Here is a 57,671-nt window from a genome sequence, read left to right as displayed (position 1 = left end):
GAGATATTTGATTTAGAATATGATATAAAAATTAAACATCCAATTAAAATCAATTTATCTATTGCGAAGTCTTTAAATAATATATTATTCAAACTTAAATGTGAAATAAAATATGAAGCTATTTGCTTCAGATGCTCAGAACCGTATAGTGATTCTTTCTGTGTTACTTCCGAAGGCAATATAGTTTATAGAAATAGCGATGAAAAGTTTGAAGAAAATAGTCTTGTCATAAAAGATAAATCTGTTTTTCTAGACGAATTTTTATACCAAGAAATTGTAAGCTCAATACCTATGAGGCTATTATGTAAAGAAGATTGTAAAGGGCTATGCAAAAGATGTGGTATAAATTTGAATTATAAAAATTGCGAATGTGATAAGCAATCGTATGATCTAAGATTTGAAAAATTAAAAGATTTGACCTTTGATTAGTGAGGAGGTGTTTGTATGGCTGTACCAAAGAGAAAAACTTCAAAAGCAAGAAGGGATAAGAGAAGAGCTTCTTCTTATAGATTAAACAAGGCTACTTTTTCAGAATGCCCACAATGCCATGAACCTAAACAACCACATAGAGTATGTAGAAATTGTGGGTATTATGACGGAAGAGAAGTAATAGTGGTTGAATAATTGCTTTAATATAAAAAGACACTCTAGCTTATGTTAATTAGGGTGTCTTTTTATATTAAATGGTCATAACAAGCAGTTTTAATATCTAATATTCACTATTAACTAAGTATATGTTAAAATAAAAAAAACTATTAAATAGGTAAAGAGGGATAATATGAAGATAATAATAGATGTTATGGGCGGCGACAATGCACCTCATTCTAATATAAAAGGAGCTATAAATTCTATCAAAGAGAATAATATAGATATTATATTGGTTGGTCCAAAGGATGTCATTGAGAAAGAATTAAGCACTTTAGATTATCCAAAAGATAAAGTTGAGATAATAGACGCAAAAGAAAAAATCGAAAATGATGATGAGCCAACACAAGCTATTAGGAAGAAAAAAGATAGTTCTATGGTAGTAGGATTAAATGCTCTAGCAGATGGCCTGGGAGACGGATTTATTTCTGCTGGCAACACTGGTGCTTTACTTGCTGGTAGTATTTTAATTGTAAAAAGACTTGAAGATATTGATAGAGCTGCAATAACAGTGCTATATCCAACTATTAAAGGAATGTCATTGTTAATAGATGCAGGCGCAAATATGGACTCAAAGCCAGAATATTTAAGACAATTTGCAATTATGGGTTATATATACACTAAAGAAGTTCTTGGAAGAAACAATCCTTCTGTCGGGCTTATAAATGTAGGAAGTGAGGAAACCAAAGGAAATATTCTATGTAAAGAAACTTATAAATTACTTGAATTAGAAAATATCAATTTTGTCGGTAATATCGAAGGAAGAGATTTGCCTTTTGGTGCTGCAGATGTAATGGTTTGTGACGGATTCGTCGGAAATGTTGTGTTAAAAGTGACTGAGGGAGTGGCAGAATCTCTTTTTACTATGTTAAAAAAAGAATTGACTTCATCTACAAAGTCAAAATTAGGTGCGTTACTGTTGAAAAATGAATTAAATAACTTAAAAAAGGTATTGGATTATCGTGAATATGGAGGAGCGCCATTACTTGGAATCAAAAAACCAGTAGTAAAAGCACATGGAAGTTCTGATGACTACGCAATAAAAAACGCCATTTCACAATTAATTAGTTATATAGAAAAAGACATCATTAAGACAATAGAGACTCAATTATAATTTAATTTGTCCCAATTGATAGTATATGAATGTTGCGGAGGATAATATGAGAGAAGAACATATATTAAAAATCAAATCTTTACAAGATAATTTAAAATATTATTACAGAGACATTGAGTTATTAGTGACTGCACTAACACATAGCTCTTTTGCGAATGAACATAATCTTCACCCTAGTAAAAGCAACCAAAGATTAGAGTTTTTAGGAGATACTGTCCTAAATTTAGTTGTAAGTGAATACTTATATAACAAATACCCTTTCTATCCAGAAGGAGAGTTGTCAAAAATAAGGTCACAAGTTGTATGCGAATCTTCTTTAGCTATAGCTGCCAGAAAAATAAATTTAGGAGATTATCTCCTCTTAGGAAAAGGTGAAATATTGACCGGAGGGCGAGAAAGAGAATCAATCTTAGCAGATACATGTGAAGCTGTTATAGGCTCAATATTTCTAGATAGCGATTATGAGACAACTTATAACTACCTAATAGCAAATTTTGAAGCTGACATAGTAAAAGAGGTAGCTAAAGGGAACTTGTTCAAAGATTACAAAACTGAATTACAAGAGAAATTACAAAAAATAACCAAAGATAAAATAGAATATGTAGTTACAAAAGAAGAAGGTCCAGATCATAAGAAAATATTTTACGTCGATTTAAAAATTAATGGAGATATAATAGGACAAGGAATGGGAAGGAGCAAAAAAGAGGCTGAGCAAATGGCTGCAAAAGAAGCTCTTATACTCTTGGAGGATGATTATGAGTAAGGAAAAAATTATTCCTGTATTTGTGCCAAATTATGGTTGCCCTCATATGTGTGTTTTTTGTAATCAAATCAAAATTACTGGTACTAATACTTCTATTAGTAGAGAAGAAGTTATAGAAACAATAGATAATTATTTAGGATTCTTTAATTCAAATGAAGAATCAATAATTGAAATTGCTTTTTATGGTGGAAGCTTCACAGCCATAGAATTAGCAAAGCAAATTGAATTATTAGAAATTGCCAAATTCTATAAAGATAATAAGAGAGTTAATAGAATAAGAATATCTACTAGACCTGATGCTATAGATGAAAATGTTCTTAAAATCCTAAGAAAATACTCGGTTGATATTATAGAGCTTGGGGTACAATCACTGGACAAAGAAGTGCTAAATTTAAGTGAAAGAGGACATAGCGTAGAAGATGTCTATAATGCAGTAAAACTTATTAAACATTTTAATTTTGTGCTTGGACTGCAGATGATGGTTGGCTTACCAGGAGATAACTATGATAAGTCTTTAAGCACATTATTGAAAATAATTGACTTAAAACCAAATTTTATTAGAATTTATCCTACATTAGTCATAAAGAATACGAAACTTGAAAACATGTTTATATCAGGAGAATACAAGCCATTGACCGTTGATGAAGCTGTTGAAATATGCAAAGATTTATTAATTGTAGCCACTTATCACCAAATACCTGTTATAAGAATAGGCTTGCAAACAACAGAATGTATTCAATTAGGAAAAGATGTTGTTGCTGGCCCTTTTCATGCTGCAATAAGACAGTTAATAGAAAGTAGAATCTATTATGATATAATATATAGCGAACTATCAAATATTGGAATAAGCACAGAAAATGAGATATTAGAAGTGAATTGTAATACAAATATCATGAGCAATGTTGTTGGTCATAAATCTTACAACAAGATCAAACTATGTAATGAATTTAATCTTAAAAATATAAAATTTAATAAAGATGATTTAAGCGATAAATTGATTATAAAGATAGGTAACATCGAAAAGTACATCGATGTAATGGAATATATTAACAAAAAAGCAATTCTTATTCTTGATCATGCTTATATAAGAGGTGTTTGATTTGTATTTAAAAAAAATTGAAATTCAAGGGTTTAAATCATTTGCAGAACGAACTAGTATTAATTTCGACAAGACGATAACTGCAATAATAGGCCCTAATGGCAGCGGCAAAAGCAATATCGCTGACGCATTAAGATGGGTTCTAGGCGAACAAAGCATCCGAACCCTTAGGGGCAATAAAATGGAAGATGTTATTTTCTCTGGAACAGATAAGAAAAAGCCACTCGGTTTTGCAGAAGTTACAATCGTTTTTGATAATGCTGACAATTTTATACCATTAGAATTCAATGAAGTTAGCATTTCAAGGCGTATGTATCGCTCTGGTGAAAGTGAATTCTTTATTAACAAAAATTCATGCAGGCTTAAGGACATAAAAGGATTGTTCGCAGATACAGGTATTGGAAAAGAAGGGTATTCAATTATTGGACAAGGGAAAATAGAAGATATTATTTCTTCACATCCAGAAAACAGGAAACTAATTTTCGAAGAAGCAGCCGGAATAGTAAAGTATAAATTAAATAAACAAGATGCTATTAGAAAACTTGATAAGACGAATGCTAATTTATTAAGAATTTCTGACTTGTTAAGTGAAGTAAATAATCAAAAATCTACTTTACAAATAGAAGCAGAGAAGGCTTCTAATTATATGTCTCTTTTCAATAAAATTAAGAAAATCGATTTAGGCTTAGCAAAGGATAATTATAATAAGCTTATAAAATATATAGAGGCGAAAAGCCAAGAATTAAAGAAGTACATCGAGGATAAAAATAACATTGAAAAAAAAATCGAATTTATGACTCTTGAACAGCAGAAATGGCAAAACAAGATAATAGATATAGATAGATTAATTGAAGATAAACGAAATATCAAGATTGAAACAGTTCAAAATTATGAAAAAAGCAAGAATGCCGAAGCAATGGCATTAGAGAAAATATCTAATAATAAAAATGAAGTTGAAAGACTCAATAACGAACTAATTGAAATAAACAATAGCTTAATATCTAGTCAAAATGAAATTCAAATAATACTTGATCAATTAGAAGATTTAAAAAGCGACTATAAAAAAGCTTTAATAGAACTAGAAACTCTAGAAGAATCAAAAATAGAATTAAAAAAGAAGCTTGAAGAAAATACAATCTTACTTAATTCGTCAGATGAGAGTATGTTAAAGCTTCATGCATCATATACTGAATTTAAAAGTGAGATTTCTAGCATTGAAACTTTCATTGCCAACATTAAACATAGGATTGAAAAGATAGATTTTTCAATCTCAGAATATAATAAAACAAATGACAATTTAGATGTTGAGATTTCGAATATGATTGATAAAATCGATTTTTTAAGAAGTGAATTAAATAGATTGAATTCACTTCTTAACGAACTAGAAAATGACAAAGAACAAATCAATTCTGAGCTTTCCATTCTGGATGTTAAAATTAACAAATTAGAACAAGATAGAATTAAAACTTATACAACATTAAAGCTCTATTTAGATTTAGAATCCAATTTAGACGGATATTTTACTAGTACAAAAGAGATATTGAAATTAGTTAATCATAACAATACCTATAAAAGTACTTTTGTAGGCGTCATAAAAGATTTGTTTAAAGTAGATAAAAAATATGCTAAAGCTATTGAGATCGCACTAGGTTCTTCAATACAAAATATTGTTGTAACAAATGAAGAAAGTGCTAAGAAATTTATTGATTTTTTAAAAACCCAAAAAAAGGGAAGAGCTACTTTTTTGCCAATAGATGCTATTAAAAAAAGCTCATTAAATATAGATAGTTATGATCAATCATTTTTTGGAATTGTAGGTTTGGCAAATGAAATTATAGAATACGAAACCCAATTGGATAATATTTTTTCTTATTTGCTAGGTAAAACAATTATACTTGATAATTTAGATAATGCACTAAAATTCAGCAAAGAAACCAATAGAAAGTACAGATTAGTAACTATAGATGGCGAAGTTGTTTCTCCAGGTGGTAGCATAACTGGTGGGAATAAATCAAATGAAAATCACGGTATTTTAACTAGAAAAGTGTTCATAGAAGAACTTAATAGTGAGCTTTCTAAAATAGATGATGAAATAAATACACTTAAAACTAAAAAAAAGTATATATTGGATAATGAACAAATAAAAAGCATTAAAATTAAAGAAATCAAAAATCAATACGATACATATATCTCTGAATTGAATACTCTTCAAAATATGGTTGAGCAAAGAAAATCTCAAGGGATTTTCAATAGTAAAGAAGTTAATAATAAAATTACAGAAAAAAACGAATTAGTAAAAGAATTAGAACGTTTGAATGATAAATTATCTGATTTAAAAAATAAGGTTAGTGAAATTTCAATATCTATCGATAATGAAAAAAATGATAATATTAAATATAAATTATTCGATGCAGAAATTAATAAGAATATATCTGAGATCGACATGAAAATTTCTGATTGTAAGTTTAGGATAAAGATAGATAACAAGTCAATAGAAGATATGAATTTGAAAATCATCAGACTTGAAGAAGAAATTCAAAATCTAAATGAAAAAATCAAACAAAATAAAATTTCTATAGAAAACTTAAATTATAAGAATGATGAATATAAAAATGAACTAGTTAGGATACGAGCTGATATAAAAAATTTGGAAGAGTTAGAAGAAAAAGAAAAAAGTGTATTAGATGAAATACTAAGAGAAAAAGAAAATATTCAAAAGGATTATTACAAATTGCAAGATTCATTAAATAGTGAAAACAAAAAACTTTCTGGATTGGAAAAAGAAGCTAATAAAATTGAAGTTGAACTCGCCAAGGCAGAAATGAACCTAAATAATTTAGTTCAAAGAATATACGATGAATATAAAGAGAATATAGCAGAATTTGATAGTAGCGAATTGAACATCGATGATAACGATCTTGACAATAACGATTTGATTTCATTGAAAAATGAATTATATAAGCTAGGAGACGTAAATTTAGGATCAATTGAAGAATATGAGAGAGTAAAAGAAAGGTGCGAATTTCTATCATCTCAACTTGAAGATTTAATCAAAGCAAAATCTGACGTAGAAAGTGTTATCGCGGAAATAAGCACAAAAATAAAAAAACAATATATACAAGCTATAAAACAAATAGATGAAAATTTTAATACCATCTACAAGGAACTGTTTGGTGGTGGAAGCGCAAATCTAATTATCAACGATTATGACGATGTTGAAAACAATAATATTGAGATTATGATACAGCCGCCAGGTAAGAAAATGCAGAATTTATCTTTATTATCAGGAGGAGAAAAATCATTAACTGCAATAGCTCTTCTGTTTGCAATATTGAAAACTAAACCATCACCGTTTTGTGTGCTAGATGAAATAGATGCTGCACTAGATGAAGCTAATATATTAAGATTTACTTCGTATCTCTCTCGGTTTAAAGATAATACCCAATTTATATTAATAACCCATAGAAAAACTTCTATGGAGATAGCGGAATCTTTATATGGAATAAGTATGCAAGAAGAAGGTGTTAGCAAAGTACTATCCATAAAACTAGATGACTATGATGAAAATTTTAATGAAACTACAAAGGAGGCTTAAAATATGGGATTATTCAAAAGAACACCTAAAGAAGTTGATAAAAATGTCAAAGATCAAGACCTTAATATTGTCGCTCAAGAAGGAGAAGAATTATTGAATGAATTAAAAAACAGTACAAAGAAAAAGGATTCTTTCTTTGAAAAAGTTAAGAATGGTCTTTCTAAGACGCGCAAAAATATAAGTGGAAAAATAGATGATGTGATTTCATCGCATCGAAAAATAGATGATGAATTATTTGATGAATTAGAGGAAATTTTAATTACAGCAGATGTTGGCATTGTTTCAACTATGAAAATAATTGAGAATTTAAAAGAGAGAGCAAAAAATGAAAAAATAACAGATCCTCATGATTTAAAAAATTTATTGAAAGAAGAAGTAAAGAATATAATGCTTAATTCTGTAGATAATAATACTTTAGAATTAGAGCCTTCTCCTAGTTTGATTCTGGTTGTTGGTGTAAATGGAGTTGGAAAAACCACTACAATAGGAAAACTTGCTTATAATTTGAAAAATTCTGGTAAAAGCGTTTTATTGGCTGCAGGTGATACTTTCAGAGCTGCTGCAATCGATCAACTAATGACTTGGGGGAATAGAGCAAATGTAGAAGTTGTTGCACATCAAGAAGGTTCTGACCCCGCTGCAGTAATTTTTGATGCAATAAAAAAAGCCAAAGCAAAAAATATAGATGTATTAATTTGTGATACTGCAGGAAGGCTTCATAATAAATCCAATTTAATGAATGAGTTAAATAAAATATTTAGAGTTGTAGAAAAAGAATATCCAGAAGCAACGAAGGAAATAATATTAATTCTTGATGCTACTACAGGACAAAATGCTATTAATCAAGCTAAAGTATTTAAAGAGGTAAGTAACATTACAGGAGTTATTTTAACAAAATTAGATGGTACAGCAAAAGGTGGTATAGCTATCGCACTTCAAACTGAATTAAATTTACCTATAAAGTTAATCGGCGTCGGAGAAGGCGTTGAAGATCTTCAACCTTTTGACTTGGATGTTTTTATTGATTCAATCTTTGAATAACAATTGTAGATATTGAAAAATAGATATTCATGCTGTCAAGAAAAATACTTGACAGCATGAGAATGTGGTGATAAAATGGATAAGCTGATAAAAATAAGTATATTATTTGATTTTTATGGAAAATTATTAAGTAAAAAACAATATGATGTAATAGATATGTACTACAATAATGACTTGTCTCTGAGTGAAATAGCAGAAGAAATGAATATTACAAGACAAGCTGTTTTCGATATACTTAAAAGAGCAGAGGAAAAGTTAATAGAATACGAGAATATATTGGGACTAGCTAGCAGATTTTATAATACCGAAAAAAGTATAAAAGATATCGAAAAGCTAGTTGACCAAATAATAAATATAGGTTCAGAAATTAAAGAAGATAGGATAATTGAGATAGCTCAAAGTATTAATTCAACAATAAGAAAAATCCTTTACTAATAAAAGGAGGTTCATATATTGATTTTTGAAAGTTTATCTGAGAAACTGCAAAACACATTAGACAAATTAAGAGGAAAAGGGAAGATAACTGAGAAAGACCTTGATCTTGCTTTAAGAGAAGTACGTCTAGCACTGTTAGAAGCAGATGTCAATTACAAAGTAGTCAAGGATTTCATATCTGATATAAAAAATAGAGCTTTAGGATCAGAAGTACTAGAGAGCTTAAACCCTGGGCAGCAAGTAATAAAAATAGTATATGATGAGCTTACAAAGTTAATGGGAGAAAAAGAAGAGAAATTAAATTTTACTTCAAAGCCACCAACTGTAATTCTTATGTGTGGTTTGCAAGGTTCTGGAAAGACAACAACATCTGGAAAGTTAGCATTTAATTTAAAAAAACAAAACAAAAGGCCATTACTAGTAGCTTGTGACATTTATAGACCAGCTGCAATTAAGCAATTGGAAGTAGTTGGAGAAAAAGTTGGAGTCCCAGTATTTTCAATGGGCACAAATGTTAATCCTGTAGATATAGCTAAAGCAGGGATAGAGCATGCCAATAAAAATGGAAATGACGTTGTCATAATAGATACAGCAGGTAGATTACACATTGACACAGATTTAATGGAAGAAATATTTAGAATAAAAGCTGTTACTAATCCAGCTGAGATATTGTTAGTTTTAGATGCCATGACTGGTCAAGATGCTGTTAATGTCGCAGAAGCATTTAATGAAAAACTCGATATAACTGGTGTTGTTTTAACAAAAATGGATGGCGATGCCCGAGGCGGTGCTGCATTGTCTCTTAGAGCAGTAACACATAAACCAATCAAATTTATTGGAATGGGTGAAAAATTAGATCAATTAGAGCCTTTTTACCCCGATAGGATGGCATCTAGGATTTTAGGCATGGGAGATGTATTGGGATTAATTGAGAAAGCTCAAGCTTCATTCGATGAAAAGAAAGCACTAGAACTTGAGAAGAAAATGAGGAATTCCTCATTTACATTGGATGATTTTTTAGAACAATTAGAACAGATGAAAAATATGGGACCGCTTAGTGAAGTTTTAGAAATGATCCCTGGTATGGGCTCAAAGCAACTAAAAGGTTTAAATGTCGATGAAAAAGAGTTAATAAAGATAGAAGCAATTATCAAATCTATGACTAAAAAAGAAAGATCCAATCCTGATATAATTGACAGCAGTAGAAGACAAAGAATCGCCAGAGGAAGTGGTACATCAATTCAAGATGTAAATAAACTACTAAAGCAGTTCAAAGAGACAAAAAAACTCATGAAGAAGTTCAACGAATTTTCTAAAGTACCGAAGAAAAAAGGGAAATTTCAATTCCCCTTTTTCTAAATAGATAAAATATAATAGGAGGTGAAATAATGGCAGTTAAAATAAGACTAAAAAGAATGGGAGCTAAGAAGAATCCTTTTTATAGAATAGTAGTTGCTGATTCTAGATCCCCAAGAGATGGTAGATTTATTGAAGAAATTGGTTATTATAATCCACTCACAGAGCCAAAGACTATAAAAGTTGACAACGAAAAAGCGCTTAAATGGATAAAAAATGGTGCTAAGCCTACTGAAACAGTTGAGAAATTGTTCAAAGAAAGTGGAATTTACGAATCAAAGGAAGAAAATGCTGACAAATAGTTATGGAGGTTTTAACTATGGGAGAATTAGTAGAATTTATAGCAAAAAGCTTAGTGGATAATCCTGATGAAGTTAGAGTAAACGAGATTGAAGGGTCTCAATCTGTAATTATTGAATTAAGAGTAGCCCCAGAAGATATGGGTAAAGTAATAGGCAAGCAAGGAAGAATTGCTAAAGCTATTAGAACCGTAGTAAAGGCAGCAGCTATAAAGCAAAACAAAAGAGTAGTAGTTGAAATACTTCAATAAGCTGTAGAAATTCAGGTGAATAGATGGATTATACAATAGTTGGGATGATTACTAATACTCATGGGATAAAAGGCGAATTGAAAATTTATCCTATGACAGATGATATCAATAGATTCTTCCATTTAAGTAAAGCTTATCTAGGAGATGAAAAGGAACTATATTATATTGACTCAGTAAGAATCCAAAAAAGTTTAGTTATAATTAAATTTAAAGGCTTAGATAACATTAATGATTCAGAAAAATATAAAGGGAAGTACCTTTATGTTGATGATTCTGATAAAATAAAATTACCGGAAGATAGATATTTTATTTCCGATCTTATCAACTGCACTGTTGTAAACCTGTCAAATGATTTGATAGGCAAAGTAACTGATGTTATTTTAGGAAATGCGAATGACGTATATGTAGTAACAAATGATGAAGGCAAAAACTTCTTAATACCTGCAGTTAAGAAATTTATTGTAGAAGTTAATGTTAATGATAAATTAATTATAATTGATCCTATAGAAGGAATGTTAGAATGATTATTGATGTATTGACTTTATTTCCTGAGATTTTCTCATTTCTTTATAATTACAGTATTGTTGGGAAAGCTTTGGAAAATGACAAATTTATTCTTAATACTATAAATATAAGAGATTTTTCTAAGGATAAGCATAAGAGAGTAGATGATTATCCATATGGAGGTGGCCCTGGAATGATTCTAAAACCAGAGCCAATATATGACGCCCTGATGAGTTGTAAAAATGAAAACTCTTATGTTGTCTATTTGTCTCCAAAAGGAAAATTGCTAAATCAAAGTATTGTCAATGATCTTTCTAAAAAAGAACACATAATTATGCTTTCCGGTCATTATGAAGGTATTGATAATAGAATTGTTGAAAATTATGTAGATGAAGAAATTTCTATCGGCGATTATGTTTTGACTGGTGGAGAGATACCTACAATGGTAGTAATTGATTCAGTGGTTAGGTTGTTACCGGGTGTTCTGGCATCTGATGAATCATTTGAAGATGAGTCTTTTTTTAGAGGTCTATTAGAATATCCTCAGTACACTAGACCTGAAAATTTTAGAGGCAAGAAAGTTCCAAAAATACTATTAAGTGGTGACCATAAGAGGATAAAAAAGTGGAGAATGCTCAATTCTTTATATCTAACATTAAGCAAGAGACCTGATATAATTTGCAGTAATAAATTAGATGAATCAACAAATGATATAATTAAGGATATAATTAAAAACATATAAAGTTTTATTGTATTAGAATTTTAACTATGTTATAATACATTTCGTGTAAATATGTGTGTTCCTCTGTTTTTACAAGAACATTTCAAAGAAGGGAGGATAATGATGGACATTATAAAATCTATTGAAGCAGAACAAATAAGAAACGATCTACCTCAGTTTAATATTGGTGATACTATTCAAGTATTCTACAAAGTAACTGAAGGAACTAGAGAAAGAATTCAAGTATTTGAAGGCACTGTATTAAAAATACAAGGAGAAGGATCTAGAAAAACTTTCACAGTAAGAAGAATATCTTATGGAATCGGTGTTGAGAGAACATTCCCTATAAACTCTCCTAGAATCGATAAAATAGCAGTAGTAAGAAAAGGTAAAGTAAGAAGGGCAAAATTGTATTACTTAAGAGATAGACAAGGTAAATCAGCTAAGGTTAAAGAAAAAAGATTTTACTAATGGGACTTTAATAAGTCCCAATTTTTGTATTTAAAGTGGTGATAGTATGAATATAAATATTAACTGGTATCCAGGTCATATGAAGAAGACGACTGAGTCTATAAAAACCAATCTTAAATTGGTGGACATAGTTTATGAATTGCTAGATGCAAGAATTCCCTACAGCAGTCAAAATCCTTCAATTAATACTATACTAGGTCAAAAAAAGAAGATTGTCGTTCTAAATAAATCTGACCTAGCCGATCCTTATACCAATAATAGATGGAAAAAATATTATAACGAGAATGGGATTGATTGTGTTTTTCTAAATTCATCAATAGGTGATGGAATTGATGAATTGATTGATTTAACAAAAAAAACAATCGATAAAAAGATTATTAAAGTTATGATTGTAGGTATACCAAATGTAGGCAAATCAACGCTAATTAATCGAATAGCAAATAGAAAGTCTACAAAGACAGGGAACAAACCTGGTATTACTAAATCTATACAGTGGATTAATTCAAATGATGGAATCTATTTATTAGATACACCTGGTGTATTATGGCCAAAATTTGAAGAAGAAAATGTTGGTTTAAATTTGGCATTTGTTGGATCCATAAAAGATGAAATACTAGATACTCTAACTCTTTCATTAAAGTTAATTGAGAAGTTGAATTCTATAAACAAAATGTTTTTAATTAGCCGTTATAATTTAAATAATAATATTGAAGAACCTGATGTTATATTAGAAAACATTGCTTTAAAAAGAGGTTGCCTATTGAAAGGATCTATACTTGATTTAGACAAAGCTGCTAATATAATAATAGATGATTTTAGAAAAGGATTGTTAGGTAGAATTTCTCTAGAAAGTCCCAAAGAGGTATAAATATGAATCAAATCGAATTAGAATTATATAAAAAGGGGTATGATTATATCATTGGTGTAGATGAGGTTGGGAGAGGCTCTTTGTTTGGAGATGTCGTTGCTTGTGCAGTAATATTACCTAAATATTTTCGCATATTAGATGTTAAAGACTCTAAAAAATTATCTCCTAAAAAAAGAGAATATCTTAATAAAGTAATAATTAATTATTGCATTGACTACTCATTATGTACTATTGACAGCCAGATTATAGATGAAATCAATATTAAACAAGCTACTAGACTTGCAATGAAAAATGCTGTGAACAGTCTCATTGAGAGGTCTAAAGTTTCAACGGATAAAATAGTTGCAATTGTTGATGCGGAAAAATTAGACATAAATATTGATCAGGTTTCATTAAATCATGCAGATGATTTAATTCACCATGTATCATGTGCATCGATAGTAGCAAAAGTTTATAGAGATAATCTTTGTCACGAATGGGACATGATATACCCCCAATACAAATTATATAAGAATAAAGGCTATGGCACTGCTGAACACATAGAATTGATAAATAAATATGGAGCTTCAGATATGCATAGAAAAACATTTTTAAAAAATATTATGAGGTCTAAATGATTATGAATAATAAGAATATCGGAGATGAAGGTGAAAAACTAGTATTAGAGTACATAAAGTCTAATAATTACAAGATATTATCTCATAATTACAGAAATAGAATTGGTGAAATTGACATAATTGCAATAGATAAAGAAGTTTTAGTGTTTATTGAAGTAAAAACGCGAAATAATAATATGTATGGCAGACCATCTGAAGCAGTGGATAAACGAAAGCAAATGAAAATAATAAATACCTCTTTGCTGTACATACAAATGAACAAATTAAATAATGTTCAAGTTAGGTATGATGTTGCAGAAGTATACCCATTGGATAATAATAAGATTATATATATCAAAAATGCTTTTATTGCATGGTAAATTATATTAAAACGAGGTGAGTGCTGATGTACTCTAAACTTAAAACATGTGTATTGCAGGGATTAAATGGTCATATAGTTGATGTAGAGACTGATCTGTCAAAAGGTCTTCCTGCTTTCAATATAGTAGGATTGCCTGATACAGCAATTAAAGAATCCAAAGAAAGAGTAAGAAGCGCAATAAAGAACTCAGAATTTGAATTTCCATTAAATCGCATTACGATCAATCTTGCACCTGCTAACTTGAAGAAAGATGGTTCCCAAATGGATTTATCAATAGCCATAGGGATATTAGCTGCAGCAGAAATTGTTAATTTACCAGATTTTAACTGTGTTTATTTGGGAGAATTATCTTTAGATGGATCAATCAACCCTATAATTGGAGCGTTACCAATGATAATATCAATGAGAGAATATGGAATAAATAAATTTATCATTCCAGATTCTAATAAAGATGAATGTGCAATCATAGATGATGTCGATATTATACCAGTAGTCAATTTAAAACAAGTCTGTGATTTTCTAAATGGTAATGTAACTATAGAAGCTTACAAAGGGAAAGCTTATAGTTCCAATAGTGTAAGTAGTAATGTTGATTTTTCAGATATAAAAGGACAAGAAGGATTAAAAAGAGCTATGCAAATAGCAGCAGCCGGCTCTCACAATATGCTTATAGTTGGTCCCCCCGGTTCAGGCAAAACCATGTCTGCAAGAAGATTGCCAACAATATTACCTTCTTTAAGTGTTGAAGAATCCATTGAAGTTACAAAAATTTACAGCATAGCGGGTCTGTTATCAGATAATAGATTGATTACTGAGCGACCATTTAGAGCACCACATCATTCATCATCAAACATCGCAATAATAGGTGGAGGTAAAATACCAAAGCCAGGAGAAGTATCGCTGGCACATAGAGGGGTTTTATTTTTTGATGAATTGCCAGAATTTCAAAAAAATGTCCTAGAAGTTTTAAGGCAACCACTAGAAGATGGATTTGTACATATATCAAGAGTAAATGCATCAATTACATATCCTTCAAATTTCATGTTCGTAGCAAGCATGAATCCTTGCCCATGTGGTAATCTTGGTGATCCATTTCATCAATGTACTTGTAGTCAAGCATCTATTGAAAAATATCTCAACAAAATAAGTCATCCCTTATTAGATAGAATAGATATTCATATAGAAGTGCTCCCTGTTAATTATTCTGATCTCAGCAAAGACTCTAAAGAGATCTCATCTAATGACATTAAGAACACAGTCGAACAAGCAAGATTAATTCAAAAAAATAGAAATTCTACTAAAAATACAATTTACAATGCTAATTTGTCGAACAAAGAAATTAAATCAATATGTAGGTTGTCAAAGTCAGCAGAACTCTTGATGGCAAAGGCATTTGAAAAGTACAAATTTAGTGCCAGATCCTATAACAAAATATTGAAAGTAGCTAGAACTATAGCTGATTTAGACCAAAAAGAAATTATTGACGATTACCATTTATCTGAAGCTATTCGATATAGAAGCTTAGATAAAAAATATTGGAGGTAATGTTAAATGGGATATTGTGATGATGAAATAATTATTTGGTTGAACTATATTGGCCTTAATAGTGATAAAATAGATAGGCTAATAAACATTTTTGAAAATATGAATGATATTTTGTACATAACTAAAAAAGATTTGGAAAATATTGGATTGCTTAATCCAAATATAATAGACAGAATGGTATCTTCTAATATAGACGAAGTTTTAGAAAAAATTTATAACATGAAAGAAACAAATAATATTGGTATTATAACTATAAACAGCAAAGAATATCCAATTAATCTAAGATATATCTCAGATAAACCAAGTGTATTATATTATAAGGGAAACATTGAAATAATTAATTCAAATTCAATAGCAATTGTTGGAACTAGGAAGCCTACATTTTATGGGAAATGGGCTTGTGAGAAATTCACAAAAGAGTTGATAGAATATAATCTAGCTATTGTTAGCGGACTTGCATATGGAATAGATACTATAGCTCATAAAACTGCTCTCTTAAATAATGGTCTAACTATTGCAGTTTTGGGTTGTGGAATTAATAAAATTTACCCAAAATCAAATAAGACATTATATGACGAAATAGAAAATAATGGCTTAATTATTAGTGAATTTTCGCCTGATACAGAGCCATTTAAATATAATTTCCCACAACGAAATAGAATTATATCAGGTCTTAGCTCTGGTGTTTTAGTCATAGAAGCGCAAAAAAATTCGGGGTCTCTAATTACTGCAAATCATGCATTAAATCAGGGAAAAGAAGTGTTTTCTTTGCCAGGTAACATAAATAGTTTGTACAGTGAAGGGACAAATTCTTTAATAAAAGATGGAGCAAAATTAGTTCAAGGTGTAGAAGATATATTAGCAGAGCTTGAAAATATATTGCATCTCGAATATAATACTAAAGCATATACAAATTGTGTTGAGTTAAGCGATACTGAGAGTTCGATATATGCATTATTAAAAGACGGACCGCTCCATTGCGATTTAATAGCTTTGAAATCCGGTTTAAATATAAACATAGTAAATAGTACTCTTACTATTCTTGAAATCAAAGGAGTTGTTAAAGAACTCACACCAAGTATTTTCACTATTTGCTAGTTAATTTGGAGGTGTTATTTTGACTAAAAATTTGGTGATTGTTGAATCACCTGCAAAAGCAAAGTCAATAAGTAAAATGTTAGGTAAAAATTATACAGTCATCGCTTCATTAGGTCATATAAGGGATTTACCTAAAAGTAGGTTAGGAATAGACATAAAAAATAATTTTGAACCTGAATATATAACAATTAGAGGAAAAGGTACTATTGTAGGTAATCTAAAAAAAGAAGCTAAAAAATCAGATAATGTTTTTCTTGCTACAGACCCTGACCGTGAAGGCGAAGCTATATCTTGGCATTTAGCTAGCCTTTTAGATATAGACAAAAATACTCCTTGCAGAGTTGAATTCCATGAAATTACTAAAGATACAGTTAAAAATTCTATAAAATCGCCAAGAAAACTTGATGAAAATCTATATAACGCACAGCAAGCAAGAAGAGTGTTAGATAGATTGGTAGGATATAAAATCAGCCCTATCCTTTGGAAAAAAGTAAAAAAAGGATTAAGTGCAGGTAGAGTACAGTCAGTAGCTGTGAAGTTAATATGCGATAGAGAGAATGAAATAAATGAGTTTATTCCTGAAGAATATTGGACAATTAAAGGATTTTTCAGAAAAGAGAATGATAAATTCGAAGCTATGCTTAGCCATCAAATAGTAAATGATAAAGAGATAAAACTGAAAATTAGAAATGAAGACGAAGCAAAAAATATATTACGTGAAATCAAAAATAATGAAAATATCATCTACGATATTAAAAAAACCAAGCGAAAAAGAAGCCCCTATCCACCATATACAACAAGTACTTTACAGCAAGACGCATCGAAGAAATTGGGTTATACTTCAAAGAAAACAATGATGATTGCGCAGCAACTGTATGAGGGAATTGATGTAAAGGGAGAAGGAACTACTGGTCTAATAACATATATGAGAACCGATTCGACTAGGATTTCTGCAGAAGCTGTTGAAGCAGCTAAAGATTTTATTTTACAAAATTATGGCAAGGAATATTCAAATGGAGGAAATACTTATTCTAAGAAGGCTAAAAAAGAAACACAAGATGCTCATGAAGGAATAAGGCCAGCACATTTAAATCTGTGGCCTGACAAAATAAAGGATTCTTTGACGAAAGAACAATATAAATTATACAAGCTAATTTGGGACAGATTTATTGGTTCACAGATGTCAGACGCAATATATGACACAGTATCTGTAAAAATAAAAAATGGAGAATATATTTTTAAATGCAATGGCTCTAAATTGCATTTTAGCGGGTTTTTAAAAGTTTATACAACAGCAGACGAAGAACAAAATGATATTGTACTACCAGAATTAAGTGTAGGTGAAAAATTAGATCTGATAAAAGTTGAAGAAAAAAGAAATTTTACTCAGCCGCCATCGAGATATACTGAAGCATCTTTGATTAAAACAATGGAAGATCTTGGAATAGGAAGGCCAAGCACATATTCACCAACCATATCGACAATATTATCGAGAGGTTATGTAACTCTTGATAAAAAAACTTTTTACCCTACTGAACTTGGTACAATTGTAAATGATATATTAATTAGTTATTTCAGTGAAATAATTAATGAAGAATTTACTGCTCAACTAGAAAACCAGCTTGATGAAATTGCTGAAGGTAAACTAAACTGGCAAGATGTGATTAAAGAATTCTATTTGAAGTTTGAAAATGCATTAGAAAAAGCTGAAAGTGAAATAGAAAAAATTGAACTTAAATATGAAGAATCTGATGAAATTTGTGAAAAATGTGGTAGAAAAATGGTGATAAAAATAGGCAAATATGGCAAATTTTTAGCTTGTCCGGGTTATCCAGAATGCAAAAACGCTAAACCCATCTTGGAAAAAATAGGTGTTAAATGTCCATTATGTGAAGATGGAGAAATAGTTAAAAAGAGAACAAAAAAAGGCAGATTGTTCTATGGCTGTTCTAATTATCCTAATTGTGAATTTAATTCTTGGCAAGAACCTGTACAAGAAAAATGTCCAAAGTGTGGAAGCATGATGGTAATTAAGCAAACTAAAAAAAGTAAATCAATAATTTGTACTAATGATAAGTGTGGATATAATAAAAATATTTAAAATATAAAAAATATCTGTACAATTCTTGAAATATATAGTATGTTATATATGTGATGAAAATTCTGAATTGTTTTAGATAAATAATAGAGGAGGTAAATATGGAAAGTTTATTGAAAAAAACAAGAAGACTAAATAAAACACTTCAAAGTTATGGCTCAAAACCTATATCTTTTACGGAACTAAGCAAAATACTATCTGATATTCTTGAAGCTAATGTCTATATAGCAAGCACGAAAGGAAGGGTATTGGGTTATGCACTATCAGAAGGATTTGATTGTGATATTGTAAATAGTGAAGTTGTCAAAGAAGGCAGATTCCCTAAGAAATACAATGAAGAACTTTTAAAAATCAGTGAAACAAAAGAAAACATAAAAGATGTCGATATATGTGTTTTTGATCAAACTTCAAAATGCGAATATCCAGATAAAGTTTCAACAATAATTCCGATAAACAGTGGTGGTTCTAGGCTTGGCACACTAGTAGTTGCTAGGTTTGGAAAAGATTTTAGTGAAGAAGACTTAATTCTTTGCGAATATAGTGCAACCGTTGTTGGTATGGAAATACTTAGAGCTAAAAGCGAAGAAATAGAGGAAGAAGCTAGAAAGAAGTCAGTAGTAGACATGGCTTTAGGTACTCTTTCCTATTCAGAACGAGAAGCAATGGAATATATATTTGAAGAACTTGATGGAATGGAAGGTTTAGTTGTTGCAAGTAAAATTGCTGATAGAGTTGGTATAACTAGATCTGTAATTGTAAATGCGCTAAGAAAATTCGAAAGTGCAGGAGTTATAGAATCAAGATCTTTAGGAATGAAAGGTACTCATATTAAAGTATTAAATGACAAGCTCATTGAGGAATTAAGAAGAAATAAATAATATTTAGAAAATAATCGCTTATAAGCGATTATTTTTAATTTACTAATTGTTGAATTTATAATTATAGTATGCTATACTATTTGAGGAATTACACACACATCATGATGTGCAAGGGGTTCTCTGATTGAGTCCTTGTGCAAATGAGTGAAGTGGAGGAAAAAAACTTGGAGGTGCAAATATGTCAGTAGTATCAATGAAAAATTTATTAGAAGCAGGAGTTCACTTTGGTCACCAAACTAGAAGATGGAACCCCAAAATGTCAAAGTACATCTTTACAGAAAGAAATGGGATCTATATTATTGATTTGCAAAAAACTGTTAAGATGATAGACGAAGCATACGCCGTTATGAAAGATATAGTTGCTAATGGAGGAGAAGTTCTCTTTGTAGGAACTAAAAAGCAGGCACAAGAAGCTATAGAAACAGAAGCAAAAAGATGTGGTATGCACTATGTTAACCAAAGATGGTTGGGTGGAATGCTAACAAACTACAAAACTATCAGAAAAAGAATTGATAGACTTCATGAGTTAGAAAAAATGGAAGAAGATGGCACTTTTGATGTTCTTCCTAAAAAAGAAGTTATACAATTAAAACACGAAAGAGAAAGATTAGAAAAATTCCTCGGTGGAATAAAAAATATGAATAGAGTTCCAGACGTTTTGTTTGTTGTAGATCCTAGAAAAGAAAGAATAGCTGTTAAGGAAGCTCATATACTAGGAATACCAGTAATAGGAATAGTAGATACTAATTGTGATCCAGACGAAGTGGATTATGTAATACCTGGAAATGATGACGCAATAAGAGCTGTAAAACTTATCACAGAAACTATTGCTAATGCTGTAATTGAGGCTAGACAAGGAGAACAATTCTCTGTTGAAGAAACCAATGATAAAATTTCTGAAGATATAGTAGATATAGAAGAATAAAAATAGGAGTGATAAAATGGCTATAAGTGCTTCTTTAGTTAAAGAACTAAGAGAAAAAACTGGTGCTGGTATGATGGATTGTAAAAAAGCACTTGAACAAACCAATGGAGATATAGATAAAGCGATAGATTATCTTAGAGAAAAAGGATTGGCTTCAGCTTCAAAAAAATCTGGTAGAATTGCAGCTGAAGGATTAGTAGATGCTTATATTCACGGTGGGAGAATCGGTGTTTTAATAGAGGTTAATTCAGAAACAGATTTTGTTGCCAAAAATGATGAGTTCAAACAATTCGTTAAAGACATGGCGATGCAAGTAGCTGCATCGAATCCAAAAGTAGTTTCTAGAGAAAATCTAAGTGCAGATGAAATTGCACATGAAAGAGAAATTCAAACTAATAAAGTTATAAATGAAGGTAAACCCGCTAATGTCGCTGAGAAAATAGTTGAAGGAAGAATGGAAAAATATTTTGAGGACGTATGCCTACTTGATCAACCATTTATAAAAGATCCAAGCCTGAAAGTTAAAGATGTATTAGCTCAATTAATTTCAAAAATAGGCGAAAATATTGTAATAAGAAGATTTACAAGATATGAAGTTGGAGAAGGGCTTGAAAAAAGAGAAGAAAATTTTGCTGAAGAAGTTGCAAAACAAATGAACATGTAACTGTTTATAGGAGAACACTTGTTGTTCTCCTTTATAAGATATTAAAGGAGTGTACATATGGACCTTCAATACAAGAGAATCATATTGAAATTAAGTGGAGAAGCTTTGTCGGGAAATAATGGAATAGGAATAGACCTTGATACGGTTAAGAATATATCTTATCAGATTAAAAAAATTCATGATTTTGGTGTTGAAGTCGCAATAGTTGTTGGTGGTGGAAACTTTTGGCGTGGTAGGTCCTCAAAAGATATGGATCGTGCAACTTCAGACTATATGGGAATGCTAGGCACTATGATGAACGCATTAGCATTGCAGGATGCGCTTGAAAAAATAGATGTTGTCACAAGAGTCCAATCTGCAATTGAGATGAGGCAAATTGCTGAACCATATATTAGAAGAAGAGCAATAAGGCATTTAGAGAAGGGAAGAGTTGTTATCTTCGGAGCTGGAACAGGAAACCCATTTTTTTCAACTGACACTACAGCTGCGTTACGTGCTGCTGAAATAGAAGCGGATGTAATTTTATTAGCTAAAAAAGGAGTAGACGGTGTATATGATTCAGACCCTAAGATAAATAAAAATGCGAAAAAATTTGACACTTTAAATTATATTGATATACTTAACTTAGGTTTGGGTATAATGGACTCAACAGCAACATCTCTTTGCATGGACAATAACATACCTTTAGTGGTATTCGGAATAGATGAGCCAGATAATATTGTAAACGTTGTTTTAGGAGAAAAAATTGGTACAAATATAAAGGGGGATTTGTAAATGCAGTTAGAGATTCATAAAGAAGCAGAACAAAAAATGAAGAAAACAATTGCAGTTTATAAAGAAGAACTTCAGGCTATAAGAGCTGGAAGAGCAAATCCAGCGTTGCTCGAAAGAATTTCAGTAGATTATTATGGTCAAATCACACCTTTAAAGCAAGTAGCAAGCATTACTGCACCAGAACCTAGGCTGCTTGTAATTCAACCTTGGGATTCTAAATTAATACCAATTATTGAAAAAGAGATATTAAAATCGGATTTAGGACTAAACCCTTCTAACGATGGGAAAGTTATAAGACTATTAATTCCTCAATTGACCGAAGAAAGACGTAAAGAACTAATAAAGTTAGTTAAAAAAAGTGCTGAAAACGCAAAAGTAGCAATTAGAAATACACGTAGAGAAGCCTTAGAAAAAATCAAAAAGGCTGAAAAGGATAAAGAAATTTCCGAAGATGAAAGAAAACTAGCAGAAGAGGAAATGCAAAAAATTACTGACAAATATATTGAAGAAATTGATGAAATAACAAAGCAAAAAGAAGACGAGCTACTTGAAATTTAACCCTTCATCTTGAAGGGTTTTTTATTGATGGGGGTACATTTACTATGAATATAGATGATGATTTCAAATTAGATCTTTCCAAGATACCATCTCATGTAGCAATAATTATGGACGGCAATGGAAGATGGGCGACAGAAAAAGGATTGCCAAGACATTTAGGACATCAGGAAGGTATGAAACGCGTTATTGATGTAGTTGAAGCAGCAAATGATATTGGAATCACTAATTTAACATTATATGCATTTTCAACTGAAAATTGGAAAAGATCAAAAATAGAAATAGATACTTTGATGAATCTATTAATAATTTTTATCAGAAAAGAACTCAGAAGATTAATGAAAAATAACATCAAGATAATTGCACTTGGAAACATAGAACAGTTACCTTCTAACGCTTTAGCTGAAGTGAAAAGAGCGGTTGATAAAACTAAAGACAACAGTGGAATGGTATTAAATATAGCATTAAATTATGGATCTAGAACTGAAATAATCGATGCAATTAAGAAATTAGTAAAAGATTATGATGATGGTTTAATTAATATTAATAATATAAATGAAGATGAATTTAAAAGATATTTATATACTAATGGTCAACCTGATCCAGATTTAATAATTAGAACAAGCGGCGAACAAAGATTAAGTAATTTTTTAACATTTCAATCAGCATATTCCGAATTATATTTCACAGACCAATATTGGCCTGATTTTAACAAGAGATCTTTTTTCATAGCAATAAACGATTTTCAAAATAGGCAAAGAAGATTTGGAGGAGTTTAATTGGAAAATTTAAAGAAAAGAGTTTTGTCTGGGATTATAGGTTTATCTTTTTTAATCTTAGTTATATTAAAGGGTGGTACATTATTAAATATATCTTTACTCATAATATCAATTATAGGTTTAAGAGAAATATTTAAAGCATTAATAAACCTTTCAATAAAACCAATTGAATGGGTTGGTTTTCTGTCCTGTTTTTTCATTTATCTTTCAATATATCTAGATTTTAACAACAACATGACTATGATATTAATAGCTTTAATTCTATTAATACTTTATGTAGTAAATGACAAAATTCATTTTATAGATATTACATCAACTTTTTTTTCAATAATATATATTCCTTATATGATGATAAATATTTCTTATCTAGGAAATACAAAATATATTTGGATGATATTTACTATTGCTTTCGGTACTGATACTTTTGCATACTTAGTAGGTAGTACTATGGGAAAACATAAGCTTAGTCCTAAACTTAGTCCTAAAAAATCAGTTGAAGGAGCAATCGGTGGAATTATTGGTAGTTTAATTACGACTTTAATCTACAGTTATTACTTTGCAATAAAACCATTATGGTTAATTGCCTTGCTAGCCATTATTGCTTCTATGCTTGCGCAAATCGGTGATTTAGCGGCTTCTAAACTAAAAAGAGAAGCTGGTATAAAAGACTATGGTAATATAATACCTGGTCATGGAGGCATTCTAGATAGATTTGATAGCATAATTTTTGTTGCACCAATAGTTTTTTATTTTACAAAATTCTTTTTATAATAAATGAGGTGGTATAGGTATGACAGCTTTAGCAGCAATATTTGTTTTTTTAATTGTCATTTTTCTTCATGAATTGGGTCATTTTACAGTTGCAAAAATTGTTGGAATAAAAGTGAATGAACTGTCAATTGGCATGGGGCCTAGGTTTTATCATAAAAAATACGGGGATACAGAATACTCGATACGAGCTCTTCCAATTGGAGGATACGTAAAAATGGAAGGTGAAGATGAAGAATCTGACGACCCGAGAGGCTTCTCGAAAAAAAGTCCACTGGCAAGAATAGCCGTAGTTGCAGCTGGTGCAATTATGAACTTTATTCTTGCTATAATAGTATTGTCAATTGTTTCATTTATGATAGGTGAACCTACTACAACAATATCTGAAATTATAGATAATAGTCCTGCAGAATTGGCTGGATTAGAACCTGGAGATAAGATAATTTCAATCTCTGGGAAAGATATAAATTCATGGGATGACATTGTGGAAGCTATTGAAAATTCCAATACAGAAACACAATTAGAAATCATGATCGAACGGAATAATGATATCATGAGCATTCAAGTTACTCCAAGGAATGAAGATGGAAGAAATGTTATTGGCATAGTGCCTAAAGGAGAAGGGAATTTTATAACAGCAGTTAAAGAGGGTTTTTCCAATACAGCGTATTTTATAAAATTAATGACGAATTTCATTACAACTGCATTTAAAGGCAATGTATCTGCAGATGATTTGTCAGGCCCTCTAGGAGTAATATCAGCTGTTAATCAAGCAGCCAATCAAGGAATAATTAGTTTACTCTATCTTTTGGGTTTCATAAGTGTAAATTTAGGTTTCATAAATTTGCTTCCATTTCCAGCGCTGGATGGTGGTAGAATAGTATTTCTTATAGTAGAGTTACTGAGAGGAAAACCAATAGATCCAAAAAAAGAAGGTTTAATTCACTTTATTGGTCTGATTCTATTATTTGCCCTTATGATATTCGTAACTTATAATGATATATTAAGAACTAATTTATTTTAGGAGAAATGAATATGATTAGAAAAAAAACAAAGAAAATAAAAGTTGGAAACGTATATGTAGGTGGAGATGCTCCAATTAGCATTCAGTCTATGACAAATACAATAACTCAGGATATTGAAAGCACTGTAAAACAAATGCTTGAATTAGAGAAATATGGTTGCGACATAATAAGAGTAGCTATTAATACAGATGAGGATGCTAAAGCGATTAAAGAAATAAAAAAACAAATCAAAATGCCTATAATTGGCGACATTCAATTTGATTATCGATTAGCTTTAAGCGCTGTAAAATACGATATTGATGGACTAAGAATCAATCCAGGAAACATAGGAAATGAAGAAAGAGTCAAAGAAATAGTCAAAGCTTGTAATGACGCTAATATATCTATAAGAGTGGGAGTAAATTCTGGTTCTATCAAGAAGGAATTTCTTGAAAAATACAATGGTGTTAATGAAAATTCCATTGTAGAAAGTGCATTAGAACAAATTAAACTTTTAGAGAGTTTAAATTTTAATAATATTAAAATATCACTGAAGGCAAGTTCTGTACCTCTTACTATAGAATCCTACAAGAAGATATCAGAATTAGTAGATTACCCACTACACTTGGGAGTTACCGAAGCTGGAACTCCATGGAGAGGGACAATTAAATCGTCTATTGGGATAGGCACTCTTTTAGCAATGGGTATTGGTGACACAATAAGGGTTTCTTTAACTTCTGATCCTGTAGAGGAAGTTAAAGTTGGAAAGGAAATTTTAAAATCTCTGGGATTAAGAAAAGAAGGATTAACACTTATATCTTGTCCAACATGTGGAAGAACAAGGATTAATTTGCTAAAACTAGCAGAAGAAGTAGAAAATGCTCTTGAGACTATAGACAAACCGTTAACAGTTGCTATTATGGGATGTGTGGTTAATGGACCTGGAGAAGCAAAAGAGGCAGATATAGGTATTGCTGGAGGCATTGGCGAAGGTTTAATATTTAAAAAAGGTAAAATAATTAAGAAAGTAAAAGAAGAAAATTTGCTAGAAGAATTACTAAATGAAATTGAAAAATTATGATTGCTAGGAGTAGATTACTATGCTTTCTGAGTTTCAAGCTTTAATAAAATTTTTCCCTAATAACAACCCATTAGCAGAAATCAAAAATGTGTATATAGAAAAAGTGATTTTTGACCCAAATAAATCAACGTTATCAATAAACTTGATCACTCCATCTAATTTTAACGAAAAATATATTGAATTGATTCATAGTTCTTTTAAAAATACATTTCCAGACTATGATATATCATTAATATTTGCTAATGATTTAATTGAAGATGTTGATTTTAGCAAAAACTATATTGTATCAATGATAACAAATCATATACCCTCAAGTAATTCTTGGATTGAAAATTTGATAATTTATAATGATGAGGAGTCAGTACAAATTATATTTCCAAATGAAGTTTCTTTACATTCGTTTAATTTAAATGGTCTTCATTCAGAAATAAAAGAATTTTTAAAATCTGTTTTGAATAAAAAGTTGATAGTATCAATTTGTGAAAGTCAAAATATAGAAACTTTTTTCATAGATCAAAATTCTAAAGAGCAAGAAATTATTAAAGAAATCAATCAATTAGATAATTCGAAGAACAAACAGGCTAAAACGCTTAAATTTGATAAGCGCAAGAATAAAGTTTTTGATAAAACACTGATTTCTAAAACAACAGATATTATTAATATCAATCTAAGTTCAGGGAATGTTACAATCTTTGGGGAAATCTTCGATTTAAATTATAAGGATATAAAAGGGAATAAAAAACTTCTATCATTCTATATCACTGATTTTACAAACTCTATACAATGCAAATTATTCATTTCTTGTGATTCAATTGATGATTATGAAGAAGTATTAAAGGAAGGAGTATCTTTATATGTAAATGGTGATGTTATTTTTGATAGTTTTAGTAGAGAAATCACCTTAATGGTAAAATCAATGAATCCTGTAGATAAAGAAAACAAAAGAGACTTAAATTCAAACAAAAGGGTAGAACTCCACCTTCATACTAATATGAGTACAATGGATGGCATTAGCTCAGCTAAAAGTATAATCAAAAGAGCCATTGAATGGGGTCACAAAGCTATTGCGATAACCGATCATGGTGTTGTACAGGCATTTCCAGAAGCAAGTGAATTTGAAAATGAAATAAAAATCATCTATGGTGTTGAAGCATATATGGTAAATGATCAAAAAGAAATAATCACCAATCACGAAAATCATAATGTACTTGACGATTTTGTAGTATTTGATATTGAAACTACCGGATTGTCAGCACGTAACGATAAGATTACTGAAATAGGAGCAGTTAAAATAAAAAACGGAATCATAATTGATAAGTTCGAACAGTTGATTAATCCCGGAATACCTATACCTAGCAATATAACATCCCTAACCGGTATCACTGATGATATGGTAGCAGATATGCCTAAAATAGAAGATGTTTTACCAGAATTTCTAAATTTCATTGGAAATTCAATTTTAGTAGCCCACAATGCCTCTTTTGATGTAGGATTTATACGGGAAGCTTGCAATCATATGAAGATCAATCTTAACAATGCAGTTCTTGACACTTTAGAATTATCAAGAGCTCTATTCCCAAATTTAAAAAGCCATAAGCTCAATATTATAGCAAAATTTTTAAATGTTGAGCTTATAAATCATCATCGAGCCGTAGATGATGCAAAAGCAACTGGAGATATCTTGATTAAGATGTTAGATATTCTTGAAGAAAAGGGAATTAATACACCGAATAAATTAAATACAGGTTTAAGCTTTTCGAATATAAATAAGAAAGATGTATTCCATTGCATAATACTAGCTAAAAATCAAGATGGAATTAAAGATTTATACAATCTAATTTCAAAATCCCATTTGGAATATTTCTACAGAAAACCTAGAATGCCAAAGAGTTTAATTAAAAAATACCGAAAGAACTTGATAATTGGAAGTGCATGTGAACTTGGTGAAGTTTATAAAGCGATACTTTCAAATAAACCGCTATCTGAAGTTAATGAAATTATCGATTTCTACGATTATATTGAAATTCAACCAATTGCTAACAATTATCACTTAGTAAGAGAAGGAGTAGTAAAAAGTGAAGATGAATTACAAGATATTAATAGAAAAATATATGATTTAGCAAAGTCAAGAAACAAAATTGTTGTAGCAACTGGAGATGTACATTTCTTGAATCCCGAAGACGAAATCTATAGACGAATTATAATGTGTGGTCAAGGATTTCACGACGCTGATTATCAGCCTCCACTTTATTTTAAGACAACTGACGAAATGTTGGAAGAATTTCTCTATTTTGGAGAAGAAATTGCTGAAGAAGTCGTAATTAAAAATACTAATTTAATTAGCGATTTAATTGATAAATTAAAACCTATACCTGATGGAACATTCCCACCCAAAATTGATGGAGCTGATGAAGAACTTAAGAATATGGCTTATAATAAGGCTGTAGAAATCTATGGAGACCCCTTACCAAACATTGTGGAGGAGAGACTAAACAGGGAATTGAATTCCATAATAGATAATGGCTATTCCGTATTATATATAATAGCTCAAAAATTAGTTGCAAAGTCGATGCAAGATGGATATTTAGTAGGTTCTAGAGGCTCTGTTGGTTCTTCCTTTGTGGCAACAATGAGTGGAATAACAGAAGTTAATCCTCTACCACCGCATTATATATGTGATGTTTGTCACCATTCAGAATTTTTCGTTGATGGCAAAGTTGCTTCAGGGTTCGATTTGGAAGATAAGACTTGTCCTGTATGTGGCAAACTATTGAAAAAAGATGGTCATGATATTCCTTTTGAAGTATTCCTAGGGTTTGAAGGAGATAAAGAACCTGATATCGATTTAAATTTTGCGGGTGAATATCAACCTATTGCTCATAAATACACTGAAGAGCTTTTTGGTGAAGGCAAGGTTTTTAGAGCCGGAACAATTGGAACTATAGCTGAAAAAACAGCTTATGGATTTGTAAAAAAATATTATGAGCAGAAGAATATTCCAATTAGTCAAGCTGAAATTAATAGACTAGTTAAAGGGTGTACCGGGATTAAAAGAACCTCTGGACAGCACCCAGGAGGTGTTATGATTGTTCCTCATTATAAAGATATCCACGATTTTACACCGATTCAGTACCCAGCAGATGACAACTCATCAGGAGTAATTACTACACATTTTGATTATCACTCTATTAGTGGAAGAATATTAAAACTAGATATCTTAGGTCATGACGTACCAACTATTATTAAAATGTTAGAGGATCTCACAGGAATAAATCCGTTGTTGATACCACTTGATGACAAAGAAACAATGAGTCTGTTTACGAGTACAAAAGCTCTTAAAATTACACCAGATGACATTAATTGCCCTGTAGGAACTCTTGGCATACCTGAATTTGGTACAAAATTTGTTCGCCAAATGTTAGTAGAAACATCACCAACTACATTCTCCGAATTGGTAAGAATATCTGGTCTTTCACATGGGACTGACGTGTGGGTAAACAATGCTCAAGATTTAGTCAAAAATAATGTTGCTACTTTAAAGGATGTTATATCCACAAGAGAAGACATAATGCTGTACTTGATAAATGCGGGATTAGATAAGAAAAAAGCTTTTTTCACTATGGAGAAAGTAAGAAAAGGCAAAGGTTTAAGTCAAGAAGATCAAGAAATAATGAGAAATTTAAATGTACCTGAATGGTATATAGAATCATGTAACAAAATAAAATACATGTTTCCAAAGGCACACGCCGCAGCTTATGTAACTATGAGTTTTAGAATTGCATATTTTAAAGTTCATTATCCCGAGGCTTTCTATGCAACTTATTTTACAACTAAGGCAAGTGATTTTGATGCAGAACTTATCCTACAAGGGAAAAATTCAATAAAGGCTAAAATTGAAGAAATTGAAAATAAAAACAATGAGGCTACAGCCAAAGAGAAAAACCAATTGACAATTTTAGAAGTCGCCTTGGAAATGTACGCAAGAGGTTTGAAGTTCGAAAAAGTTGACCTTTACAAGTCAGACAGCGATAAATTCCTAATAGGAAGTGATGGAATCATTCCTCCCCTTAAAACACTTGAAGGCATTGGGGAAAATGCAGCTAGAAAGTTAGTAGAAGAAAGGGCAAAAGCTCCATTCTTATCAATTGAAGAACTAGTCCTTAGGGGGAAAGCTTCAAGACCCGTAATAGATGCATTAAGCAAGCATGGTTGTTTAAATAATCTTCCAGAAACAAATCAAATCAGCCTTTTTAACATTTGATTTAATTAAGTGATTATGATATAATTTATTTAGACAATTAACAGGTAATTCAAAGAGTGGGTAATCCCACTCTTAATTTTTGCAAGAGGTATGGTGAAAAAATTTGAATAAAAAAGAGATAGTTCAGTCTGTAAAATCATTGAGTGAAAATTTGATATCTAATTTAGGATACGAACTAGTTGATGTTGAATTTGTTAAGGAGCAAAATGAATATTATTTAAAAATATTCATTGATAAAAATGGAGGAATTAATTTAGAGGACTGTCAGTTAGTAAGTGAGATAATCGGAGAAAAATTAGATGAATTAGACATGATCGATACATCATATTATTTAGAAGTTTCATCTCCAGGACTAGATAGGCCAATAAAAACAGACCAAGACATAAAAAGAAATTTAGAGAAAGAAGTAGAAGTAAATTTATACAAGTCAATTAATGGGAAAAAGCATATAGAAGGTATATTAATTGATTACGATGAAAATACTGTAACAATACAAATTGAAGAAGAAAAAATGATAATTCCAAGAGAATTAATTTCATTAATGAGACAAATTATACATTTTTAATATTTGAATATGAGGAGGAGTAATAGGATGAATGTTGATTTCATCAGCGCCCTTGAGGAAATAGAAAAAGAAAAAGGGATTCCAAAATGCATAATTATAGATGCATTAGAATCAGCACTAATATCCAGCTATAAAAAGAACTTTGGTTCATCACAAAATGTAGTAGTTGAAATTGATAATAATACAGGTGATGTAAAAGTATTTGCAATAAAATCAATCGTAGAAAATGATGATTTAGAAGATGAATTACTGCAAATGTCAATTGAATCTGCTAAGAAGATAGACCCAAAATTAAGTGTTGGAGATTCAATAAGAATAGAAGTAACCCCAAAAGATTTTGGCAGAATTGCAGCTCAAACAGCAAAGCAAGTAGTAATACAAAGAATCAAAGATGCAGAAAGAGACGTGATATTTGAAGAATTCATTAATAGAGAAAACGAAATTATTACAGGACAAGTACAAAGAATTTCAAAGAATAATGTATATATAGATCTGGGGAAGATAGAGGGCATATTACCTCCTGCAGAACAAATACCTGGAGAAATATATAATCAAGGAGACAGATTAAAACTTCTTATTTCAGAAGTAAAAAAGACCACAAAGGGGCCACAAATAATTTTGTCAAGAGCAAGTGCAAGCTTAGTAAAAAGATTGTTTGAAATAGAAGTTCCTGAAATAGTGCAAGGCATAGTAGAAATATACTCTATTGCAAGGGAAGCTGGTTCAAGAACTAAAATAGCTGTTTTTTCAAAAAGTGAGGATGTTGACCCACTTGGAGCATGTGTTGGTTTTAAAGGTACTAGGGTAAAAGCTATTGTGGACGAATTAAATGGTGAAAAGATCGATATAGTTATTTGGAGCAAAAATATAGACGACTTTATAGCTAATAGTTTAAGCCCTTCAAAAGTTCTTAAAGTATTCTCTAATGAGAAAGAAAAATCAGCACTAGTTATAGTTCCTGACCATCAATTATCTCTGGCTATAGGTAAAGAAGGTCAGAATGCAAGATTAGCTGCAAAGTTGACTGGATGGAAAATAGACATTAAATCTGAGAGCCAATACAAGAGTATAAATGGAGATGATGTCAGTGAGTCCTAAAAAAATACCACTAAGAAAATGTATTGCTTGCAATGAGATGAAGCCAAAACGAGATCTAATAAGAATAGTTAAAAGTAATGACGGCGTAGTAAGTGTAGACCTAACAGGAAAAGCAAACGGAAGAGGTGCATATATTTGTGCATCTGAGGATTGTCTAAATGATATAATAAAATCTAAAAAATTATCAAAGCATTTGCAAGCTGAGATTAATGAAGAAATATATCAAAAACTTAAAGAGGTTATACAAAAATGAAAGCCACCTAAAAATCGGAGGTGTTAAGATGGGGAAAATTAGAATTTATGAATTAGCCAAAGAATTGAATATGTCAAGTAAAGAATTAGTTGAAAAAATATCTGAGCTCAATATAAATGTTCATAGTCATATGAGCTCTATTGATGAAGAAGATGCTAAATTAATTAAAGAATTATTGCTAGAAGAGGAAAAAAAGATAGGCGATGATACTGAGGATAATATAGAAGATAAAGAAGAAAATAGCACTAATTCTGAAGTAAGCGAAGAATTTGTAGAAAAGAAAACCAAACATAAAAAAACTAACAAGAAAAAAAATCATTTTAAGGAAGATAATATAGATAATAAAGATATGATAGAGAAGACTATAGAAAAAACAATACAAATTGAAACTGAAACTACAGTAAAAGAATTAGCCGAAAAATTACAATTAAATCCAGCTCAAATTATATCAAAACTTATACCATTGGGTATAATGGCTACGCAAAATCAAACTATTGATGCTGAAATTGCTGAGCTAGTAGCAGAAGAATTCGGATATAAAATCAATGTTTCAACTAATGAAAATGAAGAAGAATCAGAGATTGATAAATTAGATTATGATGATGATCCTAAAGATCTATTGCCAAGGCCTCCTGTTGTAACAGTAATGGGCCATGTTGACCATGGTAAAACTTCATTATTAGATGCAATAAGGCATACAAATGTCACAGGAAAAGAAGCCGGTGGAATAACTCAACACATTGGAGCTTATACTGTTAATATAAACAATAAAAAAATAGTGTTTTTAGATACTCCAGGGCATGAAGCATTTACATCGATGCGTGCTAGAGGAGCTAAGATAACTGATATTGCAATCCTTGTTGTTGCAGCAGACGATGGAGTAATGCCACAAACAATAGAAGCTATATCTCATGCAAAAGCTGCAAATGTTCCAATAATTGTAGCTATAAATAAAATTGACAAACCAGAGGCTAATATTGAAAGAGTTAAACAAGAATTAGCCGAAAATGGTGTTTTAGCAGAAGACTGGGGTGGTGATACAATAATGGTTCCAGTATCTGCGAAAAATAAAATAGGTATAGAAGATTTGCTTGAAATGGTTTTATTAGTAGCAGAAATGCAAGAATTAAAAGCAAATCCTAATAGAAAAGCTGTTGGGACAATAATCGAAGCACAATTAGATAAAGGAAAAGGTCCTGTTGCAACTGTGTTAGTACAAAAAGGCACTTTAAATGTTGGAGATATGGTTGTATCAGGTACTGCTAGTGGAAGAATCAGAGCAATGTTTGATGATAAAGGTAAAAAAGTTAAGAAAGCAACTCCATCTATCCCTGTTATGATAATAGGTCTATCAGAAGTACCAAATGCTGGTGAAATGATATATGCTGTTGAAAACGAAAAAATAGCAAGGCATTTAGCCGATTTAAAAAAGAATGAACTCAAAGAGCAACAAATAAAACAAACAACAAAAGTTTCTTTAGATGATCTATTTGAAAGAGTTAAACAAGGTGAATTAAAAGAGCTAAATTTAATAATTAAAGCAGATGTTAGGGGCTCAATTGAAGCATTAAGTCAATCTGTAAGTAAATTAGAGACAGATGAAGTAAGAGTTAACATCATTCATAGCGGTGTTGGTGGTATATCAGAAAGCGATGTAATGTTAGCTTCTGCATCAAACGCACTTGTAATTGGTTTTAATGTCAGACCAAATTTGAATGCTATTGAAGTTGCAAAAAAAGAAAATGTCGATATAAGAACATATAGAGTAATTTATGAAGCGATAGAAGATATTCAAGCAGCTATAAAAGGAATGCATGCTCCTAAAATAGTCGAAGAAGTCTTAGGTAGAGCAACGGTTCGAGCTACGTTCAGACTTCCAAATGGAACTTCTGTTGCAGGCATCTATGTGCTAAATGGTAAGATTACAAGAAATTCAAAAATTCGATTGTTAAGAGATGATGTAGTCATCTATGATGGATCAGTTTCATCGTTAAAAAGATTTAAAGATGATGTTAAAGAAGTACAGACTGGCTTTGAAGCTGGCTTAGCTTTAGAAAATTTCAATGACATCAAAGAAGGAGACAACATAGAGGCTTATATTCTAAAAGAAGTCGATAGTAATTAGAGGTGTTGAAAATGAATGACAAAAGGATAAATAGAATTTCAGAAGAAGTAAAAAGAGTTGTTGCTGATTTGATTCTAAATGATATAAAAGATCCTAGGATCAGTAAAATGGCTAGCGTGAACAGAGTAGTTGTTACAAAAGACTTAAAATATGCAAAAATATACGTTTCGGTGCTAGGTAGCGAAGATGAAAAATCAGATACTCTGAAGGGTCTTGAGAGTGCAAAGGGATATATAAGAAAAGCTATTGGCGATAAAATAAGCCTTCGAATTACGCCTGAGCCTATATTCTATATTGATGATAGTATAGAACATGCTATTTACATGACAAATCTCATAAAAAAAGTATCAAATGAAGAAAATGTTAGTATAGAACAAAATGATGGGGATTCTGAAAATGAATAATTCAATGAAGCTAAGTTTATCTACCGAAATAAGCAAATCAAATAATGTTGGCATAGTATCACATTTGAACCCTGATGGTGATAACATTGGATCTATATTAGCACTTGGTATTTCACTAGAAAAATTGGGTAAAACTGTGACAATATTAAAATCTGATTACGTACCTAACGATTTGTTGTTTCTGCCTTATGTAAACAAAATAATAAAAGTAGAAGATGATTTGAAATTTGATATCTTATTTGTGTTAGATAGCAGCGATCCTGAAAGGCTTGGCGATAATAAAAGATATTTATCAAATTCAGGAATTGTAGTTAACATAGATCATCATATAAGCAATACAAACTTTGGAAATATAAACATAGTTGATTCAAAAGCATCATCAACGAGCGAGATAATTTTCAAACTCATAGAAGAGCTTGAATTGCCACTTGATGAAAATGTAGCAACATGTATATACGCAGGGATTAGCACAGATACCGGTAGATTTATGTATGAAAATGTAACATCAAGTACTCATATCATAGTTTCAAAACTTTTAGATACAGGAATAGATGCATATTATATCAATAAAAAATTATACCAAAATAGATCTCTTGAACGCACAAAGTTATTTATCGAAGTTGTTGGCACAACAAAGTTATTGTGTGACAACAAAGTTTCAATTGCAAAAGTAACTTTGGAAAATCTAAGCAAAACAAATGCAAAACCTGAAGATTCAGATGGAATTGTTGAATTTTTAAGAGATACAGAAACAGTTGAAGTTTCTGTATTGCTTAAGGAAATTACTACAAGCCTAACTCGTGTTAGCATAAGAACCAAAGACTATGTTGATGCAAATAAAATATGTAGTCACTTTGGTGGTGGAGGACATTTGAGAGCAGCAGGTTGCACAATAGAAAAAAGTATTGATGAGTCCGAAAACTTAATAATTGAAGTTATTAAAAATTATATATGAGGAATTTTACTATGAATGGTGTCTTGAATTATTATAAACCTTCAGGTATTACATCTCACGATGCAGTAAACATTGTAAGAAAGATTATGAACATAAAAAGAATAGGACATATAGGAACCCTTGATCCAATGGCATGTGGAGTTCTTCCAATGCTAGTTGGAAATGCAACTAGAATTTCTGAATATCTTATTGAACATGATAAAGAGTATATTGCAGAGTTGACTTTAGGTATAAGAACGGATACTTTTGATAAAGAAGGAAAGCCAATTTCCGAATCAAATAAGAAAGTTACATCTAATCAAATAATAGATGCATTTAAACAATTCGAAGGAGAAATCGAACAAGTACCTCCTATGTTTTCTTCTAAAAAAGTAAAAGGAAAAAAATTATATGAATTAGCAAGATTAGGAATAGAAATCGAAAGAAAACCATCTATGGTTAATATTAAAAGTTTAAATATAATTAAGATAATGGATAATAAGAAGGTTATTTTTAAAGTTAAATGTTCAAAAGGAACTTATGTAAGGTCGCTGTGTGATAACATTGGCATCAAGTTAGGTACTTTTGGCTACATGTCATTTTTACAGAGAGTTAAAGTTGGCAATTTCAAAATAGAAAATTCAATCAACGATGATTTATTAAATAACCTTGTTCACGAAGAAAATAAATTTAGCTTTCTAATACCAATTGATAAAGCCATTGAATATATGGATAGGATCGACGTTAATAAAGAATGTTTTGTAAAATTATGTAATGGTAATAGCATATCAGTTGAGCCAACTTACAGTCTCCTTCCTAATACTAATCTAAGAGTATATTCTGATAATATATTCATTGGAATAGGTCAGATAGCATTAATTAACAATCAGACAATACTAAAAATGAAAAAAGTTTTACTAGGTGGTAATCAATGAATATAATAGAATTAAATCAAGATTATTATAACACTGTAGAAACTGCAATAGCGTTGGGAAATTTCGATGGGATTCATATCGGTCATCAAAATTTGATTAAAAGAATGATTGAAATATCAAAAAACAATAATTTAATACCGTCTGTTTTAATATTTGAAAATCACACGAAAAGTATAACTAGCAATACTTCTCCTAGTTTACTAAGTAACAATGAGCAAAAACTTGATATTTTGGAAAGTATTGGAGTTGAAAATGTTTATTTAATGAAATTTAATGAAGAAGTTATGAAATTATCACCACAAGAATTTATCAACAATATATTAGTTGACAAACTTAATTGCAAATCTGTAGTTGTTGGATATAATTATAAGTTTGGATATAAAGCATCTGGAAATACTGATACACTAAAGAGGATATGTTCTGAAAATGGAATGCAAGCTGTAATAGTAAACCCTATATACTATGAAGATAAGATCGTAAGTAGTACACTCATTAGAAATTTAATAACTTATGGGAAAATAGATATTGCAAATAAGTTATTAGGTAGGTTCTATACAATAAAAGGAGAAGTAGTTCATGGAAAAGGTATCGGTACAAAATTAGGTTTTCCAACAGCTAATATCAAACTAACAGACAATTTTGTAATTCCAAAAAATGGTGTTTACAATACTTTAACTACTATTGGTGATAAAACTTATAAAAGCGCTACAAGTGTTGGGTTTAACCCAACTTTTGAGGAAAAATCATTGAAGATTGAAAATCACATTATTGGATTTAATGATTCACTTTATGGTGATGTAATCGACATATCATTTATTGAATATATTAGGCCTGAGATTAATTTTGATAAAGTTGATGATTTAGTTAATCGAATGAAAGAAGATGTAAATTATATAAAAAAGAAAAATGTGATTTACAATTTCTAGAGTATATGATAATATCATAATGTCAGTTACCTTATCAAAGCTGCTCGTTCCTCAGCGATAGCTTTGATAACGGCGAATTATATTAATGGAGGTGGAATAATGTTAACAAAAGAAGAAAAAGACAGAATAATCGAAGAGTATAAAACTCATGAAGGAGACACTGGCTCACCAGAAGTTCAGATAGCTCTTTTAACTTACAGAATCAATTCAGTAAATGATCACCTACAAACACATAAAAAAGATCATCACTCAAGAAGAGGTCTTTTAAAGATGGTTGGTCAAAGAAGAGGTTTGCTCAGATATCTAGAGAATAAAGATATTGAAAGATATCGTTCTTTAATTGAAAAACTTGGCATCAGAGGTTAAATTAGAGCGGGACTTCCCGCTCTATTAGTTTATATAATGAGAAATGATTGGAGGTAGCTCATGGAAAAAATATATAAATATATGCTCGCAGGCAGAGAACTGTGCATAACTATTGGAAAAGTTGCACAGCAAGCTAATGGTTCGTGCCTTGTTAGGTATGGAGATACTGTTACCCTAGTAACAGCTACTCAGTCAAAACAGCCACGAGAAGGAATTGACTTTTTCCCTTTAAGTGTTGATTATGAAGAAAAACTGTATTCAGTCGGAAAAATTCCTGGAGGATTTATAAAAAGAGAAGGTAGACCTAGTGAAAAAGCGATACTTACATCACGGTTAATAGATAGGCCTATTAGACCACTATTCCCTGAAGGGTTTAGAAACGATGTACAAGTAGTAGCAACGGTCTTATCAGTTGATCAAGATAATAGTCCAGAAATCGCAGCTATGATAGGTTCTTCAATTGCATTATCAATTTCCGATATTCCTTTTAATGGCCCAACTGGCTCAGTACAAGTAGGGAGAGTAAATGGAGAAATTATTATTAACCCAAATAGTGAACAAAGAGAAATTTCAGATATTAATTTAACAGTATCTGGAACTAAAGATGCTATAATGATGGTAGAAGCAGGCGCAAAATTTGTAACTGAACAAGTGATGCTTGAGGCTATTTTAAAAGGTCACGATGAAATTAAAAAAATATGTGATTTTATTAACGAAATAGTACAGGATTGTGGAAAAGAGAAATCTAAATATGAATTATTTATGCCTAGTAAAGATGTTGAATCTTTAGTAAGACAACTTGCAACTAATAAGCTTATTGAAGCTTTAAATACTGTTGATAAAACACAAAGAGATGAAAATGTAGAAAATTTAAAAAATGAAATTACAGAAATTGTATTAGAAAAATATCCAGATACAGAAAAAGATATATCTGAAGTCTTCGAATTGATTATGAAAGAAGAAGTCCGAAAACAAATTATCGAAAAGGGTATTAGACCAGATAATAGAAAATTAGACGAGATAAGACCAATAAGTTGTGAAGTAGGCCTATTACCTAGAACACATGGCTCAGGATTATTTAACAGAGGGCAAACTCAAGTCTTAACCATTGCAACTTTAGGAGCATCTAGCGATGTTCAGATTATTGATGGCCTCGGAGAAGAAGAATCTAAAAGATACATGCACCATTATAATTTTCCTGCGTATTCAGTAGGTGAAGTTCGACCATCAAGAGGTCCTGGAAGAAGAGAGATTGGACATGGTGCTTTGGCAGAAAGAGCATTAGAACCAGTAATCCCTCCAGAGAACGAGTTCCCATATACATTAAGACTTGTTTCTGAAGTATTGAGTTCAAATGGATCAACTTCACAGGCAAGTGTTTGTGGTTCAACTTTAGCATTATTGGATGCAGGTGTACCAATAAAAGCACCAGTTGCTGGAATTGCGATGGGTTTAATTAAAGAAGGAGATAAAGTTGCTATTTTATCGGACATTCAAGGCTTAGAGGATCATCTCGGCGACATGGATTTTAAAGTAGCTGGAACAAGTGAAGGAATAACTGCTATTCAAATGGACATAAAGATAGATGGAATAAATGAAAAAATATTACAAGAAGCATTGGAAAGAGCAAGAATTGGCAGACTGTTTATATTAGATAAAATGATGCAGACCATTTCTGCCCCAAGAGAAGAATTATCTATTTATGCACCGAGAATAACTGTTTTACAAGTTAATCCTGATAAAATTAGAGATATTATTGGCCCTGGTGGAAAAGTAATAAATAAAATTATTGATGAGACAGGCGTTAAAATAGACATAGAAGATGATGGTAGAGTATCAGTTATATCAAATGATTCCATCGCCGCAAAAAAAGCAATAGAACTAATTCAAAACATTGTAAAGGAGATAGAAGTTGGGGATATTTATCTCGGAAAGGTGACAAAAATTACTACTTTTGGTGCTTTTGTTGAAGTGTTAAATGGCAAAGAAGGCTTAGTTCACATCTCTCAATTAGCAAAAGAACGAGTAAACAAAGTAGAAGATATAGTTTCAGTAGGTGATGAGATATTAGTTAAAGTAATAGAAATTGATAATCAGGGTAGGATAAATCTATCTAGGAAGGCATTGCTATCTGATGAAAATAATGAAAACAAAGAAAGCGATCAAGAATCGACGGATAATTAATAAGGAGCATGAACCTTTGGTTCATGTTTGTTTTCTTTAAGGAGGTCATAATGCTAACAACTAATTTAAATAATGGAATAAAAGTAGTTATTGATGATAATAAATATATTAATTCCGCATTAATTGGTATTCTGGTAAAAAGTGGATCAATATATGAAACTAAAGATAATATTGGAATATCACATTTCATTGAACATATGTTGTTTAAAGGTACCACAAATAGAAGCAGTCGAGAAATAGCAGAAGAAATAGATTTTGTTGGTGGTCAAATAAATGCCTTTACAACAAAAGAGCATACATTTATATATGCAAAGGTTCCATATAAACATATGAATTTAGCAATCGACATAATCTATGACATGCTGATGAATTCGCTTTTTTTAGAGGCAGATATACAGAAAGAAAAAAAAGTTATAATTGAAGAAATAAAGATGTATAAAGATTTGCCTGATGATTTAGTGTTTGAAATGATGAGTGAAATTATGTTTAAAGACAACCCCCTCTCATTTCCTATATTAGGTACTGAAAACACAGTTAACAATATAAGTAGAAATGAAATAATTAAATATTATCGCAATAGATATAATGGAGAAAATTTTGTAATATCGATTGCTGGTAATGTTGATACGGAAGATATCATTTACCAATTAAATAATAAATTTGAAAAATTTAGAAATAACAATTTTTGCGATGAGACTAGTAAAAATAACATACCATCAAGCCAATCCAAGGTAGTAATAAAAGGCGAAGTAAAGAAAACTGAACAATTAAATTTGTGTTTTGCAATTCCATATTGTTCAACTTACTCCAATGATTATTTTGAAGGATTGCTGGTGAACAACTATATTGGTGGAAGTATGAGTTCAATTTTGTATCAAATTATTAGAGAAGATCTTGGGTTAGCGTATGAGATAGAATCAAGTGTAGAAACATATAAAGATGCAGGATTATTGGAGATATATGTAGCATTAGATAGTAAAAATGCAATCGATGTGCTTGAAATTATAAAAAAAGAATTAGTAAATTTATATAAGAATAAAATTGGCGCTTATCATATAGATAAATATAAAGAGCAGTTAATAGGTAATTACCTTCTAAGTATTGAAAATCCATTTAACAAGTTGTATGATAATGGAAAAGAGTTGTTAGATATTGGATTTATTGATGCTGATGATAAAATAATAAATCAAATAAATCAAATATCTGAAGAAAGCGTGTCAAAATTTATAGATAAATATTTTACTTTAAATCAGGTATTTTTAACTTATGTTGGAAATATTAAAAATAAAATTAAATTTGAGCAAAACATACATGATATATTTTCTTAGGAGGATAAAATGCAAGTAAAAATAGTGAATAAGAGTTCTAATAATTTACCTGAATACAAAACAGTCGGAGCTGCAGGACTAGATTTGTGTGCATATTTAAGTGATCCAATAGTAATAAATCCATTTGAAAGAGTTTTAATACCTACAGGATTATTCTTAGAAATACCTAATGGCTATGAAGCCCAGATTAGAGGCAGAAGTGGTTTAGCATTAAATCATGGAATAACACTTGCAAATGGTATAGGTACTATTGATAGTGATTACAGGGGTGAAATAAAAATTATATTGATAAATCTTGGAAACGAACCATTCATAGTAAATAATGGAGATAGAGTAGCACAAATGATATTTACTAAATATGAAAGAGCTGATCTAATTGAAGTTGATGAAATAAACGAAACTAAAAGAGGCGAGAATGGTTTTGGACACACTGGCATTTAAATAATTAACATTATCTTTTACATTCAGGAGGTATTACATGAGTTGGCTAGAAGCGATTATATTAGGATTATTTCAAGGAATTGCGGAATTTCTACCTATTAGTAGTTCAGGGCATTTAGCATTGTTACAACAATTATTTGGCATTAAAGAAGGGAATCTATTTTTTGCTGAGATGCTTCACTTTGGAACTTTGGTTTCAATTTTTATAGTATATTTTAAAGATATAAGATTAATGGTTATTGAATTTATAAAATTAATATTCACAATTATAAAAGAAAAATCTATACCCATTCTAAATCAATACCAAAAATTCGCTTTGTTGATTATAGTAGCGTCTATACCTACTGCAATAATTGGTCTAGCATTAGAAGGATTTATTGAAAATATGTTTAGTTCTGTACTTCCAATAGGTATAGCATTCATAATCACAGGTTTTTTACTTTGGTTCTCCGAAAGAAGAGGCAATGGAAATAAAAAAATAGAAGATGTTACTTTTAAAGATTCTTTATTTGTTGGATTAATGCAGGGAATCGCAATATTTCCAGGGATATCAAGATCTGGTTCAACAATTGTAGGTGCTCTATTGAGAGACTTTGACAGAAGCGTAGCTACTGAATTTTCATTCATATTATCAATTCCAGCTGTCTTAGGATCATTTATATTGGGAATGAAAGATGTATTAGATGGCTCTGCTGTAACAATTGAGCTTCCTATTTTTATTGGCGTAATTATTTCAGCAATTGCTGGAGTATTTGCAATAAAAGCACTTGTTAAACTACTAGAAAATAAAAAATTACATTATTTTTCGATATATCTATGGATTATTGGTATAATAGTTATAATATCTCAAATAATTTAAGATAGGTGGTAACATGACAACTAATAAGAAAACTTCAAGGGACAAACTAAATGATAGCGCTAGAAAAAGGAAAAGTTTTAAAATTCATCAAGATATAATTGCGATAGCTTTAATAGGGTTATCTATTTTGGCTCTTGTTAGTTTTTTTACTGAAAAAACTGGAATTGTGGGAAATTCTTTGAAACATATTTTATATGTACTATTTGGCACAGGCTCCTATGTTTTCCCTTTTTTATTGATACTATTGTCAATACTATTACTTATAGATAAAAACAACAAGTATAAATTTACATCATTAATTGTTTTGTTTTTATCTTTGTTAATTATTTTTGATAGTAGTAATGATGTCAGTTTAAATTTTATAGAAAAAATATCTTATATATTTCATAATCCAGGTATCAAAATCAACGGGGGTATAACAGGGGGCATGCTTGGTTTTCTATTCTATAAACTCTTTGGTAATATAGGGACATTTATAATCATAGGTTTTATAAGTTTAGTTTTACTATTCCATTTAATAGGTAAAAATAATTTAATTGAGATTTATACAAAACTACGTAATAAAAATACAGAAAAAATTAGTAATAAGGTTAACATCGACACCAATGATATGGCTGATAAATCAGTGAATCAAATTTTACAAATAACAGATTACACATCTTCAAATACAAATTCAAATACAAAGCAAGAAATAACTAGTCAAAAGAAAAAAACTAAAAAAATAGATGACATATCTGAAGAATACAACCTGAAAAATGAGATAGATGCTAAACCTAAAAGCATAGCTCAATATTCTCTACCAAGCATAAATCTGCTTAATGACTCTATAAGCAAGAATGAAAACAATGATAAAAAAGAAATAATCAATAATGCAAGAATAATTGAAGAGACGATGAAGAATTTTGGCATAGAAGCTTCAGTAACACATATAAATATTGGCCCAACAATTACTTGTTATGAACTAACACCTGCTCCTGGTATAAAGTTAAGTAAGATTGTTTCACTATCAGACAATATTTCTTTAAGCCTTGCTATGCCGGACATTAGAATAGAAGCACCTATACCCGGAAAGTCTGCAGTAGGCATCGAAGTTCCTAATAAATATAAAGACATGGTTTCATTGAAAGATATGCTTTCAAGTAAGGAATTCATGGAATCAAACTCAGATCTAGCTTTTGTTTTGGGCAAAGATATTACTGGGAAAGTTATTGTATCAGATATTCAAAAAATGCCACATCTTTTAATTGCTGGAGCGACTGGATCAGGGAAAAGTGTCTGTATAAATACTATTATAATGAGTCTATTATTCAAGAACTCACCTGATAAAGTAAAACTGCTTCTAATTGACCCAAAAGTTGTAGAACTGAATATATATAACGGCATACCTCACCTTTTAATACCTGTAGTAACTGATCCCAAGAAAGCATCTCATGCTTTGAATTGGGCTGTAACCGAAATGGAGAGACGATATAAGCTGTTTGCACAAAATAATGTCAGAGATATTCATTCGTATAATAAGAAATATAGAAATACTGCTGACAAATTTCCAAAAATTGTTATCATAATTGATGAATTAGCGGATCTTATGATGGTAAGTGCAAATGAAGTTGAAGACTATATAGCTAGACTTGCACAAATGGCTAGAGCAGCAGGTATGCATTTAATAGTTGCAACACAGAGACCGTCAGTTGATGTAATAACTGGTACTATAAAAGCAAATATTCCATCACGAATAAGCTTTGCTGTTTCTTCTCAAGTTGACTCCAGAACAATACTTGATATGGCAGGTGCTGAAAAGCTATTAGGACAAGGAGATATGCTTTTTTACCCTTCCAGTATTTCAAAGCCCATAAGGATACAAGGTGCATTTGTTTCAAATGAAGAGGTAGAAAAAGTTGTTGATTATCTAAAAGAAAAAAATGAAACATCTTATGATATAGATATCATTGAGAAAGTCAGTTCGAACTTAAATTCTTCAGAATATGAGGAAGATGATGAGCTTTTAAGGGAAGCCATTGAATTAGTAATCTCAGAACAAACAGCGTCTATATCATTGTTGCAAAGGAGATTTAAAATTGGTTACGCAAGAGCTGCCCGATTGATCGATTCAATGGAAGCAAGAGGAGTCGTTGGAGGTTACGAGGGTAGTAAGCCTAGAAAAGTATTACTAACAGAAGAAGATGTGGAGGAATAATTTTAATGAATACGCGCAAAATATATTTTGAGACTTTAGGATGCTCAAAAAATGAAGTAGACACTAATATCATGAAATCAATGTTAGACAAAAATTTATATGAAATTACCGAAAATGAAAAAAATGCTGATATTATAGTTGTCAATACATGTGGATTTATAGAAGCAGCAAAAATTGAGTCGATTGATGCAATTTTAGACTTAACTAGACTAAAACAATATGGGTCCTGTAAATATCTTGTTTTAACTGGTTGTTTAGCACAGAGATATCCAGATGAACTGATAAGTGAAATGCCGGAAATAGATGCAATTATAGGAACTGGCAATATTAATAAGATAAATGAAATATTAAACGATTTAGATACTAATGAAAAAAAGGTTATAGTAGATAATATAAACAATATATATCCTGAGAATATTAAAAGGGAAATAGACTCTTTCGTACAATATGTGAAGATATCTGAAGGATGTAATAATAATTGCACATATTGTGTAATCCCTAAATTACGTGGTAAAAATAGAAGTAGAAAAATAGAAGATATAATATCTGAAATAAAATATCTCGTCAACAATAATGTTAAAGAAATTATATTAATTGCACAAAACACAACTGATTATGGAATAGATTTATATGGCGATTATAGGCTATATGAGCTATTAAATGAAATAGAAAAAATAGAAGGTGATTTTCTTGTAAGATTAATGTATTTATATCCTGACCATATTGATGACAAATTAATTAGCAGCATAAAAAGCAATACAAAAATAGCGAAATACTTAGATATTCCATTGCAGCACATAAATAATAATGTTTTGAAAGCTATGAATAGACGTACGAATAAAGAATCTATAGTGCATTTAATCGAAAAATTAAGAAAAGAAATTCCTGAAGTTATAATTAGAACAACATTTATAGTTGGTTTCCCAGGGGAAACAGAAGACGATTTTAATGAATTATATGACTTTATACAAAAAATTAAATTTGATAAATTAGGTGTTTTCCCATACTCAAGAGAGGAAGGTACTACTTCCTTTAATTATCCAAATCAGATTGATGAAGAAGTAAAATTAGATAGATTGGAAAGGATCATGCAAGTTCAAAAACAGATATCAAATGAGTTATTGAGAAATAAAATAGGCAAGACTTACAGAGTTCTAGTAGATAATGAAATTGAGAATGGCTTGTATGAAGGGAGAAGCTACATGGATAGCCCTGAAATTGATGGCGTAATTTTTATTCAATCAAGCTCTCCATTGCAATTGGGTCAATTTATAAATGTGCACATAGTAGATAGTATAGAATATGATTTAATGGGGGTTGTTGAAAATGAATTTAGCAAATAAAATTACAATTCTTCGTGTTTTACTTGTACCATTATTTATTGTGTTTTTTTATTTGGATTTCCAATACAGTCAGTATATAGCTCTGGCAATATTTATTATAGCCTCAATAACTGACTCAATAGATGGTCATATAGCCAGAAGCAGAAACTTGGTTACTACTTTTGGTAAATTTGTTGATCCTCTAGCTGATAAAATATTAACCACTTCTGCATTCATATTACTAGTAGGAACAGGAAAAATCCCTTCGTGGGTAGTAATTATTATACTAGCTCGTGAATTTATTATATCAGGGCTAAGAGTATTAGCTGCGTCAAATGGAGTGACAATTGCTGCAAGCAAATGGGGTAAAATCAAAACGATCACTCAACTTATTGCAATAATTTTGTTATTGCTAAACAATTTCCCATTTAGCTATATCGGTATTCAATTAGACTATATAATGCTGTATATTTCGTTGTTTTTTACTGTTTTATCAGGTATTGACTATGTTCAAAAAAACATTAAAATATTGAATCTAGATGATATATAATATTTTATGAAGGTGACACAATTATGAAAGCTGAGATAATTAATGTAGGAACAGAGATATTATTAGGCAGCATAGATAATACTAATTCTGTATATATATGTAAGAAATTAGTCGAAAAAGGAATAGAGACAATCTTCCAAACTGCTGTAATAGATGATATAGAATTAGTCAAGTTAGCTTTGAAGAATGCTGTTGAAAGAGCTACTTTAGTAATTGTAACAGGAGGCCTAGGACCAACTGAAGACGATTTAACTAAAGAAGCTTTAGCACAATTGTTTGGCATAAATTTAGAATTAGATGAAAATACAAAACAAACAATAGAAAACTATTTTTCACATAACAACAAAAAAATGACAGCTAATAACTATAAGCAAGCTTTAAAGTTAAAAAATTCAGAGCTAATACCAAATAACAATGGCACTGCACCTGGTCTATTTATAGAATTAAATGGCAATAAAATATTTTTGTTACCAGGGCCTCCAAATGAATTAATACCAATGTTTGAAGAACATGTCTTACCGAAATTGAAAACTGATATTTTTCTGGCTACAAAATCAATAAATACTCTTGAGATAGGTGAGTCTGAATTAGAAACAATTTTAAGAGAAATAGAACTCCATTATCCAGAAATAGAAATAGCAACCTACGCTTCATATGGTGCTGTTGAAATTAAAATAATCGGTAAAGATAATAACCTTGATGATTTAAATTCTAAAATGTCACAAGTCATTAGCATTATTGATTCAAAAATACACAATCATATATATGGTTTCAATTATAGTTCTCTTGAAGAAATGGCTGTAGATAAATTAAAGAAATCAGGACAAAAAATCAGTATCGCAGAATCGGTAACTGGAGGTATTATAACTTCAAAAATAACAAGAATACCTGGAGCTTCTGAAGTACTTGAGAGAGGTATTGTGGCCTATACGATAGAATCTAAAATTGATGAATTAGGTGTTTCTAGAAATACTATTGACTCATATGGTGTAGTGAGCGAACAGGTAGCTTTTGAGATGGCAAAAGGGTTATACGAGAAAACTAAGTCTGATTATTGTATAGCTACTACTGGCTTTGCAGGACCTACTGCTGATAAAGAAAAAAAAGTTGGAGAAAACTACATATGTATATATACAAAAGATAATCATTTTATTTTTTATAATCAATTTAATGGCACGAGAGAAGCGATTCAACATAAAATTGCCAGCTTAACTCTCATAAAATTAATAGTTCAACTTAACAATAAGTTGACTTTAAATTAACTTTAGTGTAATATGTATTTAGAACTAATGTTCGTATATAGGAGAGGGGTGACTCCAGTTTATCTGGGATATAATGGTAGAAATGGAAGATAAGAAAAAAGCTCTAGATTTAACGATAAGTCAGATAGAAAAGCAATTCGGCAAAGGCTCTATAATGAAGCTAGGAGAAGCTAGTAAATTAGACTTAGATTATATATCTACTGGCTCACTGGATTTAGATATAGCACTAGGTATTGGTGGTGTGCCTAGAGGTAGAATAATTGAAATATATGGACCTGAATCTTCAGGGAAAACAACTATTGCGCTTCATGTCATAGCTGAAGCTCAAAAAGAAGGTGGCATAGCTGCATTTATAGATGCTGAACATGCACTAGACCCAAATTATGCAAAAAAATTAGGAGTAGACATAGATAATCTAATAATTTCTCAACCAGATACAGGTGAGCAAGCTTTAGAGATCACAGAAGCACTTGTCAGAAGTGGTGCTATAGATGTCGTAGTAATAGACTCTGTTGCAGCTTTAGTTCCTAAAGCTGAAATCGAAGGCGAGATGGGCGATAGCCATATTGGATTGCAAGCAAGGTTAATGTCCCAAGCTTTACGTAAATTAGCAGGTGCAATAAATAAATCAAATGCTACTTGTATCTTTATAAATCAGTTGAGAGAAAAAGTAGGAGTAATGTTTGGTAATCCTGAAACAACTACTGGTGGAAGAGCCTTAAAGTTCTATGCTTCAATTAGGCTAGATGTGAGAAAAATAGATTCCATAAAACAAGGTGAAGATATAATTGGAAATAGAACAAGAGTTAAAGTTGTAAAAAACAAAGTTGCTCCACCATTTAAACAGGCTGAATTTGATATTATGTATGGAGAAGGGATATCAAAAGAAGGAAGCATTGTAGATGCTGGTGTGAATGCAGGCATTATTAATAAAGCAGGGTCATGGTTTAGTTATAATGATATTAAATTAGGACAAGGCAGAGAGAATGCTAAAGAATTTCTAAGACAAAATCCAGAGATCTATCAAGAGATTGAAAATACAGTTAGAAAAAAGTATGGTTTAGGGAAAAAAGATAGTAATGAAGCTGAAGATAGTGAATTAATCAAATCCGAATAGACATATTGTAAGCCTCCTCTATACATGGGAGGCTTTAAAAAATAGGAGGATAATATGAAAATATTGTTTTTTACAGATACTCATTTGAGGAGCTCAAATCCCAAGAATAGAAAAGACGACTTTCCAAAAACTTTAGAAGAAAAATTGATAGAAATAACTGAAATCGTAGATGAATATGGAATAGATTATGTAATCCATGGTGGAGATTTGTTTGATAGGCCAGACACTTCAGTATTAACTGTAACTAAATATGCAAATATAATAAAGAAAATAAATAAACCTATATATATAATTAGTGGAAATCATGATATATTTGGATTGAACCCTGCTACTTTAGATAGAACTATGCTAGGGTTATTAGGTAATTTGAATTTCTTAAACATCATAAAAGATACAGATAAGATAATACTAGAAAAAGATAATGTAAGAGTTCAAGTTACAGGTAGACCTTATACTTATGACATAGATTCGAGCATTTCTAACTATATACTAGACACAGTAGATTCTAATTGCAATTATTCAATTAATATTGTTCATGGTATGCTATTGGATAGACCTTTTATAACCGGTATACCATATACTTTAATAGATGATATATTAGAAACTAAAGCTGATATAACTTTAAGCGGACACTATCATGCAGGATATGGAGTAATATTTAAGAACAATAAATATTTCATAAATCCTGGAAGTCTTGTAAGGATAACCAATAGCATAAAAGAAATAGAACGAATGCCTAAGGTCGCAATAATTACACTTGATGAAACTATCTCGATAGAACTTATTCCTTTAAAGGTTGCAAAATCAGGTTACGAAGTACTAGATAGAACAGAGCTCGAAAAAAATATATACAGAAATGAGAGAATAATGGAGTTTAAGCAAACAATCGATTCTGCTTTAAATTTTGATAAAGTTGATATAAATGATATATTAATAGAAGTAGCTATATCCGAGAATGTAAATGAAAAAGTAAAAGAAGAAGCATTAAAAAGGATTGCAATAGCTCAAATGAAGAATATATAGGTGATAGGATGAAATATATAACAAAATTAATATTAGAAAATTTTCAGTCACATAAGTACTCGGAACTTGTATTTAATGAAGGCATGAACGTAATAGTTGGTCCATCAGATTCAGGAAAATCAGCAATTATTAGAGCTTTAAAATGGGTTTTATATAATGAACCTTCTGGAGATTATTTCATAAGAGAAAATGAAACCCAGTGCAGCGTTACAATTCATACTAATGATGGATTTATTCTAAAGAGATATCGAACAAGAAGCAAAAATGGTTATTCTCTCATTTATCCTAGCGGTGAAGAATTGGTATTTGAGGGTATTGGAAATAGCGTACCAAATGAAATCATAGAAACTATTGGAATACAAAAAATACAGCTAGACTCTGGTGAATCTGCATCTATAAATATTGGCGAGCAATTAGAAGGACCATTCTTATTATCTGAAAAAACATCTACAAGAGCAAATGCAATTGGTAGATTAGTCGGAGTTAATATATTGGACGATGCTATTAAAGAAGCGGTAAGAGACATTAAGAACATCAACGCAAAAAAGAGAAATTTAGAGGAATCTCTTGAAAATATAAATAATGAAATAGATAGTTACAAATATTTAGATGATTTATCAAATACTTATAACGAACTAAGAAATAGGCTAAATATTTTGGATGACAAAAATAAAAAATTAGAGAAATTATTAGCTTTGAAATCTAATTTGAATTCTATATTGTCTAATAAACAAAACATTGAATTGATACTAATTAAATTAAATGATTTGAATAAAATAAACATTATATCTGATAGATTATCAAATGAAATAATTAAGTACAATAGCATCAAAAAAACTCACGAAAAACTAATCTTAAACAATGAAAGAATTATAATGACAGAAGAAATATTAAGCTCATTAATTACCTTACCTAAAGTCAACAAAATATTCAGTAGTTTGGAATATAGAATTAGAAATTATAATGAATTCACAAACCTTAATTCTAAATACAATAAAGTCATAAGAGATAAAAATATTTATATAATTTTAATGAAAAGTTTAAAACATATTGATCAAGTAAATGATATTTACAATGAATTATATTATAAAAGTAGTTTGTATTTAAAAATAATTCAATATCATTCTAAACTAATTGAAATTAATAAAAAAATCCACTATTTATCACAAATTAATGATAGCTTGGACGAATTTACTGGTCAGATAAAAATTAGCGAAATATCTTCTAAAATAAAATTGCTTATAGATTTAGATTCATATAACAAAAAAATATTAAAATTGCAAAACGATATTTCACATTTATCTAATCTAATAGAAAAATTAGATGAAGATAAAGAAATTATCATTTACAAATATAAAAACATATTAAGTAATTACGAGAAATGTCCTTATTGTTTAAGTGACATTGATAATGATAAGATAGAACATATCATAAAATATCATTTAGGAGGGTAAAAAATGGATTATGAAAAAGAACTAAGTAAATTAAAAGATGATTTAAATAAAGCTACTAATTTAAAATATAAAGCTGAAGCTCAATTAGAACAACTTAAAAAGCAAGAGGAGGAACTAATAAGCGAATTAAATAAGTTGGGAATAAAACCAGAAGATTTAGAACAAGAAATAAATAAATTAAAAGTAGAAATAGAAAATATGTTTAGAGAGGCAAATGAATTGTTGCCTAAAAATTTATTAGAGAATAAGTAGGTATAATTATGGGTATTGAGCTTGAAAAATTAAAAAATGATGTTTATGCACTCGGTGAATTTGTAAATAAAGAGCAGGGTAAAAGAGAAAATTTACTAGAACTCAAAGAAAAAATTTTGATAGATTTAGAAAAATCAGATGAAGATCTCAAAATTTTAGATGAAGTCCTTGTTTTGTTTAACAAGACATCAGAATATGCAAGAGCACAAGCTAAAAACCAAATTGAATTAATTGTCACTAAGTGCTTGCAATATATTTTTGAATCAAACATAAAATTTGAAATTGAAATTGAAGAATTAAGAAGCAAAGCTAGTGCTGAATTCTATGTAATAAATGAAACTGAAGATTTTTCGTTAAAAACCAAGCCAGAAATATCAAAAGGCGGGGGAGTCGTTGATATAGTTTCCCTAGCTCTTAGAATAGCGTTTTTACAAACACACAAACCATCAATAGAGGGTCCTTTAGTACTTGATGAACCTGCTAAACATGTAAGTGAGGACTATATCTATAATTTAGGTGAATTTATGAAGCAGACATCAGAAATGTTTCATAGGCAAATAATTATGGTTACTCATAATCAACATCTTGCAGCTCTTTCTGAAGTTTCTTATAGAGTCGATTTGAATGGTTCAGTAAGTGTTGTAAAACCAATCACAAGCTCTTAACAGTTGACAGTTTAATACAAAAGTTATAAAATTAAGATGTGCATTCCCATATGTAATATAAATAGATATCGTACAATCTAAGGCGGATGATTGTACTTGATTTTTAATGTAACTTTGCATTAATATTTAATAGTATTATTATATGGAACTTGAAAATTAAATATGACGGAGGTGTTAACTATTGATAAGTTAATTTATGCTGTATTAGCATTAGTCATCGGTGTTATTGTTGGGTATCTAATAAGAAGATATATTAGTGAAGGAAAAATAAATAATGCCGAAGAACTAGCAAAAAAAATAACTGAAGATGCAATTAAAGAAGGCGAAGCTCGTAAAAAGGAGCTTTTATTGGAAGCCAAAGAAGAGATTCACAGATCGAGAAGTGACTTAGACAGAGAAATCAGAGAAAGAAGAAATGAAATTCAAAAATTGGAAAAGAGGCTTCTAAACAAAGAAGAATCTCTTGACAGAAGAAGTGAAATGTTAGAAAAGAAAGAAGAAACGATTTCGAAGAAAATTAAAAATCTTGAAGATAAAGAATTAGAAATTGAGGAACTTTATCAGCTAAGGACAAAAGAATTAGAAAAAATATCAGGTTTAACTGTAGATCAAGCTAAATCTATATTATTGGATGAAACAAGAAAAGAAATATTACAAGAATCAGCGATGATGATTAAAGAAATGGAAGCTAAAGCAAAAGATGAGGCTGACAGAACTGCCAGAGAAATTATTTCGAGGACTATACAAAGAGTTGCAGCAGACCACGTAGCAGAAACTACAGTAACTGTTGTAAATCTTCCAAATGATGAAATGAAAGGCAGAATTATAGGTAGAGAAGGCAGAAACATTAGAGCACTGGAAACATTAACTGGTATTGATTTAATTATTGATGATACTCCAGAAGCTGTAGTTTTATCTGGATTCGATCCAATTAGAAGAGAAGTAGCTAGAATTGCATTAGAAAAGCTAATTGTAGATGGCAGAATCCACCCTGCAAGAATTGAAGAAATGGTAGAAAAAGCTCAAAAAGAAGTTGAAAACTCAATGAAGGAAGCAGGAGAACAAGCTGCATTTGAAGCAGGAGTAAACGGTTTACATCCTGAATTAATAAAATTATTGGGTAGACTTAAATACCGAACAAGCTATGGTCAAAATGTACTAAGACATTCTGTGGAAGTTGCTCAGCTTGCTGGAATGATGGCAGCTGAATTAGGTGCCGATGTAAAAATTGCAAGAAGAGGTGGTTTACTCCATGATATTGGCAAAGGTGTTGATCACGAATATGAAGGCCCTCATATAGATATCGGTATTGAATTAGCGAAGAAATACAAAGAATCGAGCGAAGTTATACATGCTATTGCTGCACATCATGGAGATATAGAGCCTGAAACAGTTGAAGCCGTACTAGTACAAGCAGCAGATGCAATATCTGCAGCTAGACCAGGAGCTAGACGTGAAACATTGGAAGCATATATAAAAAGACTTCAAAAACTTGAAGAAATTGCTAACTCATTTGAAGGAGTCGAAAGATCTTTTGCTATTCAAGCAGGTAGAGAAATAAGAATCATGGTAAAACCAGAACAAATAAGTGAGGCTGAAATTATTCACACTGCAAGAGAAATTGTAAAAAAAATCGAATCAGAACTTGATTACCCTGGGCAAATAAAAGTAAACGTTATTAGGGAAACTCGAGCTATAGAATATGCAAAATAAAAATTGAAAATTAAACAAACCTGCCCATATTGCAGGTTTGTTTTTTAAATTATAGGAGAAATTATATGAAACGATTTGATTTACATATACATACTAACTATTCAGATGGTTTATATTCTGTAGAGGATATCTTTAATAAAGCATATATTAATAATTTAGATGGCATTGCTATAACTGATCATGATACAATAGATGCAATAAAGTACATTAAAAATAATTCTGTTGATAAAAAAAATATTTCTGTTATCCCAGGGATTGAGCTTGGAGCAGATGTAGAAGGCGAAGAAATTCATATACTTGGTTATTTCTTAGATTACGAAAGCGCACTGCTCAATGAAAGCCTTTCTTCACTAAAAAGAGATCGTATTTACAGAGGATTAGAGATAATTGATAAGCTCTCATCTTTAGGTATGAAGATAAATAAAGAAGAAATTATCAAAGAATCTAAATTAAACAATAATAGTTTCATAGGTAGAGCATTAATTGCAAGAAAACTTGTTTCAGAGGGCTATGTAAAAGATATAAAAGAAGCTTTTGATAAATATTTAGCAGAAGGAAAACCAGCATTTGTTAACAGAAAAAAATTGACTTTAGAAGAGAGTATTTATTTGATAAATGTTACAAATGGTATACCTATACTAGCACATCCAGGAATTATTAAGAATAAAGAAATAATTGATATGGCTGTAAAATTGGGTGTTAAAGGAATTGAGTGTTTTACTTCTAAACATTCAAAAATTGATGAAAAGAAATTTTTAGAGTATTGTAAAATTAATAATCTAATAGCAACAGGTGGATCTGATTATCATGGAGATATTGAAATATTAGGCAAGTATTACACAGATATTGATAAAATAGAATTGTTTAAAAATGGAGTTCTTATATAAATTCTATAGTTTATAATTGTAAAGGATTGATTGCAGTGAATGACAAAGATGAAAGTAATAATGTGACAAGGCAAAGGCAATTCCCTTCAACAATAAGTACTACCTCGTTTACTAAGCTTTATGTATTACATATATTATCGAGCAGAAGTTGCTATGGTAATTATCTTAAAGAGGAAATAGGTAGACGGTTGCATGGAAAATGGACGCCCAGTCCCGGATTGATTTATCCTATATTAAATCAGCTTGAAGAAGAAGAATTTATAATAGGACAGTGGGAGGAGCCAGTAAAAAGAACTATAAAAATATATAGTATAACTGACAAAGGTATAGAACACTATAATAATTTAAAGAAATTATATCTAGAATCAATTCTAGATTCTTATGATATAATTAAGTTTACTCTCAAAGATATTTATTCATTCTTTGAGCAATAACATAAATAATATATAGGAGATGATTGTATTGCCAAGTTTATCAAAAAAAGGTCTTTCAATTGAACCTTCAGTAACACTTGCTATTGATGCAAAAGCAAAATCTATGATTAGTTCTGGAGAAGATGTAATTAGTTTTAGTATTGGAGAACCTGATTTCAACACTCCAAAGAATATTAGAGAAGCAGGTATTGAAGCGATAGAAAAAGGAATAACTAAATATACACCTGCAAGTGGTACTTTAGAATTAAGAAAAGCTATATGTAAAAAATTCAAAAATGATAACAACTTAGATTATACACCATCACAAATCGTTGTTTCTAATGGAGGAAAGCATTCAATATATAATGCATTAATGGCAATTTTAAATCCCCTTGATGAAGTAATTTTTGGCATTCCCTACTGGGTAAGCTACCCAGAATTAGTCTCCATAGCAGGTGGAAAACCTGTGATGATAGAAACGAAAGAACAAAATGGTTTTAAATTCAATTCTGATGATTTAGATAAAGTAAAAACAGATAAAACCAAAGCTATTATAATAAATAGTCCTAATAATCCAACAGGATCTGTGTACTCAAAGGAAGAACTAATTGACATAGCAGAATGGGCTGTAAAAAATGACATATTTGTTATCTCTGATGAACTCTATGAAAAATTAGTTTATGATAACGAAGAACATATTAGTATTGCTTCTCTAAACGAGAAGATTAAGAATTTAACTATTGTCATAAATGGTATGTCTAAAGCATATTCAATGACTGGTTGGAGAATTGGGTATGCGGCAGCAAATCAAGATATAGCTACAATAATGGCAAATTTACAAAGTCATACGACATCAAATCCTTGTAGTATTTCACAATATGCAAGCGTAGAAGGGCTCTCAGGGCCTCAAGATAGTTTAAACGATATGAAAAAGGAATTTGACAGTAGAAGATTAAGAATGACAAAGTTGGTTAACGAAATAAAAGGTATAACTTGTAATATTCCTAAAGGTGCTTTTTACATAATGATGAATTGCTCACAATATATCGGAAAAGAAGTAGCAGGTGTAAAAATAAATTCGTCAGTTGATTTTTCAGATCTACTTCTAGAGAAATGTAAAGTTGCAGTAGTTCCAGGCCTTGCTTTCGGGGATGACAATTACGTAAGATTATCTTATGCTACATCAATGGAAAACATTGAGGAAGGTATTAAGAGAATCAAAAATTTACTTGGAGAAAAATAGATTTAAGTAATCCTAGACATGGTTTACATAATATATTTATGTAAACCATGTTTTTTATTTCTAAATATTAATACTTATTTATAATTATATACATGTTGATAAATACGTGCAAAAATACGAGCTCTAATTTGCCCTAATATATGATTATTTTGGTATCAATCATATATTTATATCAATAACATATAATAACGCTATATGAAGGCTAATTTGGACTTTAAATCAACTCCAATTCATTTTGCCTTAGAAAAATGTAAATGTCAATCCCAAAATGCATGTTTTTTAGAATCTCAAAATGTATGATTGTTAGAATTAATTATTGGTACTTTTTTTAGTTTCTACCAGGTCAATTTTATCCTTCAGCCTATAAGATGGACCTGTAATCTTAATAATACTTGAATGATGAATTAGCCTATCTAAGATAGCATTTGCCAGTGTTATGTCTGAAAATACTTCTCCCCATTTACTAAATGGTTGATTAGTAGTAATTATTGTAGAATTTTTTTCATACCTTTTGTTAATTAATTGAAATAATAAATTAGCTCCCTGCTTGTCAATTGGTAAATAGCCTATTTCATCTATAATAAGTAG

57 protein-coding genes (1 of these 57 running past the window's edge) are annotated in these 57,671 nt (G+C 30.4%); 56 read left to right on the top strand and 1 reads right to left on the bottom strand.

Features of this window, described 5'->3' with window-relative positions:
* The 56 genes from BO51_RS03755 to BO51_RS03480 form a co-directional block, all read left to right on the top strand.
* Window positions 1–429, top strand: the 3' portion of a protein-coding gene (locus tag BO51_RS03755) for a YceD family protein (RefSeq protein WP_496484115.1). Its footprint begins 72 nt before the window's first position; 429 of the gene's 501 nt are visible here — the last part of the coding sequence; its start codon lies off the left edge, out of view; its stop codon occupies window positions 427–429.
* Between the two features lie 15 nt (window positions 430–444).
* Entirely contained in the window at window positions 445–624 is a 180-nt protein-coding gene (gene rpmF / locus BO51_RS03750) for a 50S ribosomal protein L32 (protein WP_496484113.1), read from the top strand.
* Between the two features lie 154 nt (window positions 625–778).
* Window positions 779–1,759 (top strand): phosphate acyltransferase PlsX, encoded by a 981-nt coding sequence (plsX, locus tag BO51_RS03745; RefSeq protein WP_496484111.1) that lies wholly within the window; start codon window positions 779–781, stop codon window positions 1,757–1,759.
* Window positions 1,760–1,805: 46 nt separating this feature from the next.
* On the top strand, window positions 1,806–2,522 hold the full coding sequence (rnc, locus tag BO51_RS03740; protein WP_496484109.1) for a ribonuclease III: 717 nt from the start codon (window positions 1,806–1,808) through the stop codon (window positions 2,520–2,522).
* Window positions 2,515–3,621, top strand: coding sequence for an elongator complex protein 3 (locus tag BO51_RS03735; RefSeq protein ID WP_496484107.1), 1,107 nt, complete (start codon window positions 2,515–2,517; stop codon window positions 3,619–3,621). Before rnc ends, BO51_RS03735 begins: the two co-directional genes overlap by 8 nt.
* Before the next feature lies 1 nt (window position 3,622).
* Window positions 3,623–7,216: a chromosome segregation protein SMC gene (smc, locus tag BO51_RS03730; protein ID WP_496484105.1), complete on the top strand. Its 3,594-nt coding sequence runs from the start codon at window positions 3,623–3,625 to the stop codon at window positions 7,214–7,216.
* 3 nt (window positions 7,217–7,219) lie between these two features.
* Window positions 7,220–8,257 (top strand): signal recognition particle-docking protein FtsY, encoded by a 1,038-nt coding sequence (gene ftsY, locus BO51_RS03725; protein WP_496484103.1) that lies wholly within the window; start codon window positions 7,220–7,222, stop codon window positions 8,255–8,257.
* A gap of 75 nt (window positions 8,258–8,332) precedes the next feature.
* On the top strand, window positions 8,333–8,692 hold the full coding sequence (gene ylxM, locus BO51_RS03720; protein WP_496484101.1) for a YlxM family DNA-binding protein: 360 nt from the start codon (window positions 8,333–8,335) through the stop codon (window positions 8,690–8,692).
* Window positions 8,693–8,710: 18 nt separating this feature from the next.
* Window positions 8,711–10,051 carry a signal recognition particle protein gene (gene ffh, locus BO51_RS03715; RefSeq protein ID WP_496484100.1) on the top strand — a complete coding sequence of 447 codons (1,341 nt, stop codon included), beginning with the start codon at window positions 8,711–8,713 and terminating at the stop codon, window positions 10,049–10,051.
* 29 nt (window positions 10,052–10,080) lie between these two features.
* Window positions 10,081–10,350, top strand: coding sequence for a 30S ribosomal protein S16 (gene rpsP, locus BO51_RS03710; protein ID WP_496484098.1), 270 nt, complete (start codon window positions 10,081–10,083; stop codon window positions 10,348–10,350).
* 17 nt (window positions 10,351–10,367) lie between these two features.
* The gene (locus BO51_RS03705; RefSeq protein WP_496484097.1) at window positions 10,368–10,598 is read left to right on the top strand and encodes a KH domain-containing protein; all 231 of its coding nucleotides are present in this window, start codon (window positions 10,368–10,370) and stop codon (window positions 10,596–10,598) included.
* A gap of 23 nt (window positions 10,599–10,621) precedes the next feature.
* On the top strand, window positions 10,622–11,122 hold the full coding sequence (gene rimM / locus BO51_RS03700; protein WP_496484095.1) for a ribosome maturation factor RimM: 501 nt from the start codon (window positions 10,622–10,624) through the stop codon (window positions 11,120–11,122).
* Window positions 11,119–11,844, top strand: coding sequence for a tRNA (guanosine(37)-N1)-methyltransferase TrmD (trmD, locus tag BO51_RS03695; RefSeq protein ID WP_496484093.1), 726 nt, complete (start codon window positions 11,119–11,121; stop codon window positions 11,842–11,844). The genes rimM and trmD overlap by 4 nt, the downstream gene beginning before the upstream one ends.
* Window positions 11,845–11,946: 102 nt before the next feature.
* Window positions 11,947–12,294, top strand: coding sequence for a 50S ribosomal protein L19 (rplS, locus tag BO51_RS03690; RefSeq protein ID WP_496484091.1), 348 nt, complete (start codon window positions 11,947–11,949; stop codon window positions 12,292–12,294).
* Window positions 12,295–12,340: 46 nt separating this feature from the next.
* Complete coding sequence (gene ylqF, locus BO51_RS03685; RefSeq protein ID WP_496484089.1) at window positions 12,341–13,162, top strand: ribosome biogenesis GTPase YlqF; 822 nt, start codon at window positions 12,341–12,343, stop codon at window positions 13,160–13,162.
* Between the two features lie 2 nt (window positions 13,163–13,164).
* Window positions 13,165–13,779: a ribonuclease HII gene (gene rnhB / locus BO51_RS03680; protein ID WP_496484087.1), complete on the top strand. Its 615-nt coding sequence runs from the start codon at window positions 13,165–13,167 to the stop codon at window positions 13,777–13,779.
* Window positions 13,776–14,138: a YraN family protein gene (locus BO51_RS03675; RefSeq protein WP_496484085.1), complete on the top strand. Its 363-nt coding sequence runs from the start codon at window positions 13,776–13,778 to the stop codon at window positions 14,136–14,138. Before rnhB ends, BO51_RS03675 begins: the two co-directional genes overlap by 4 nt.
* A 26-nt stretch (window positions 14,139–14,164) precedes the next feature.
* A complete protein-coding gene (locus BO51_RS03670) occupies window positions 14,165–15,685 on the top strand; it encodes a YifB family Mg chelatase-like AAA ATPase (protein ID WP_496484083.1) in 1,521 nt (506 codons plus the stop codon).
* A gap of 6 nt (window positions 15,686–15,691) precedes the next feature.
* Window positions 15,692–16,783, top strand: a complete 1,092-nt coding sequence (dprA, locus tag BO51_RS03665; RefSeq protein WP_496484081.1) for a DNA-processing protein DprA — start codon at window positions 15,692–15,694, stop codon at window positions 16,781–16,783.
* Between the two features lie 19 nt (window positions 16,784–16,802).
* On the top strand, window positions 16,803–18,884 hold the full coding sequence (topA, locus tag BO51_RS03660; RefSeq protein ID WP_496484079.1) for a type I DNA topoisomerase: 2,082 nt from the start codon (window positions 16,803–16,805) through the stop codon (window positions 18,882–18,884).
* A 98-nt stretch (window positions 18,885–18,982) separates the two neighbouring features.
* Window positions 18,983–19,759 carry a GTP-sensing pleiotropic transcriptional regulator CodY gene (gene codY, locus BO51_RS03655; RefSeq protein WP_496484077.1) on the top strand — a complete coding sequence of 259 codons (777 nt, stop codon included), beginning with the start codon at window positions 18,983–18,985 and terminating at the stop codon, window positions 19,757–19,759.
* A gap of 178 nt (window positions 19,760–19,937) precedes the next feature.
* Window positions 19,938–20,684, top strand: coding sequence for a 30S ribosomal protein S2 (gene rpsB, locus BO51_RS03650; protein ID WP_496484075.1), 747 nt, complete (start codon window positions 19,938–19,940; stop codon window positions 20,682–20,684).
* Window positions 20,685–20,700: 16 nt separating this feature from the next.
* A complete protein-coding gene (gene tsf, locus BO51_RS03645) occupies window positions 20,701–21,348 on the top strand; it encodes a translation elongation factor Ts (RefSeq protein WP_496484073.1) in 648 nt (215 codons plus the stop codon).
* A gap of 57 nt (window positions 21,349–21,405) precedes the next feature.
* Window positions 21,406–22,122, top strand: a complete 717-nt coding sequence (gene pyrH, locus BO51_RS03640) for a UMP kinase (RefSeq protein WP_496484071.1) — start codon at window positions 21,406–21,408, stop codon at window positions 22,120–22,122.
* Window positions 22,123–22,680, top strand: coding sequence for a ribosome recycling factor (gene frr, locus BO51_RS03635; RefSeq protein ID WP_496484069.1), 558 nt, complete (start codon window positions 22,123–22,125; stop codon window positions 22,678–22,680).
* Window positions 22,681–22,724: 44 nt separating this feature from the next.
* Entirely contained in the window at window positions 22,725–23,456 is a 732-nt protein-coding gene (gene uppS / locus BO51_RS03630) for an undecaprenyl pyrophosphate synthase (protein WP_496484067.1), read from the top strand.
* On the top strand, window positions 23,457–24,227 hold the full coding sequence (locus tag BO51_RS03625) for a phosphatidate cytidylyltransferase (protein ID WP_496484065.1): 771 nt from the start codon (window positions 23,457–23,459) through the stop codon (window positions 24,225–24,227).
* Window positions 24,228–24,246: 19 nt separating this feature from the next.
* Entirely contained in the window at window positions 24,247–25,248 is a 1,002-nt protein-coding gene (rseP, locus tag BO51_RS03620; protein ID WP_496484063.1) for an RIP metalloprotease RseP, read from the top strand.
* Window positions 25,249–25,253: 5 nt separating this feature from the next.
* The gene (ispG, locus tag BO51_RS03615) at window positions 25,254–26,309 is read left to right on the top strand and encodes a flavodoxin-dependent (E)-4-hydroxy-3-methylbut-2-enyl-diphosphate synthase (RefSeq protein ID WP_496484061.1); all 1,056 of its coding nucleotides are present in this window, start codon (window positions 25,254–25,256) and stop codon (window positions 26,307–26,309) included.
* Between the two features lie 19 nt (window positions 26,310–26,328).
* Entirely contained in the window at window positions 26,329–30,570 is a 4,242-nt protein-coding gene (locus tag BO51_RS03610) for a PolC-type DNA polymerase III (RefSeq protein WP_496484059.1), read from the top strand.
* Between the two features lie 103 nt (window positions 30,571–30,673).
* The gene (gene rimP / locus BO51_RS03605) at window positions 30,674–31,135 is read left to right on the top strand and encodes a ribosome maturation factor RimP (RefSeq protein WP_496484057.1); all 462 of its coding nucleotides are present in this window, start codon (window positions 30,674–30,676) and stop codon (window positions 31,133–31,135) included.
* Window positions 31,136–31,162: 27 nt separating this feature from the next.
* Complete coding sequence (gene nusA / locus BO51_RS03600) at window positions 31,163–32,233, top strand: transcription termination factor NusA (RefSeq protein ID WP_496484055.1); 1,071 nt, start codon at window positions 31,163–31,165, stop codon at window positions 32,231–32,233.
* Window positions 32,223–32,486: an RNase P modulator RnpM gene (rnpM, locus tag BO51_RS03595; protein ID WP_496484053.1), complete on the top strand. Its 264-nt coding sequence runs from the start codon at window positions 32,223–32,225 to the stop codon at window positions 32,484–32,486. The genes nusA and rnpM overlap by 11 nt, the downstream gene beginning before the upstream one ends.
* 28 nt (window positions 32,487–32,514) lie before the next feature.
* Entirely contained in the window at window positions 32,515–34,611 is a 2,097-nt protein-coding gene (gene infB / locus BO51_RS03590; RefSeq protein ID WP_496484051.1) for a translation initiation factor IF-2, read from the top strand.
* Window positions 34,612–34,622: 11 nt separating this feature from the next.
* Window positions 34,623–35,015 (top strand): 30S ribosome-binding factor RbfA, encoded by a 393-nt coding sequence (rbfA, locus tag BO51_RS03585; protein WP_496484049.1) that lies wholly within the window; start codon window positions 34,623–34,625, stop codon window positions 35,013–35,015.
* Window positions 35,008–35,970 carry a DHH family phosphoesterase gene (locus BO51_RS03580; RefSeq protein ID WP_496484047.1) on the top strand — a complete coding sequence of 321 codons (963 nt, stop codon included), beginning with the start codon at window positions 35,008–35,010 and terminating at the stop codon, window positions 35,968–35,970. The genes rbfA and BO51_RS03580 overlap by 8 nt, the downstream gene beginning before the upstream one ends.
* Window positions 35,971–35,981: 11 nt before the next feature.
* On the top strand, window positions 35,982–36,884 hold the full coding sequence (gene truB, locus BO51_RS03575) for a tRNA pseudouridine(55) synthase TruB (protein WP_496484045.1): 903 nt from the start codon (window positions 35,982–35,984) through the stop codon (window positions 36,882–36,884).
* Window positions 36,881–37,810, top strand: a complete 930-nt coding sequence (locus BO51_RS03570; RefSeq protein ID WP_496484043.1) for a bifunctional riboflavin kinase/FAD synthetase — start codon at window positions 36,881–36,883, stop codon at window positions 37,808–37,810. The genes truB and BO51_RS03570 overlap by 4 nt, the downstream gene beginning before the upstream one ends.
* Window positions 37,811–37,909: 99 nt before the next feature.
* On the top strand, window positions 37,910–38,176 hold the full coding sequence (rpsO, locus tag BO51_RS03565; protein ID WP_496484041.1) for a 30S ribosomal protein S15: 267 nt from the start codon (window positions 37,910–37,912) through the stop codon (window positions 38,174–38,176).
* A 60-nt stretch (window positions 38,177–38,236) separates the two neighbouring features.
* The gene (locus BO51_RS03560) at window positions 38,237–40,360 is read left to right on the top strand and encodes a polyribonucleotide nucleotidyltransferase (protein ID WP_496484039.1); all 2,124 of its coding nucleotides are present in this window, start codon (window positions 38,237–38,239) and stop codon (window positions 40,358–40,360) included.
* A gap of 50 nt (window positions 40,361–40,410) precedes the next feature.
* Window positions 40,411–41,688: a M16 family metallopeptidase gene (locus BO51_RS03555; protein ID WP_496484038.1), complete on the top strand. Its 1,278-nt coding sequence runs from the start codon at window positions 40,411–40,413 to the stop codon at window positions 41,686–41,688.
* Window positions 41,689–41,697: 9 nt separating this feature from the next.
* Entirely contained in the window at window positions 41,698–42,129 is a 432-nt protein-coding gene (dut, locus tag BO51_RS03550) for a dUTP diphosphatase (RefSeq protein WP_496484037.1), read from the top strand.
* Between the two features lie 37 nt (window positions 42,130–42,166).
* On the top strand, window positions 42,167–42,988 hold the full coding sequence (locus tag BO51_RS03545; RefSeq protein ID WP_496484036.1) for an undecaprenyl-diphosphate phosphatase: 822 nt from the start codon (window positions 42,167–42,169) through the stop codon (window positions 42,986–42,988).
* A 13-nt stretch (window positions 42,989–43,001) separates the two neighbouring features.
* Window positions 43,002–45,182 (top strand): FtsK/SpoIIIE family DNA translocase, encoded by a 2,181-nt coding sequence (locus BO51_RS03540; RefSeq protein WP_496484034.1) that lies wholly within the window; start codon window positions 43,002–43,004, stop codon window positions 45,180–45,182.
* A 5-nt stretch (window positions 45,183–45,187) separates the two neighbouring features.
* Complete coding sequence (gene rimO / locus BO51_RS03535) at window positions 45,188–46,525, top strand: 30S ribosomal protein S12 methylthiotransferase RimO (protein WP_496484032.1); 1,338 nt, start codon at window positions 45,188–45,190, stop codon at window positions 46,523–46,525.
* Window positions 46,509–47,054 carry a CDP-diacylglycerol--glycerol-3-phosphate 3-phosphatidyltransferase gene (pgsA, locus tag BO51_RS03530; protein WP_496484031.1) on the top strand — a complete coding sequence of 182 codons (546 nt, stop codon included), beginning with the start codon at window positions 46,509–46,511 and terminating at the stop codon, window positions 47,052–47,054. The genes rimO and pgsA overlap by 17 nt, the downstream gene beginning before the upstream one ends.
* Window positions 47,055–47,077: 23 nt before the next feature.
* On the top strand, window positions 47,078–48,316 hold the full coding sequence (locus tag BO51_RS03525; protein ID WP_496484029.1) for a competence/damage-inducible protein A: 1,239 nt from the start codon (window positions 47,078–47,080) through the stop codon (window positions 48,314–48,316).
* An 82-nt stretch (window positions 48,317–48,398) separates the two neighbouring features.
* Window positions 48,399–49,433: a recombinase RecA gene (gene recA / locus BO51_RS03520; RefSeq protein ID WP_496484137.1), complete on the top strand. Its 1,035-nt coding sequence runs from the start codon at window positions 48,399–48,401 to the stop codon at window positions 49,431–49,433.
* Between the two features lie 54 nt (window positions 49,434–49,487).
* Window positions 49,488–50,456: a metallophosphoesterase family protein gene (locus BO51_RS03515; protein WP_496484027.1), complete on the top strand. Its 969-nt coding sequence runs from the start codon at window positions 49,488–49,490 to the stop codon at window positions 50,454–50,456.
* Between the two features lie 8 nt (window positions 50,457–50,464).
* Window positions 50,465–51,910 carry an AAA family ATPase gene (locus BO51_RS03510; protein ID WP_496484025.1) on the top strand — a complete coding sequence of 482 codons (1,446 nt, stop codon included), beginning with the start codon at window positions 50,465–50,467 and terminating at the stop codon, window positions 51,908–51,910.
* A gap of 3 nt (window positions 51,911–51,913) precedes the next feature.
* The gene (locus tag BO51_RS03505; protein WP_496484023.1) at window positions 51,914–52,162 is read left to right on the top strand and encodes a hypothetical protein; all 249 of its coding nucleotides are present in this window, start codon (window positions 51,914–51,916) and stop codon (window positions 52,160–52,162) included.
* Between the two features lie 8 nt (window positions 52,163–52,170).
* Complete coding sequence (locus BO51_RS03500) at window positions 52,171–52,827, top strand: P-loop NTPase family protein (protein WP_496484021.1); 657 nt, start codon at window positions 52,171–52,173, stop codon at window positions 52,825–52,827.
* A 162-nt stretch (window positions 52,828–52,989) separates the two neighbouring features.
* Window positions 52,990–54,540 carry a ribonuclease Y gene (rny, locus tag BO51_RS03495; protein WP_496484019.1) on the top strand — a complete coding sequence of 517 codons (1,551 nt, stop codon included), beginning with the start codon at window positions 52,990–52,992 and terminating at the stop codon, window positions 54,538–54,540.
* A 65-nt stretch (window positions 54,541–54,605) separates the two neighbouring features.
* Complete coding sequence (locus tag BO51_RS03490; protein WP_496484018.1) at window positions 54,606–55,427, top strand: PHP domain-containing protein; 822 nt, start codon at window positions 54,606–54,608, stop codon at window positions 55,425–55,427.
* Window positions 55,428–55,462: 35 nt separating this feature from the next.
* On the top strand, window positions 55,463–55,861 hold the full coding sequence (locus tag BO51_RS03485) for a PadR family transcriptional regulator (RefSeq protein ID WP_496484016.1): 399 nt from the start codon (window positions 55,463–55,465) through the stop codon (window positions 55,859–55,861).
* 28 nt (window positions 55,862–55,889) lie between these two features.
* Window positions 55,890–57,083, top strand: coding sequence for a pyridoxal phosphate-dependent aminotransferase (locus BO51_RS03480; RefSeq protein WP_496484014.1), 1,194 nt, complete (start codon window positions 55,890–55,892; stop codon window positions 57,081–57,083).
* A gap of 309 nt (window positions 57,084–57,392) precedes the next feature.
* Here the strand turns inward: BO51_RS03480 and BO51_RS03475 are convergent.
* Window positions 57,393–57,671 (bottom strand): ATP-binding protein (locus BO51_RS03475; protein WP_496484012.1); only part of this gene is annotated, 279 nt, incomplete at its 5' end.

Source organism: Soehngenia saccharolytica DSM 12858, assembly GCF_059568515.1.
Note: the sequence above shows the minus strand (reverse complement) of the source record. Positions and strands in the feature narration are given on the sequence as shown.

Bases quoted from the DNA above. Each gene is read 5' to 3' on its own strand.
- rpmF (WP_496484113.1), top strand. From the start codon at position 445: ATGGCTGTACCAAAGAGAAAAACTTCAAAAGCAAGAAGGGATAAGAGA.
- plsX (WP_496484111.1), top strand. From the start codon at position 779: ATGAAGATAATAATAGATGTTATGGGCGGCGACAATGCACCTCATTCT.
- rnc (WP_496484109.1), top strand. From the start codon at position 1,806: ATGAGAGAAGAACATATATTAAAAATCAAATCTTTACAAGATAATTTA.
- BO51_RS03735 (WP_496484107.1), top strand. From the start codon at position 2,515: ATGAGTAAGGAAAAAATTATTCCTGTATTTGTGCCAAATTATGGTTGC.
- ftsY (WP_496484103.1), top strand. From the start codon at position 7,220: ATGGGATTATTCAAAAGAACACCTAAAGAAGTTGATAAAAATGTCAAA.
- ylxM (WP_496484101.1), top strand. From the start codon at position 8,333: ATGGATAAGCTGATAAAAATAAGTATATTATTTGATTTTTATGGAAAA.
- rpsP (WP_496484098.1), top strand. From the start codon at position 10,081: ATGGCAGTTAAAATAAGACTAAAAAGAATGGGAGCTAAGAAGAATCCT.
- BO51_RS03705 (WP_496484097.1), top strand. From the start codon at position 10,368: ATGGGAGAATTAGTAGAATTTATAGCAAAAAGCTTAGTGGATAATCCT.
- rimM (WP_496484095.1), top strand. From the start codon at position 10,622: ATGGATTATACAATAGTTGGGATGATTACTAATACTCATGGGATAAAA.
- trmD (WP_496484093.1), top strand. From the start codon at position 11,119: ATGATTATTGATGTATTGACTTTATTTCCTGAGATTTTCTCATTTCTT.
- rplS (WP_496484091.1), top strand. From the start codon at position 11,947: ATGGACATTATAAAATCTATTGAAGCAGAACAAATAAGAAACGATCTA.
- ylqF (WP_496484089.1), top strand. From the start codon at position 12,341: ATGAATATAAATATTAACTGGTATCCAGGTCATATGAAGAAGACGACT.
- rnhB (WP_496484087.1), top strand. From the start codon at position 13,165: ATGAATCAAATCGAATTAGAATTATATAAAAAGGGGTATGATTATATC.
- BO51_RS03675 (WP_496484085.1), top strand. From the start codon at position 13,776: ATGATTATGAATAATAAGAATATCGGAGATGAAGGTGAAAAACTAGTA.
- BO51_RS03670 (WP_496484083.1), top strand. From the start codon at position 14,165: ATGTACTCTAAACTTAAAACATGTGTATTGCAGGGATTAAATGGTCAT.
- dprA (WP_496484081.1), top strand. From the start codon at position 15,692: ATGGGATATTGTGATGATGAAATAATTATTTGGTTGAACTATATTGGC.
- codY (WP_496484077.1), top strand. From the start codon at position 18,983: ATGGAAAGTTTATTGAAAAAAACAAGAAGACTAAATAAAACACTTCAA.
- rpsB (WP_496484075.1), top strand. From the start codon at position 19,938: ATGTCAGTAGTATCAATGAAAAATTTATTAGAAGCAGGAGTTCACTTT.
- tsf (WP_496484073.1), top strand. From the start codon at position 20,701: ATGGCTATAAGTGCTTCTTTAGTTAAAGAACTAAGAGAAAAAACTGGT.
- pyrH (WP_496484071.1), top strand. From the start codon at position 21,406: ATGGACCTTCAATACAAGAGAATCATATTGAAATTAAGTGGAGAAGCT.
- frr (WP_496484069.1), top strand. From the start codon at position 22,123: ATGCAGTTAGAGATTCATAAAGAAGCAGAACAAAAAATGAAGAAAACA.
- uppS (WP_496484067.1), top strand. From the start codon at position 22,725: ATGAATATAGATGATGATTTCAAATTAGATCTTTCCAAGATACCATCT.
- rseP (WP_496484063.1), top strand. From the start codon at position 24,247: ATGACAGCTTTAGCAGCAATATTTGTTTTTTTAATTGTCATTTTTCTT.
- ispG (WP_496484061.1), top strand. From the start codon at position 25,254: ATGAATATGATTAGAAAAAAAACAAAGAAAATAAAAGTTGGAAACGTA.
- BO51_RS03610 (WP_496484059.1), top strand. From the start codon at position 26,329: ATGCTTTCTGAGTTTCAAGCTTTAATAAAATTTTTCCCTAATAACAAC.
- nusA (WP_496484055.1), top strand. From the start codon at position 31,163: ATGAATGTTGATTTCATCAGCGCCCTTGAGGAAATAGAAAAAGAAAAA.
- infB (WP_496484051.1), top strand. From the start codon at position 32,515: ATGGGGAAAATTAGAATTTATGAATTAGCCAAAGAATTGAATATGTCA.
- rbfA (WP_496484049.1), top strand. From the start codon at position 34,623: ATGAATGACAAAAGGATAAATAGAATTTCAGAAGAAGTAAAAAGAGTT.
- BO51_RS03580 (WP_496484047.1), top strand. From the start codon at position 35,008: ATGAATAATTCAATGAAGCTAAGTTTATCTACCGAAATAAGCAAATCA.
- truB (WP_496484045.1), top strand. From the start codon at position 35,982: ATGAATGGTGTCTTGAATTATTATAAACCTTCAGGTATTACATCTCAC.
- BO51_RS03570 (WP_496484043.1), top strand. From the start codon at position 36,881: ATGAATATAATAGAATTAAATCAAGATTATTATAACACTGTAGAAACT.
- rpsO (WP_496484041.1), top strand. From the start codon at position 37,910: ATGTTAACAAAAGAAGAAAAAGACAGAATAATCGAAGAGTATAAAACT.
- BO51_RS03560 (WP_496484039.1), top strand. From the start codon at position 38,237: ATGGAAAAAATATATAAATATATGCTCGCAGGCAGAGAACTGTGCATA.
- BO51_RS03555 (WP_496484038.1), top strand. From the start codon at position 40,411: ATGCTAACAACTAATTTAAATAATGGAATAAAAGTAGTTATTGATGAT.
- dut (WP_496484037.1), top strand. From the start codon at position 41,698: ATGCAAGTAAAAATAGTGAATAAGAGTTCTAATAATTTACCTGAATAC.
- BO51_RS03545 (WP_496484036.1), top strand. From the start codon at position 42,167: ATGAGTTGGCTAGAAGCGATTATATTAGGATTATTTCAAGGAATTGCG.
- BO51_RS03540 (WP_496484034.1), top strand. From the start codon at position 43,002: ATGACAACTAATAAGAAAACTTCAAGGGACAAACTAAATGATAGCGCT.
- rimO (WP_496484032.1), top strand. From the start codon at position 45,188: ATGAATACGCGCAAAATATATTTTGAGACTTTAGGATGCTCAAAAAAT.
- pgsA (WP_496484031.1), top strand. From the start codon at position 46,509: ATGAATTTAGCAAATAAAATTACAATTCTTCGTGTTTTACTTGTACCA.
- BO51_RS03525 (WP_496484029.1), top strand. From the start codon at position 47,078: ATGAAAGCTGAGATAATTAATGTAGGAACAGAGATATTATTAGGCAGC.
- recA (WP_496484137.1), top strand. From the start codon at position 48,399: ATGGAAGATAAGAAAAAAGCTCTAGATTTAACGATAAGTCAGATAGAA.
- BO51_RS03515 (WP_496484027.1), top strand. From the start codon at position 49,488: ATGAAAATATTGTTTTTTACAGATACTCATTTGAGGAGCTCAAATCCC.
- BO51_RS03510 (WP_496484025.1), top strand. From the start codon at position 50,465: ATGAAATATATAACAAAATTAATATTAGAAAATTTTCAGTCACATAAG.
- BO51_RS03505 (WP_496484023.1), top strand. From the start codon at position 51,914: ATGGATTATGAAAAAGAACTAAGTAAATTAAAAGATGATTTAAATAAA.
- BO51_RS03500 (WP_496484021.1), top strand. From the start codon at position 52,171: ATGGGTATTGAGCTTGAAAAATTAAAAAATGATGTTTATGCACTCGGT.
- rny (WP_496484019.1), top strand. From the start codon at position 52,990: ATGACGGAGGTGTTAACTATTGATAAGTTAATTTATGCTGTATTAGCA.
- BO51_RS03490 (WP_496484018.1), top strand. From the start codon at position 54,606: ATGAAACGATTTGATTTACATATACATACTAACTATTCAGATGGTTTA.